Source organism: Psychrobacter sp. P11G3 (assembly GCF_001435845.1).
GTDB lineage: Bacteria > Pseudomonadota > Gammaproteobacteria > Pseudomonadales > Moraxellaceae > Psychrobacter.
This window is the reverse complement of record NZ_CM003596.1, coordinates 2,172,479-2,230,149: the sequence shown is the minus strand read 5'-3', so window position 1 is coordinate 2,230,149 and position 57,671 is coordinate 2,172,479. Positions and strand designations below refer to the sequence as shown.

Sequence of the window (57,671 nt, the reverse complement as noted above, 5' to 3'; positions counted from 1 at the left end):
GCGGCGCAGGTAGTACCAATATTTGTGAATTTACCATTGGGTAGTAAAAATTGTGTGTAGATAATTTCATGTCTATGCAAAAAAATCAACGAGCGAATGACGCACCGTGTTGCCATAAAAGTAACGTTATTTGACTCAATTCTTATGATAGATAAAAGGCAAAAAAATGATGGAAGTTGAATATAACTTACTTTTGGTGTTGGTCTCATACGCCATTGCAGTATTTGGTTCTTATGTTGGCTTAAACCTTGCCATTCGAGTGCCTTCTGCTAAGCCAGGAACAGATTTGTATTTTTGGGTAGCGTTATCATCGATTGCTATCGGTGGTGCGATTTGGTCTATGCATTATATCGGTATGATGGCTGTAGATATGAAGATGCCTGTGACTTATGACTTGGGTCTGACGATTGTCTCAATGTTACTCGCGATTTGTTTCGTTGCAGTCGGTATCGTCATCGTAGGTCGCGGTGAACCAAGCGTTGCTAAGTTAATCGGTGGTGGCGTACTTACTGGACTGGGTGTTGCAGCCATGCATTATACCGGTATGGCCTCTATGCAAATGGACGCTACCATGTCATACAATATACCGCTGCTTATCTTATCAATTGTGATTGCTATTGCAGCTGCTATCGCTGCGCTATGGTTGGCATTCAATCTACGTGGTACATTACAGCGTTTTGGTAGTGCCTTCATCATGGGTCTGGCAGTTTGTGGTATGCATTACACTGGTATAGCCGCGATGGAAATGACGATGACTGATCACTCAATGTCTATGGATTATACGCATGCAGGGGCCATATCTTCATCAATTATAATCTTCATCGGTTCAGCAATCGTACTTAGCTTACTATGGGTCATTGCTTCTAAAAATGCACCTAAACAAGCAACATTAGCGTTTGGTGAGTGATTTTAAACGCTCATTCTTAATACCAGTTAAAAATAAAAAAGGTTTTTAGATTAATATCTAAAAACCTTTTTTTGTGCCTGTTCAAATCCTCTGCTAAACACGTGCATGCCTAGCGGATTATTTACTCAGCAACGCTTTCAATTTTGACACTCATCATAATAGAGCGTACTTGGCATGGTTCAATATACTGAATATTGGTCTCTAAGTTAGGTTTTTCTGACAAGCCCAACCAGTAAGAAAATCCGACTTGCGTTAAATCAATTCCACTATGAGAAGTATAATCAATACCACCTGATGGGCGGCTATTAATCTCAAGAACTCGGTGCTGACCACTATCGTCAGCTTTAGTTTGTACACTGACGATACCATCACAGCCAAAAGCCCTAATCAGTGGGATTACGACATCCATGACAGACTGCTCATAACCAACATGTTGTATTTTTCCTGTTTTATGACGAGTGACAGCAGCTAGAACTTCGCCATATTCACAGACTACATCGATAGAGTACTCTTGCCCTGATAGATAAGGCATGAGCAGCATTGGAATAGGACGCTCGTGTACCATTTGGCTGTTGGTATAGGCACTTACAAACTGAGCTGTGTTGATTTTTTTCTCTTCAGTGAAGTATAAGTGTTCAAAGCTATCGTACGCAGTACTATCTGCTTTACCCGTATCTAATCGCCAAAACCCTTGTGCAAAAATACCGACGACAGGTTTCACACATAGAGGCTGGTCACCATGTTCGGCTAATAAAGCTTCAAGCTCCGCCGTATTGTCAAAACGCCATGCGTCTGCCACTGGAATATTATGAGTGTGACAGTGCTGCATAAAAGCAAATTTATCATCGATTGATTCTAGTGCCGCCACGCTGGTTGCGCCTGTTAATAAGCGAATACCCGCAGCGTCAAATTTCTCACGATGCGCTTCATAATCGATACCATTGCGCCCAGTCAGTAGTACTTTTACGTTATGCTTTTGAGCTTGTTCCAATACGAATTGCCAGCGTGGTATAGCAGTTTCATCAGTCATTTGGATATCAGTATCTACAATCGAGTCAGATGGCTCACGATAAATCATATCGGCGAATTCAAAAATCTCAGGCCTATCATGACGGTGTGAGGCAATAACTTGAAAAGGGTTGTTTGAAGGACTGTTTGATTTGTTCTTTAGACTTTGTAAGCTCTCCAACATATCACGCTGGCTAGATTGGCCTTCAGCTAACCATGCTGCTACTGGTATTGAAGGGTTACTATTATCAGCAAGATTATTCATAATTCTCTCAGCGTTATCATTAGGTATCGAGGAATGGGCAGTTCAATATTGCTACTGCAAATCTAGTAGTAATATTAGCAAAGGTATACGGTTTAATAGGACGTATTATATACAAATGATATGCGTTATAAACGCCTCTGATAAAATAGTCGTAGGGATTTGTAAGGATGACTTTGTCGCTTATATCGCGATTGTCTGGTTAAAAAAATTCATAATATCCATGCTACTATATGATGATAGTCAGCATAATAAATAATCTAAAGGACGTATGATGAGTCAAAACCAACCTCAAAAACTAATTGCAGGTGCCAATGCACCACTACCAACTGACAATATTAGCATTCGTATTTTAAGCCAAAATGCCATCGATTGTGCCGCTTATCGCCTGACTAATGACGGCAAAGTACGCGGTGATGGTGACATGATATTTTATGGTCAGACACGTAGCGATGATGGTAGCGTTAGCTTCCGTGGTCATGACAGTGATGGGTTTTTTGATGTCAATTTGTCTGCACAGCCTGCAAGTATCGAGAAAATTGCCCTAGCGTTCTCTAGTGCGCAAACATTGTCGCAAGTTGGCGATGTGGACATTCAAGTCTTGCAGGGCAGTCAAGTGCTGATGAGCTGTCAATTGAGTAGCGCTGGACGTAATGAAAAAGCCATTATATTGGCTGAGTGCTATCGCAGACAAGGAAACTGGAAATTTCGTTTTATCGCCCAAGGGTTTGAGGGAGGGTTAAAACCTTTATCTGAGCATTTTGGTGTGGAAATCGCTGATGAAGCGCCTGCCCAAAATAATAACCCTGCACAAAGCCAACCTCAACCTATCAACACGCAGCGACCAATCAATACGCAAAAAGCAGGCAACACGTCTCAAGCTAACAATCCGCCACCGATTCCTGCTAGTCCTTCGATTAACTTAAGTAAAATAACCTTAACTAAAAACCAATCTAGCATTAATCTTAAAAAACGTGATGACTTTGGCAAAATTTCGGTCAATTTAGATTGGAATCAACGCCCTCAAAGTGATAAAGCAGCGCCTAAGAAAGGCATACTAGGGGATTTATTTAAGCAGCATCAATCAAGCGGTATCGATCTAGATGTCGGCGCTATGATTCATCTAAAAAATGGTGAAAAAACCCTGATTCAAGCGTTGGGAAATCGCTTTGGTAGTTTGCAATCCGCGCCTTATGTTTGCCTACGTGCGGATGATAGAACGGGGCAGGTAAGTGGCGGTGAATGGCTGGATATCAATGGTCAGCAATGGTCACAGATTGAAGAGGTATTTATCTTTGCATTTATCTACGAAGGTGCACCTAACTGGGAAAAAACCGATGGGGTTGTGACTATCCATGTACCCGAGCAATCACCGATTGAGACACGTTTGTCCGAAGGCGCTGGTAATCTACCAATGTGTGCCATTGCCCGTTTGGTCAATCAGCAAGGCAGTATCAATGTTGAGCGTATCAACCAATATTTCAAAGGTCATCAAGAAATGGACAAAGCGTTTAATTGGGGCTTTAGCTGGAAGCGTGGACGTAAATAGTGTTTTTTAAGATCTAAACAATAAACAAAAGAGAGCGGCCCAGCTATTGATAGATGAGCCGCTCTCTTTTGAAATAGACTATTTAACTAGATTGTTAATAATCCAGTTAAAGTCTAAAGTCAATTACGCATGCGGTGTGATAGCAGGCATTAAGTCATGGAAGGTGCGACCAGAAGCAGTCTCGCCAATCGCATGCATTTTCCATTCATTGTTGTGACGATAAACTTTTGCCATTACCATCGCTGTATGTCCACCTTGTGCAGACAAATTATAACGTGCTACTTCGCTATTATTATTGGCATTAACGATACGGCAAAAAGCATTTTCTACTGTCTCAAACGTTTGACCGGTAAAGCTATTGACCGTAAATACCAATGAGACCACATTGGCAGGTACTCTTGAGAGATCGACATTGATGACTTCATCATCGCCATCACCGTCGCCAGTACGGTTGTCACCAGTATGCACGATACTGCCATCTTTCGATTTTAGCTGACTGAACCAAATGGCATCGACCGCTTGCTTGTTAGCATCGAACATAATGCATGAAGCATCTAAATCGATAGAATCGCCGCCAGAACCGCCGCCGAATAATTTTCCTAAGAAGCCACCTTTTTTATCTTGTGGCCCTTGCGCAACATCCCAGCCTAGACCTAGTTTAACTTGAGTAAGCTCGCCACCAGCTTCTTTGCTTAGGGAGATTTTTTGACCTTTTTGAAGACTAACTGCCATGTGAGTATCCTTATAATAATTGTGAGTAAAACCGTTGAAAAATAATGCTAAAGAGTATTATAAATTGCGAAATGCACTATAAGATATTGTCTAAAAAGCCACCACCGCCGCCACGTCCACCTGAGCTACTACCGAGGACGCTTTGTATCCAACCTTGATAACTGTCACGATTGCGCGAGCAAATAATGACTTTACCACTTCCTGAGAAGTTCAGAACCATCCCTTCGCCACTGGTGACAGAGTTGATAATATTGCTCATGATGCCTTTTTTCTTACTGGTCGAAACTGACAATTTGTATTCGAGATTTGAGTCCCAACAGACCACATGACCGTTATCAATGATGACGTCTTTGTCTGGTGTGACATCAATCTCAAACAACGAGCCAAAACCAGATACCACGACTTGACCTTGGCCTTGGGTCTGCATCACCATAAAGCCGCCTGTATCACCAAACACTGCGCCACCTAAATTGCGCTGGATATTGGCTCTGATATCGACGCCAGTTTGGGCCGCGACAAACGCACCATCACTCAATGTATACTGCTGCTTACCAACTTCTATGATTTGCATATCACCATCAAGCGTAGGCGCAAGCAAACAGTCGCCCTCACCATTAACCGCTTCAATCTGCTGTTGAAACAACGATTCATCGTTTGCAAAGCGGCGCATCAGTGACTGCATCAGGCCACCTTGTAGCTTACCTTTTAGCTCAAGATTGGACTCCATCATCACCATTGCATTGGCTTCACAATAAATTGAATCGCCTTTTTTAAGATTACAATGCAAAAAAGGTTCAATAGTACCAATTAAACTGAATGTTGCGGCCATGGCTTGCAAATCCTTATTCTAATATCTTTGTTAAATGCTCTTGATGTGTGCGTGTGCTTTTATGTGCTCTATAGATTTTAATGATAAGCCAATTAAATTTAAAGCCATCAAATGCGTTAAAGGGGCACACTTGATGGCTCATTAGATCATAACCAGACTTCTGATTATGATAATTGGCTTGCTAAACGTTTACGTTGGTTTTAACGTTAAACATTTACGCCATAAGAGGCTGCTAATGGTCCAAGACCACCGCTGAAGCCTTGACCAACCGCACGGAATTTCCAATCACCGCTGTGACGATATAATTCACCGAAAATCATCGCTGTTTCAGTGCTGCCGTCTTCTGATAGGTCGTAACGAGCGATTTCAGACTCACCATTGTCGTTTACAACGCGGATATAAGCATCACCAACTTGACCGAAGTTTTGGTTACGTGCTTGGCCTTCATAGATGATGGCACAGATAGCTACTTTGTTGACATCAGCTGGGATGCTAGCAAGGTTGATTTTGATTTTCTCATCATCGCCATCGCCTTCGCCAGTACGGTTATCACCAGTATGTTCAACAGCGCCGTTATCTGATTTTAAATTATTGAAAAAGATAAAATCTTGGTCGTTACGGACTTTGCCTGCTTCGTTAATCAAGAAACCGATTGCATCTAAATCAAACTCTTGGCCGTCAGTGGCACGTGGATCCCAGCCTAGACCGACTGTAATGTTAGTTAAACCTGGCGCTTCTTTTGATAAGTTTACGTTGCCGCCTTTTGTTAAGCTAATAGCCATACAAATATCCTTTGGATTAATAGTTAAGTGGATTGATTGATAAAAAATAAACTAAAAGTTGTGCAGTGACTGATACCTCAGAGCAAATAATAAAAACTTACCTGTACGCTATGCCCTGCATATCATTACGTTTTACTATACTAAGCGTTTGCTCACTAAGCAAGGCGTATTTTGTGCGCTTACTATATGCTTACTAAGGGACATAATACTTCTGTATCTTTGATAATTTCTAATCAACTTAGCAATAGTCGTTAAGATATTGTTATGAAAAGTAATGTTTCATACAAAAGGGATTTAGCACAAAGATAGCTTAGATAAAACAATCGCTTTAAAAAGCACCGACTGACTATATGTGCTTATAATAAACCAACTCATGGCTTGGGTATGCTTCGCAGCTAGTATGAGAGTATGGCATTATATAAAAAACCTATTTAGATAAATATACATGTATCTCTTATTCTGCAAAAACCGACCAGCCAGTTTTTTGTACGAAGCGCTCTAGTGCTTTTAGTCCAAGCTTAGAGTTACCTACATGATCAAGCCCTGGTGACCAAACCGCGATAGAACCTTTACCAGGTGCTATCGTCAAAATACCGCCACCAACGCCGCTTTTGCCTGGTAAGCCCACGCGGTAAGCAAATTCGCCAGAGCCATCATAATGACCACACATCATCATCAATGAGTTAATACGGCGTGCTCGTTTTTCATTGATTACGCGTACTCCTGAGTGCTTATCAACTCCGTTAGACACTAAATAAAGACCGGCACTGGCCAACTGTTGGCAGTTCATTGCAATTGAGCACTGATGAAAATACGTACCTAATACATTATCCACATCGTGTCTTAAACGACCAAAGGATTTCATAAAGTGCGCCAGAGAGGCATTCCGGTCCTTGTGCGCCATCTCAGAAGCCGCTACTTTATGATCAAAGCGAATTGACTCATCATCTGCAATGAGGTGAACAAACTGCAGGATTTCACCCAGTGTTTCTTTTGGCTCATGTCCCATCATGATGGCGTCGACAACTGCGATTGCCCCAGCATTGATAAATGGGTTGCGCGGTCGGCCAGACTCATGCTCGAGCATCACAATTGAATTAAAAGGATCGCCAGATGGTTCGCGTCCGACGTGTGTCCAAAGTGTATCGCCTAGCTTGCCAAGACCAATGGTTAAGGTAAATACCTTAGAGATACTTTGGATGGAAAACAGAGTGCTTGCATCACCTGCTGCATACATATGCCCATCAGGAGTCGCTACGGCTATACCGAACTGATTAGGATCAATATGAGCCAATTGAGGGATATAATCTGCGACTTTGCCGCGGTCAGTTTCTCTTGCCATCTCTGCGGCAATATCATCAAGAATTTTTTGCATATCGTTTATAGGGTCTTATTTCGACAAGTTATTTAAGGACGAGGATTTTAACTGAAGATAGGGTAATAGTAACAGGGCAAACGTAACTTTAACCATTGATTGTCTCAATTATGGGTCATTTCGATATTTTGGGGCTTCAATACGGCCTAATAGAGTGGCAAAAACAGTATGACAAAAACAGTATGACAAAAAAACAGGCCATACCTGATGATATGACCTGTTTAGATGTATAACTAGATACAGATTACACTGAATACAGATTACACTGAGAACATGCCTTAGTTTAGGCTTGCTTTCTCAGCTTTACGATGCTGAAGTGACGCTAGCAGCGCCCAACCAATAAAGGCAATACCAATCAGACCAGTGATAATCTCTGGTACATGGAACTTCACTGACAATAGCATAATCAGTGCCAATGCGCCGATTGCATAATGCGCACCATGCTCAAGATAGATAAACTCGTCAAGCGTGCCTTTGTCTACCAAGAAGATAGTCATAGAACGTACGAACATCGCACCAATCGCAAGACCTAACATGATAACAATCACGTCATTGGTGATTGCAAATGCCCCAATCACACCATCGAAACTGAATGAAGCATCTAGGACTTCTAAGTATAAGAAACCAATGATACCGCCCTTCATAATGGCACTGGTCGCCGCAGCGCCCGAACCATTCTCTTCGTTTTCTAGGTCTTCTTCCAGATCGCCCTCGAGCATACCTGATACAACCTGTACGCCCAGATAAACCAAGATACCCCAAACACCTGCGATTAGGACAGCACTTGACTGCTCTGCATTAGCCCACGATACCGCAATCATCAAGACGATAAGCGCTACAAATACGCTCATGGCATCGACTTTGCCTAGCTTGGCTAAACGGCTCTCAAGCCAGTCAAACCAATGTACTTCTTTGTCATCAAAAATAAAGTTCAAGAATACCAATAGTAAGAAAATACCACCAAATGCTGAGATTTCCGCATGGTGTGCCATTAGTCTTGCCGAGTATTCTTCAGGGCTATATAAAGCCAAGTTGATGACTTCCATCATACCAAGGTCAGCAGTAACCGCGACGATGACAATAGGGAAGACCAATCGCATACCGAATACGGCGATTAGGATACCAACGGTTAAAAATATCTTTTTCCAAAATTCGTCCCAGCCTTTGAGGACTGAAGCATTGACCACCGCATTATCAAAAGATAATGAAATCTCCATGACGGCCAAAATAGCGGTAATAGAAAGAGTGGCTATCATGCCACCCATACCGCCATGTGAATATCCCCACCATGCTGCTATTGCCAAAGCAATTGCGGTGAAGATAAAGTCTAAATAAAAATGTCTCATGACACATCCTGTATGGTTGCGTAAAGCTAAGGTCTACCTAGTATAGGCATGAACCGCAAAAAAGCGGTTATTACTAACCACTTTTTATGCATAATTTTAAACGAAACGTAAAGCATTACTAGTCATTTGGCCATTAAAAATTGTGACTATTTGCAACGATGGCGGTTTGCTATTTTGGACGTGATGACAGTGACTAATAACTGACTAAATACCAGTAAATAATGGTTTTAGATATCGACACCGTATTGCTGACACATCGCTTGCAAGCCGCCTGAATAGCCTTGACCAACAGCGCGGAATTTCCATTCGCCGTTGTGACGATATACTTCGCCAAACACCATTGCTGTCTCTACAGAGTAGTCCTCTGCTAAATCAAAACGTACCACTTCAGTGCCTGTTTCTTCATTGACGACACGGATAAAGGCATTGGCGACCTGACCAAAGTTCTGACTACGCGCTGCAGCGTCATGGATAGTCACTGTCACGACTACTTTATCTACGTCTGCAGGTACTTGAGTGAGATTTACTTTGATAACCTCATCATCACCGTCGCCTTCGCCAGTACGGTTGTCACCAGTATGCTCGACAGCGCCATTGTCAGACTTCAGCTGATTGTAAAAGATAAAGTCATGATCGCCGCGCACTTTGCCTGCGCCATTTAGCAAAAACACGCTAGCATCAAGGTCGAACTCAGCACCAGAAGTGGCACGCTCATCCCAACCAAGACCGATAAGTAGCTTGGTTAAATTTGGGTCAGTTTTCGTTAGCGATAAATTACCGCCTTTATTAAGTGATAAAGCCATGGTGTTATCCTTTTTATTAGACGTTAGTGGTTTTATAGGTTATCGAAAAAAGGCGATGCTTACGCAATAACTGCGCAAATCCATCGCCTAGTAACGCTCTATCATAGCAACAAAAAATGGCCCAATCAAAGCTGATTGGGCCATTGTTATATTTCATATACATTCGGCAAAAAACAGAAGTTTCAGGTACTTATATTGCCCTTATAAATCTATAGTCTTATTTAACCCCAGTTCGGGATAAGCCACATTATAACTCATTGATACTATTTACAATGTTGCTACCTGTCCCTGCTGAGGCATATTTTTGATGGTGGGTTTATAGGGAAACCAGCAATAAGCAATTAAACCTGACAGCAAGTTTGTGATAAACCCCGTGACACTACGATGGCGTGAATGCTCAATCTGACACAAGTTTTTAAGCTCCCCAAACACCGTTTCAACCAAAGAGCGATGATTGAGTAGTGCCTCATCCATAGGCTCAAGTAATTGGGGTTTCATATTACGCCGAAGTTTCGTTATCAGCCTAGTATCACTGTGTTTTGTGAGCCACGCGTTTAGTGCTTTACTGATGTATCCTCTATCACCAAACAGCTTACCAAATAACGGCGTTGCCATATCCTTAACAGGCACTCTGTCATCCGTATTACCCGCAGTGACTTTAACAGATACAAGCTCGCCCTTATGATTGATAATGGCGTGCAGCTTAAAGCCATAGAACCAGCCCATGCTGCTTTTGCCTCGGGTTGCAAGTCCCTTAAAGACTTTATGACGGTAGATACGCTTGTTATGACAAACTGCTATCTTGGTTGAATCAATATAGCTGATACCCGTACAGTCGCCCATCATGCTTTGCAAGTAGCTGCACAGTGGTATGATACTGCGCGGTATAAGCTCTATAAATCGCGAGTAGCTCGGCAGATTTGGAAACTCCCGTTTCATCATGCCAAGCATGTGATGGTAGTAAAACGCCTTAAACTGTCGATAACGTAATTGATGAAACAGTATCAAGATGGTCATAATCTCTGCTACACTTATCTGGCATGCTCTTAACCTTTGGTGTCCCGTTGCGATTAAATGAGCGTCAAACTCAGGTTTGAATTGCTGATAAAAGTCGTCAATATGGCAGTATAGTTCGGTTAGGTTGTCCATGTAAGAAGTCCTTGTTGTGAAGTTTGTCTTGGTAAACTTACTTTAGCAACTTCGGACTTCTTTTTTTATTTTTTTTTTGAGCCCTTATCCCGAACTGGGGTTATTTATCAAAATCCTGTTTACGGACTTTAGATTCTAAGCTTTAAATTTAAAACTTCGAATTATAGACTTTGACGATGACGAATCTCAAAGCTTTGATGAATCGGTTTTTTGATATTGAAATCAAAGCCAATGGTTTTTTGCGTGATATCAATGATGTCATAACGCTGAGTCAACTGCTCATCTAACTCAAAACGCGTAAAGTTGTTAGAAAAGTATAAGACGCCATCAGAGGTGAGGCGGTTCATGGCACGATTAATCAATGCAGCATGGTCACGTTGTACATCAAAAGTACCTTGGAATTTCTTAGAGTTTGAGAAGGTCGGTGGATCAATAAAGATAACATCGAACTGCTCGGTATTGTCTTTAATCCACTCAAAGATATCGGCAGCAACGAATTGGTATTTATTGCGGCTAACGTCCAAACCGTTCAAGACAAAGTTTTGTTTGCCCCAATCTAGATAGTTCTGTGACAAATCAACGCTAGTGACTTTTTTCGCACCAGCAAGCGCTGCATGCACACTTGCGGTACAAGTATAAGCGAACAGGTTAAGTACTGCTTTACCGCGGCTGTTGTCCTTGATACGAGCACGCATATTACGGTGATCGATAAACAGACCGGTATCTAAATAATCTGTAAAGTTGACATACAGATAGGCACCATCTTCACGCGCAACATGAAACTTGCCACGTTTTTCTGTGGTGTTCTGCTTACTGTATTGGTCGTTTCCAGACTGACGGGCACGCGTTTTGATAAAGATCTGTTCACGGTTAATATCAAAGACTTCACGGATACCCATCAATGCCAAGTTAAAGCGTTTTTTTGCGGTCTCAGGCGGGATGGTCTTTGGCGGCGCATATTCTTGCACATGCGCATAATCACCGTATAAATCGATCGCAACTTTGAAATCAGGTAAATCAGCATCGTAAACACGAATGTTGCTTACATTGTCTTTTTTGGCCAGTTTTTTAAGCTTAGCAAGGTTTTTTTGCAGACGATTAATGAAGTCTTGACCCTCTTCTACTTCAATCTCGCGTTTCTCAAAACGACTAACAAGGTTGCCAGTTTGTCCAGCGATAAGCGTTCCGTAGCGGAAATAGACAGTGATGGCACCGTTATGACAGCGTAAGGTTTTTGGTTCTTTAATCGGTAGAATATCTACTTGTTCGACATGAGAGGCCAATATGCCAAGCATCGGGTCAATGCCACTACCGGCAAAGCTGTCTTGCAATATCAGCCCAATTGCTTGATACAACGGCTTAATCATTTCTTCATCACCTAAACGCTCACCATACGGTGGGTTGGTAATGACCAAAGGATTGCTCAATCGACCATCATTGACTAATGGCTTGAGCACGTTGCTGAGTTGGTCAAGCGCACGATGTTCGATATCGAGTAGCGGTAAAAGGTCTTGTAAACCTGCGGCAATTAAGTTCTTTTCTGTGGCAAGAATCGCACCACTATCAGCATCAAAGCCTAGCATAAGCGGCAATGTATCAGGCTGCTCATTGGCAATCTCTAATGCTTCGCGGAAACGCGTTTGAGCATCATCGATCATCTCTTGCCATAGCGTCTCGTTATGATGCTGCCACTGGTAAAAGCCAAATTGATTGGCAGCTTTGTCGATACCCACGGCATAGTCGCAATGCATCAATAGCGCTTCGATAAGGAACGTTCCAGAACCGCACATTGGGTCGATTAACGCATTATAGAAAGGTGCGTCGCCAGCTTCATTTTTCTTGTGCCAACCAGCGCTATAGAGTAGGGCAGCTGCCAAGTTTTCTTTTAGTGGTGCTTCTGTCATGGCCACACGGTAACCACGGCGATGCAAACTGGTACCGGATAAATCTAAATACAGCTCTGCTTGCTTATCATTGATAGTTGCAAAAACAGAGAAGTCTGGATTTTTGCTATCGACGTTAGGACGGCTATCGTAAACTTCGTTAAACGTATCGGCAATCGCATCCTTGATACGTAGCATCGCAAACTGCTGACTGACAGCGACACGCTTATCAACAGACAGACGGATAGCAAAGGTTTGCTCTAGGCTAAACTGCTCAGTCCAATTGACCGATTTTGCCAAGCCGTATAGCTGCTCTGCGACATCGTATTCTGCATTGATGTTTTTACGTTTAATCAGCATCAATACCCGCGAGGCTACGCGTGACCATAGGCAAATAGTATATAGCTCACGTAAGCCACCAGTGACAGCTAGACGGCCGGTACTTTTGATTTCGCTGTCAATGCCAAAGCTAGTTAGCTCAGTCTGCAGTGGTGCCTCAAGCCCATCGGCACAGGTAATAATAAGATCAAGCGACAACTCTGGTGAAGCTGCTGTTAGAGATGCGGGCGCGGTTTGTTCGGTCATACGGGTACCTGTGGGCTAAATTGACAAAAAAGCAAATAATAAGATAATCGGTGTAACCGGCAATTTTACCATAATTCACAGTAGGATGGTTCAAAGTAGCCGTGTTTAAGATTTTAAGATGTGATAGCTAAATACGTGACAATAAATTCTCTACTCACCCTTCGTCAGTGGTAATTCCTCTGGGACGATTTGAGTGGTGGTCGCAAAGGGCTTGGTCGCAATAGGGTAGTCAACATCCTTTGGCATCAGCAATCGCATATGCGGATAGGGCGTAGAAATATTAGCCGCATCAAACGCAATTTTAATCTCTTCTTGCAGCACTTCTTTAATTTTGGGGATACGGGCAACGGCTGCTGGTTTGACCCAAAAGCGTACGATAAAGAACACCCCGTACTCACCAATTTCTGCCACAGTCGCTGAAGTCTCAGGACGATTAAGCACCGCATCGGTATTGCTGAGTACTTGCAAGATCTCCTTGCGAGCCGTTTCTATATCATCTTCGAACGCGATACGTACGCGAATATCAAAACGGATAAAGTTTTTGGAAGTCAGGTTGATGACTTCTGATGAGGCAACATTAGAGTTTGGAATAATGACAGTGATGTTGTCTCGAGTGAGAATATGAGTGGTGCGCAACGCGATAAGTACCACGCGCCCTTCATTGTCATTGATATGAATCCAATCACCGACTTGAAAAGACTGCTCAAGCAGAATGGTGATACCAGCGATAAAATTAGCAAGCGTCGATTGAGCAGCAAAACCAACCGCCAAACCAACAATACCCAAACCTGCTACTAACGATACAATGTCAAAGCCAAATTGCGCCATGACGCTGGCAAGCCCGAGTACCAATAGTAATACAGATAAAATATTTTTGAGTAGCTGCTCTATGGAAGCATTGAGACCATAGTGCTGTAGGACTTTGTGAATGATTTGTCCTGATGATGCCCAAAGTACGTAATAGATGCCCGCCCAAGTGCTTGCCTTCGCGGTGGCCTTGATGGTTTCTGGCTCAAAGTTTATCTGACTCATAATCGCTATCAGACTGGCGACAATCCAGACATAGCGCAAAACTGAACGGACAATCTTGGTGCGGCGCTCATTCAATCGAATTTTGGCACGGCTTTGCCTAAGGATATAATTGGCCAACCAATAAAAAAATCCCAATACCGCAAGCAGTATTAGGATTTTGATGCCAGTGCTCGCCAATTCTACTGCTTGAGAGGACCAATTAAGTGACTCTTCATCTATAGAGCCGCCGAGAGCAAGATATAGGCTAGTATGTAAGTCGCGAACGATCTCTTGAAAAAAGTCGGTAACACTAGCGATTGGCATTTTTTCGTCCATGCAGGATGTGTTTGTACAAAAAGTTGTAAACGAATATCTATTTATAAATTACCTCAAGTCGTCAAGGCAATCAAATAAAGTAACAGTTAAGACTAATTACTATCAACTTGAAAGCATTACTGACTTGAGGACTTAGCTACCTAAACCACCTATTAAGAATTATCCTTTTGGGCATCTAGAGACTGGAAAGGTATCTCCATTTTATATTGAACATCACGTAGCGCCGTACGTAGACCCTCTAGTATCGTTGGATGATAAAAAGGGGTGTCGAGCATATCTTTAATACTCAGATCATTGGTAATCGCCGTAGCAAGTATATGACCGATATATTCAGCGTCAGGACCGACCATACTGGCGCCTAAAATTCTGTCTGTCTTTTTACAGCCATAGATATGTAGTAAGCCGCAGTTGACACCCATTACACGGCTACGTCCTTGATTATCAAAGCTCACACTACCGATAACAAATTCGAGTTCTGAATCTTTTTGAATCTCTGGTAGCGACATACCAACATTGACGATTTGCGGTGAGCAAAATACGATAGAGAAAGGGGTCGCAGGTGGGCGAATATAGGCCGCTTCTGTGTTTTCGCAGACCATGCTGCCCGCACTATAGCCTTCATCGCTGGCCACATGCAGTAACGGAATATTAGCATTGGCATCACCAACGATATAGACGTTTAAGTCGCCAATCTGACCTGTTTTTTTACTTAAATCTTTTGGACGGTTCTTATCGTCTAGCTCAACGCCCAAGTTTTCGATACCCAGCTGCTTAATATTGTTGCGACGACCAGTAGCAACTAAGACGTACTCGCCTTGCCATTGCTGAGACTCACCAGCGCTGTCTTTATATTTGATAAACGCACTTTTATTACCTTCATCTGCTGTTGTACCTACATCGGTAATTTCGCTGCCTAAATGCATGGTTAGTTCATGACTTAAGCAATCCATGGCTTTATTATTAATATCATCATCTTTTAGACCAGCCACTTGTTTGGCACGGTTTAGCAGCGTGACTTCTACACCCAAGCGTGTGAATGCTTGTGCAAGCTCTAGACCGATGGCACCAGCACCGACGACAGCCATCGTTTTTGGTAAGTCTTCAAGTTCAAAGACACTATCAGAAGTGAGCATGGTATCACCAAGCTTGTCCGCCCACCCATCAGGAATAAACGGCGAGCTACCGGTGGCGACAATGATTTGCTCAGCAGCAATTAGCTCACCACTGACCTCGATTAGCCCTTGTTCATTGATACGAGCACGACCGTCGATTTTCTTATGGTCAGGCCAGCTGTCTACTTGTCTTTTGATGTAGCTGGCAAAATGACTGCGTTCGTCACGCACACGCTCCATGACTCGTTTGCCATCGATTTTCGCGGACGCATGGATACCAAATTCATCAGAATGGTTGGCGTCATGTGCGCGATCCGCAGCTGCAATTAACAGCTTACTAGGCATACAGCCGACCGCAATACAGGTCGTAGTCCAAAATCCTTCATTAATAATGACCACGTCATCTTTGATTTTACTTGCTTGGCGAAAAGCGTTTTGACCTGCGGTACCCGCACCAATAATAGCGACAGATACTTTGCGCGTGACTTCTTTCGACGTATCGTCGGTAGTCGTGTCAGATTGTTTATTCATATTATTCTCTAATAGGGGCAAGGTTATATTCAGTAATAGATTGAATGCTTGGCTTATATTTTTTTATTCGGTTTTTATGGTTCTTATGATCAATGCTGATTTAACTATAACGTCAATAATACTGACCTAATTACATAACCAGGAATTATGGCGCCAATATAGTCAGTAAGCGACTGGTATAGTCTTTGGCACGTAGGTTACGCTGGGCATGAGTCAGTTCACTGTTTTTATTGAATACAAATGCCGAACGTACAAGGCCTAGCGTAACTTTGCCGTACATATTTTTTTCTTTGATAACGTCAAAATACTGGCATAGTTTTTCATCAGCGTCACTGATGAGTGGAATCTGCAAGTCATATTTGTCGATAAATTTTTCATGAGATTCAACACTATCACGAGAGACGCCAATAATGTCGTAGCCCAGCTCATCGAAGTCATGAAGGTACGAAGTAAAATCTGTTGCCTGTGTGGTGCAGCCTGGCGTATTGTCTTTGGGATAAAAATAGAGAATAAGACCTTTATCGGTATTGGCGACCATTTCTTTTAGATTGATTTCATCATGAATAAAGTTGCCAGCAAGCTTGCGTACTATGGTTACTGGAAAATCAGGTAGGTGAATGGTTTCTGTCGTTGGCTTGGCCATTATAAAATCCTTATTAGTTTTAGTTATGTGTATTGGTTTAATGATGGTTCTATTTATAGTGTTCTTATTATAGGCAGATTAGTAGAAATAAATAATCAGTTTTACACTTTGCCCATTCATTGGCAACAAAAAAGACTGGCAATGGCCAGTCTTTTGTATATCAAACGATTAGAGATTAAGCAGGTTTTTGTGGCTTCTTCAAATCCAAGCCAACGGTGCACTGCTGCAAATCTTTTTGCATCGCTTTCACATATGGCAGATTAGAAGGGTCTTTTTTGTCCTGCGCGTAGCTTTCGATTTCCCACATTTGACCGATAGTCATGTTGCTGCGCACACCAATAGTACAGTTACATAGTTTGGTTGCGTTGCTTTTGTCAGCGACTTTGTATTTGACTGCGCCATTAACACATGAATTAATATTGTCTTGCTTAATGTCAGCAGCGTTGGCTTGTGGCATGGCAAACAGGGCCGCTAAGGCTAGGGGTAGTACTGGCAACAACTTCATAAATTTCCTCTTACGGGTAGCGTCAATTTTTTATCTTTTGCTCAATGCAAAGTCAACTCATCAATATATGAGTGACCGATATCGTCAGTTACATCTTTCGATAAATATAATCGTTCATACGATAGCAAGTATGTCGATTAGAATACAAGAACGACGTGCTGTGTTAATGCAAGCGAATGTTGCGCGAATGTTGATGGGTCTCATCATTTCACGCAGCGTTTAGCGTTAATACATAGTCGGTTCGATATGATTTAAACATAACGAAGGATAGCGGAATAAGCGCGCCTTATACCTTATCCAATTTATATAGGACTGACTAAAATTAATTAAGACTGATAATGAGTAGGGTCAGTGACGCCAGCTTGGGCAAAGCCTTGACGACGCAATGCGCAACTATCACAAACACCGCAAGCAAGACCATTGGCATCTGCGCGATAACAAGAAATCGTCTGTCCGTAATCAACACCTAATGACAGACCAAGCTCAATGGTTTGGGCTTTTGATAATTGCTGCAATGGCGTTTGAATCGATAAGCGATGACCAGTAACGCCCGCTTTTGTCGCGAGATTGGCCATATGTTCAAAGGCAGCTATATACTCTGGGCGACAGTCAGGGTAGCCAGAATAGTCAACTGAGCTGACACCGATGACGATATGGTTGGCATCAGTGACTTCGGCGACTGCTAACGCGTATGATAAGAAGATAGTATTACGCGCAGGCACATAGGTATTTGGGATAGCGTCGTTATCGATTTCGTCGCGTTTTTTGCTAGGGAATTTATCCGAATCACCGTCTGGCACAATCATGCTGTGATCTGTTAGTGATGAACCACCCAGTTGTGCGATATCGATATCAATGATTCTATGATTGACACCTGCTGTCTCAGCGATGGTCTTTGCGGCCACAAGTTCACTATTGTGACGCTGACCATAGTTAAAGCTGACTGCTGTCACTGATGCATAGCGCGCTTTTGCCCAATATAAGCAAGTCACTGAATCGAGACCGCCTGATAAAAGGACAACCGCATTTTGGCTTTTGGTAAGAGCAGCTAAGTCAGCATCTGATGCTTGATCGGAGGTGTTTTGCAAAGTAACGTTAGTCATAGTGATATCTATTATTGGTTTACGAAAACGGCTATTTTAGCAAAAATACGTCTACTACAGAACCACGAAGCGACCAATCACCCGTCACTAAGCTAGTTTACATAGCACTGCAATAAAATAAAGTCGGTATTACTGTCATCTTTTCAATCTGTTAGCAATATTTGTTATAATCGCAGCTTTTAAAGTATCAGTCACATGACATTGGTGATAATGCTTTAAAAGCCTTATCGCAAATCGCTTTATAGTAAAATCACCCTTATAAAGATATTGAGTAACTTATGACCGCAGCAACCTTATTTACGCCAAATATTCCTTCTCAAGCTGATGATATATCTGATGCAATGAGCTTTGATAGTCAGGCTTTAGACACCGATACTGATAGTAGAGAGTACGATGACGTCTCTGAAGATGGCAGTGATGAGGACATGATTGACGAGCAGTTTGCCGATGCGCAAGCACCTACCGAGTCAGCGTACTTTCGTAAACTACAAAAGAAGCTGCGTCGCCAAGTCTCTTGGGCAATCCGCGATTTTAATATGATCGAAGATGGTGATGTGGTAATGGTCTGTGTTTCGGGTGGTAAAGACAGCTATACCTTACTCGATATTTTATTGCTGCTAAAACGCATTGCACCGATTCATTTTGATATCGTCGCGGTGAATCTTGATCAAAAGCAGCCAGGCTATCCGGAAGACATTTTACCTGCGTATCTAAACGAGCAGGGCATTGCTCACTATATTTTAGAAAAAGACACATATAGCATCGTCAAAAGCGTGGTGCCAGAAGGCAAGACTTATTGCTCTGCATGCTCACGTCTACGCCGCGGCTCACTATATGGCTTTGCCAAACAAATTGGCGCGACTAAGATTGCCCTTGGCCATCATCGTGATGATATGCTGGCGACCTTCTTTTTGAACTTATTCCATGGTGGTGCGCTCAAATCAATGCCGCCCAAGCTACTGAGTGATGACAAGCAAAATATGCTGATTCGCCCATTGGCCTATGTCGAAGAAAAAGACATCATTGAGTACGCCAAATTAAAGGAATTCCCCATCATTCCTTGTAATCTGTGTGGCAGCCAGACCAATCTACAGCGTGCCATCATCAACGATATGCTGCGTGAATGGGATGATGCTCACCCGCAGCGATTGGCTTCGATCTTTAAGGCAATGCAAAACGTAGCGCCATCACAGTTAGCTGATCGTGAGCTATTTGACTTTGAAACACTCAGTCTTGACCGTGATAATGATGAGCGTTTATTTGAAGGCGACAATATTCAAGCTGGGCAGACGGATAGTTTGGCTGAGATTGGTTTACCTGTATCACCAAGGACGCAAACGTTCAATCCTAAGTTCGCTAGTGATAAGCCTTATTCGACAGAGACGGATAAAGCCGCGCAAAACGAGCGTAAAGCACAGAAAATTCCAACGATTAACCCTGTAATTTAGTAATTGAAAAGTTAGTACGATATTAAATAGTGCTTACTAATTAACACGATATTGAATAGCTCAAAAAAGCCAGCCGATCTCTGACGAGCGGCTGGCTTTTTTATGTCTGGATGCTACTAACAGCATTAACTTTTAGCAAAAACTGGTAGCGGGTCAAAGCTGACCTTTGAACGAGGTAGTTTTGCGACGTCTTGCATACGCCAATCATCTTTACCGTCATTGCTAACCTGAAGGTAATACTTGGCTTTTACAGGATCAATATCGACTTGTGCGCTGTATTTATTGCCCTCAACATGCTTAAGGACAACGTCGCGGTCTTTTTTGATATCCGTTGCATGAGAAATAGAAAGCTCCAACGTATCAGGATAAGTAAGTGGCGTACCATTTAACAGCTTGCCTGACTGCACGCTTTGCTCAGGGTAGTTGAGATAAAACACAATATCGCCATTTTCTGCAAACTGCATTTGTCCATGCAAGTCTAAATCATACGTGAGCTTGTCACGAGACACATCATGATAGAGCGTTTTGCCATCCATATACCAGTCGTCACGTACCACGCTATCACGGATCTGGTAAGAGTAATAAACAAACCAAATACAAGCGATCACGACCGCAGCAGGCATGCCAATCACAAAGATAACGACCATGTAATTTTTATACCATGGCTGCTTATCTTGATGTTTAAAGTTCGGTGCTGGAGTAGACATAAAATACCTATGCATCAGATACGCATTTAATAGATAGCTGTTCATTAGACATCTATAAATGGTATCAACGGATAATTTGGCGGCTAAGCGCTACCAGTTTAATGGTAAAACATTTATTCGATAGCCTATCACTAGAACAATTAGCTATTTAACTACTTGCACTAGTTACAGACTACCGAATGACATACATGAAATTAAACAATGAACATATTAATTGTTTACTGACCTTGGGTCGTAAAGATATTTTGCTTACTTACCTTATACTTGCCATTTTCGCTGCTCACATTTAGCGTGACAGGCGTTTGGCCAAACTCTATTACATCAGGATCACCATAAATACTGACTGGCATATCAAAGCTTTCGCCAGCTTCTAATGGTACATCGTTAAAGCGTAGCTCTAAGCTCAGCCCTTTTTGCGGTGCTAGTGTTATCGTGTAGGTATGAGCATCCTGCGTCTTATTGGTTAGCTTAACGATATAGCTATTTTCAATCATGCCTTGATTGTTGATAGACGATAACTGATTACGGTCACGGCGGATATCAATTTCCAGTGGCACGCGATCGGTTAACGCATATATAACGCCGCCACATAGTACAGCCAACAATGTTAAGTAAGCAAATAGTCGTGGGCGCAGTACGCGGCTTGGCTCTTTTTCTGCCAGCTGACGTTCGGTCGTATAACGAATCAGTCCACGCGGATAGCCGACCTTGTCCATCACTTCATTACAGGCATCGATACAAGCCGCACACTGGATACAGGCAACTTGTAACCCATCACGAATATCGATACCAGTAGGGCAGACCTGCACGCACATGGTACATTCAATGCAGTCGCCTAAGTGCTCTGGATTTGTACCTTTTTTACGAGCGCCGCGCGGCTCACCGCGTTCATAATCATAAGATACGATCAATGTGTCTTTATCAAACATCACACTCTGAAAACGGCCATAAGGACAAATCTGTACACACATCTGCTCACGCATGTAGCCTGCATTGGCATAAGTAGCGAAGGTGAAGATAAACATTGAAACCCATACCCACGTTGGCCAGTCAGGGAATGGAATCACTCCTATTGACTGCCAGCTATGATATAGAGAGTCTGTTCCCGCCACATAACTAACAAAGGTCGCTGCTGTAATCACAGAAAGCAAAAACCAAATTGAATAAACAACCGTACGCTTGAATACCTTGCTCGCACTTAATGGTGCTTTATCAAACTTGATGCGTTTATTACGATCGCCAATCACCCATTTTTCAACATACTGGTATAGATGCGTCCATATCGTTTGAGGACAAGCATAACCACACCAAACGCGCCCTGCATATACCGTCACCATAAACAGCGTAAACGCGGCAATAATGGCAAATGCAGCAATAAAATAGAAATCTTGCGTCAAAAATGTCATGCCAAAAATATAGTAATGCTGCGATGGCACATCAAACCATATCGCTTGTCTATCATTATAGCGCAGCCATGGCAAAAGTAAAAAAGCCGCCAAAAGAGCATACATCGTGATGACACGAATATTTTGATAAAAACCTGTGACAAACCTCGGATGCACACGATGCTTGGTTGCATCAAGATCGACTTGTTGTACAGGAATTTTATTGGGTTGTTGTGCTGACATAAACGTGCCTCTTTAAAAAAAGAATCAGTCTGCTGGCATGATGAACAAACACCTCTAGCGTCGAGGTATATGAGTGTATGATGTTATCAATGTCAGTAAATAGCGGATAAAAAATTCGATAAAAAACTTTCTAATCTGCTTACCAAATGATCGATTATAAATATAGTTGGTTCAACATAATCTTGATACAAGCAAAGGTACTACAAGTAGTAGGCTAAACAAGCCTGTATCTGATTTATGAGAAATTGACTATCGTGTTATGTGATTGAGTCAGAGCGATATAAAGCCGTGACCAATAGACTATTTTAAAAAATAGCTATTCTAACATTCTCCCTACTAATAATGGGGTAATAATCGTAAAAAGCAATGAGTATATGAGAACGATTTCTAGTATTTATAGCCGCTCATCATTGTCATTTCTAAATGAAAATCAATACCGCTATACGCAAAAGGGAGAACTGCAATAACAGTTCTCCCTTCATTAAATCTTGTCCATATTTAGTACAGTAACAACGTCTTAGTTAGCAGTTGCTTCTTCAGTTGCTACAGGCTGAGTAGCTGCAGTCACAGGTGCTGCTTCAGGTGATTTGCCTGTTTTATCTGATAGTGAGTAGATATAAGCAGCAAGTAGCATGATACGCTCATTACCTAGCTTAGTTTCCCACTGAGGCATAACGCCAGCACGGCCATAACGTAATGTATTACGTACAGTCTCACGCTCACCGCCATATAACCAGATATTGTCAGTCAAGTTCGGTGCACCTGCTGAAATCATACCTTTACCGCTTTCAGAGTGACATAGTGCACACTGCTGCTTAAAGATAGCTTCGCCTTGATTAACCAAGGTTTGATCAAGTTCACCGTTACTCTTACTACCGTTGTTTGGAGATAGTGACAATACATACTCAGAAGCTGCACGTACACCGTCTTCGCCAATCTGATCGCGCCAAGCAGGCATACCGCCGATACGACCATTGTGTAGCGTGGTCAGAATGTTGCTAGCTTCGCCGCCATATAACCAATCATTATCTGTTAGGTTAGGGTAGCCTGTCGCACCTTTAGCGTTAGAGCCATGACATACAGAACAGTTCTGTAGGAACAAGCGGCTACCAACTTTTAAAGCATTCGGATTTTCAGACAGTTTTTCGACATAAGGAGCAAGTTCTGCAACTTTTTCGTCAATTTTAGTCTGTAGATCTGCTGGTGGGTTTTCGCTACGACGCATGGTCGCTTGTAGCTCATTTAGCGTACCAAGTGTCGCAGTCGCACCTGCAGCATCTGCTTTTACCAAAATGCTTTTTTCAAAGTTGTCGGTAAATACTTTGTTGTTGCTTTCAAGCTCACTGAACAACTCGTTTTTAGAGGTCCACGGTACAGTTTCACCGTCAACTTCTACGGTGGCGATACCTTCCCAGTGTTTCGGGAACATAGCTGGAAAGAATACCCAGTACGCCACACCCCAAACGATTGAACCAAAAAATATCACCAACCACCATTTAGGAAGTGGTTTGTCGTATTCTCGGATACCATCGTATTCATGACCAGTGGTACCGTCTTCCTCAACGTCTGGTTTGTATTTTAGTACAAACAGCAGAACGCCAAGAATAGAAAGCCAGCAACCGAAACTGATTAGCGTGATCCAAGAACTCCAAAAAAATGTCATCATTTATCCTTATTGCGCTGCTCTTCAGACAGAGATTTTATATCCTCGTCATCAAGCGCAAGTTGTGCATCTTCTTCGAAGCGTTTTTTGTTTTTTGGCGAATACGCCCACCATGCAACGCCTACAAAGGCAATAAAGGCAGAAACGGTCGCAATTGTTTGTAATTCACCAATACCCATTAGCGCTGTCCTTCCATTGCGGTACCTAACTGCTGTAGATAGGCGACCAAAGCGTCAAGCTCAGTAGCGCCAAGCACTGCATCTGGAGCGCCTTCAATATCTTCTTCAGTATAAGGAACACCGAAGCGATCGCGGAATAGACGCATTTTAGCTTGAATGTTTTCGCCATCTACTTCGTTAGTCGCCAACCAAGGGAAACCTGGCATAACTGACTCAGGCACTAGCGAACGTGGATTGATCAAATGTTGCTTTTGCCAATCTTCAGAATAACGGCCACCAACACGTGCTAAATCTGGTCCAGTACGTTTCGATCCCCATAAGAATGGATGATCCCACGTCGACTCAGCGGCACGTGAGTATGGTCCATAACGTTCAACTTCTGCACGTAATGGGCGAACCATTTGAGTATGACAAACGTGACATCCTTCACGGATATAAATATCACGACCTTCAAATTCAAGCGCTGTCCAAGGCTCCATAGCAGGAAGGGGAGCGTTCACCCCACCTTCTTCAGGACCCTTGTTGTCATAGATCAATGGCACGATTTCAACTAGCGTTGCAAAACTAATAGCAATCACGATACCAATGACTAACAAGCCTGTATTTTTTTCAATAATTTCATGCGGTGTACCAGCCATGATCGCTCCTTATACGTTAGCTGTCGAAGGTTTTTCGACACTAGGTTCATGATCCGTTGGATCAGCGACATCTACAGGCTTACCTTCTGGCATTTTGAGTGTTTTATAGCAGTTATAAGCCATTACAAACATACCCGATACATATAAGAAGCCACCAAATGCACGGCCAATATATGGGAAATGCGAGAATTCAACAGTATCAACGAAGCTATATACCAAAGTACCGTCTGGGTTAGTAGCAAGCCACATCATGCCTTGGCCAATACCTGAGATCCACATAGACACGATATAGAAGATCGTTCCTGCAGTCGCTAGCCAAAAATGCGTGGTGATTAAGCTGATAGAGTACATCTTCGGTTTGTTATAAATACGTGGTAACAGTACGTATAGCGAACCAATGGTAATCATACCAACCCAGCCAAGTGCGCCTGAGTGTACGTGACCAACTGTCCAGTCAGTGTTATGCGATAGCGCATTCACTGTTTTGATAGACATCATTGGGCCTTCGAACGTCGACATCGCGTAGAACGACAATGCAACAATCATAAAGCGAATGATTGGATCGGTACGCAGCTTATCCCAACTACCTGATAGCGTTAGTACACCGTTAATCATACCACCCCAAGATGGTGCAAACAGGATGATTGAGAAGACCATAGCAAGAGACTGCGTCCAATCAGGAAGCGCTGAATAATGCAAATGGTGACCACCGGCCCACATATATGAAGCAATCAATGCCCAAAAGTGAACGATAGACAAACGATAAGAATAGATAGGACGACCAATCTGTACAGGAACGAAATAATACATCATTCCAAGGAAGGCTGCCGTTAAGTAAAAACCTACCGCATTATGCCCGTACCACCACTGCACCATCGCATCAGTTGCACCGCCAAATAGCGAATAAGATTTGAACGCGCTAACTGGAATCGCCATGCTGTTTACGATGTGTAGTAATGCAATCGTAATGATGAAAGCGGCAAAGAACCAGTTAGCCACATAGATATGTGAGGTTTTACGTTTGATGAGCGTACCAAAAAATACAATGGCATAAGAGATCCATACCAAGGCAATTAGGATATCGATCGGCCACTCAAGCTCCGCGTATTCTTTAGTTGAGGTCAAACCTAGAGGAAGGGTAATAACAGCGGATACGATAACCGCTTGCCAACCCCAAAAGGTAAACCAAGCCAAATATGGCGCAAATAAACGCGTCTTACAGGTACGCTGAACGATGTAGTAAGACGTTGCGAACAGGGCAGAGCCACCGAACGCAAAAATCACCGCATTGGTATGCAGTGGTCTTAAACGACTAAATGTCAGCCATGGAATGTCAAAGTTGAGTGCTGGCCATGCTAACTGTGAAGCAATGAACACACCAAGACTCATGCCGACGATGCCCCAAACGACAGCCATGATCGTAAAAAATCTTACGATAGTAATTTCATACTCACGGTCAACTGGGGCGACTGCTGTGTTTTGTAAACTCATTGGATGATTCCTTTACAGCCCGAATTATCAACAGAATTAACCAACAATCTATGTTGTCTGCACTATAAATACTCTCAAATTTGTATTTATACTAGCGCCAACACATGTTGTTTTTTGGCTTATTTAGCGCAATGATGTCATTAACTATCGATTTAGGCCCTTACTGTCTATTAGTTAATACTAATAAATAGAAATAGGCATTTCATACACTTTACTTAAAGTCAATCGATAGTAGGATTGTTAATAGATCATCAAGGTAAATAAGAAGACGCGCCGTTTTGAGCATCAAACATCTCATAAGGCTAAATATGTATCTTAATTATTACGAAAAAATCTGTACTAATGAAGATAGATACCCATATCTATAGGGCTATTAAAACGCATTGACCATAGATGTATGCTAGCGGCGGCTGACAAAAAACACGATTATGTAATGTTTGGTTAAAACTCCCGACTCTGTTTAAGGGTATTGTAACGCAATCCTAATTAAATATCATCAGAACTATGCGCCAAAATACAAACTCTTTGGTATAAATGTTAGCGAGCAACTTATTATTGCTGTGCTACTCCTCTATTTTATACACAATTTTGTCACTATTCTAGATGCTCATTTTGATTGAATAGGGGAAGCGCTCGCTAGACATAAGCGTAGGCTTGCAAAGAAGTTTTGTAACAATAACATTGCTGAGCCGATAAATAGGTTTTACTTCTTATCAAGTCGCCCTTTATAATGAGGCTGAACGTCATTAATGGCTATGTATCGCATAGGTCTATTGATAGCAATCATTTTAATAATTCTAATAGTTAGGCCAAGAGTGCCTCAAGGGATATTGGCCTGACAGAATATCAATTAAGGATAATATAATATGGCAGTTTTTTTGACAGATGAATGGTTTGAGCAAGTAGAAAAAATGGGCAACGAAGCAGGTGAGTTAAACTTACCGCCAGTACTTGCCAATATGGTCGTCAACCTAAAAGTGGCTGAAGCTGATAAAACTATCGAAGCCAATTTTGCAAATGGTTTGCTGCATCGCGGCTTAAACGATAATGCAACAACGACACTGCTACTAGATCGCGATATTCTACAGTCTATCATCACTGATTTTGATACCAATCAAATCATGGGTGCGTTTATGAGTGGCAAAATCCGTGTCGAAGGTGATATGTCACAGCTAATGGCCGTACAGACTGCACGTCCAAGCGCAGAGCAAAAAGAGCTATATACTCGCATCAAATCAATGACGACGATGGCTTAATCATATACCTATACGATTTTTACGTTACGTTTTGCATTGAAAGAATTCATAAGACACAGAAAAGCCCCTAATTCATATTAGGGGCTTTTTTATTGCGTAAGTACATAAGTAAGCATGAAAGCTAGAGAAGATTTCTCAAACAGGCTAGCTAGCTTTTGATTGCTGCGTCATATTTGATTGGTTTTCTTTGTATATCGCTGCTTGTAGCCATACGTTCGCTTGAACGTAGTCATGTACTTTAATACTATTAGTTTCAGCAGTATTAAGCGCACCGATACGCACTACAAAAGGATCTGCATCTTGCTCACGTAGCGTTACCACATCAAACAATATGATAGATTTACCGTTAAACACGGTTTCTTGCTTGCCAAGCACTTGCCCCTGACACCAAGCTTCATCTTCTTGTCCTAGCGTATCGCCAAACAAGTAAGCGCACATATGGCCTAAATTAATCTCAACAGGTGCCATTTGCTCTTTGGTTTCAGGTTTCCATTCACTGATTTGCTCTTGCAGATCATCAGGGATTTTTCCGTCATTTGCTGCCACGATGTCATTAAAGGCACGGTGATAACGGATAGACTCTTGATCTTCTACCATGATGACTTCGTTTTGCTCGCTTAGCTTAATTTCATGCGCCCAAGCACTAAAGTTGACATAATAAGAGGTGTCGCGCTGATATAGATGACGGTTGGTCGTATAGAGCTGATCAAACGCATAAATAATGCTGCCATCAGCAGTACGTAAGCGCAACACGGCATCGTGCGAGTTGTCATTGGCGATGACACGCTCAATTTTGCAGTTCAATCCGTAAGGACTATCGACACAAGGATAGGCATTGATAAAGCATTCTGGCTTACCATCTTTCATCGCGAGCACTTGATTAATATGGCATGGCTGATCTTCTGATAAAAGCAGGCAGCTGTCTTTTGCACTGACGTTGTTGTTCAGGCCTTTAGGCATCGCTGCGACTTCGATCATTTTTTGTAGCCATTCAGGCACATCATGACTCATATCATCGGTCAGAATACGCCAGTGATCGGCGTGACCTGCAGACTGCTCATCGGTCAACGTGATCTTGGTAGGAGATTGAATGTTTTTGTATTGATAATTTATGGTCATGAAAATACTCAAAATTAAGTCAGCGTGAGGTTTGTATCTAATACTGTGTTTGCTTGTGTACCATCCAACATTTTAAATGATTGGTTTATGATGGTCAGCAGCCTAGCCAGTAAAAGATCAGAAACCTCAATGAGGGGTTAATGACAATTGTCTTTAGCATATAATATATAGGTATTGGTACAGCTAATAGCAAGCCCCCTATAAAAAATAATAACAAAACCCAGTTTTTTGGTAAAAAATACTCTCAGTTGTTGCTAATGACTGGCACATATCAGCTAGTTTGTGTCAAACTAGCTCCCTTTTGACAGCTGTTATTGGCTCGTCTGACCCCCTGTTTTTGTGTTTGATTTATATGTGAGTAGTAGCAACTGTATGATGCATTTACTACTGCTCGTTATGCAACCTATATAAAGTCGCACGTAGATAAGATAAAGAGTTTGAATATGTTTCGTCCTTTAGCGTTATTTATCGGCTTACGATATACCCGAGCAGAACGTAGTAATGGCTTTATCTCCTTTATATCACTCATCTCGATGATTGGTCTGACGCTTGGGGTTGCCGTATTGATTACGGTGCTATCAGTGATGAACGGCTTTGACCGTGAACTGAAAACCCGTATTTTGGGAATGGTGCCGCAGGCTACTGTGGTCTCATCAGAAATTATTGGTGACTGGGAACAGCTAGCTGATCAGATCAAAGAAGACCCAGAAGTGGCAGCTGTGGCACCATTCATTCAACTGCAAGGGATGCTGACATCAAATGGTCAGGTCGCAGGGATCATGGTGACAGGCGTCGAGCCTGAATACGAAAAAAACGTCTCCATTATCAATGAGCACATGATTGAAGGTAGTATTGACACCCTGAAAAGTGGTGACTTCAGTATCGTGTTGGGCGAAGAGATGGTGCAGTCCTTGGGTCTACAAATAGGGGATAAAGTGACGCTGGTATTACCAGAAGCGTCACCATCACCAGCAGGCGTAATACCGCGATTTAAACGTTTCACTCTGACAGGAATTTTTACGATCAGCCCAGAAGTCGACAGTCTCATGGCGTTTATTCCGATGGGGGATGCGGCAAAATTACTGCGTTTGCCAGAAGGTGCGCAAGGCGTACGTATGAAGCTTAATGATATCTTTACTGCGCCGATAGCTTCAGAAAAAGCGGCTGCTATAGCACCTGAGAGGCTATATCCAAATGATTGGACACAGACGCATGGCAATCTATTTGGGGCAATTCAAATGGAAAAAGCGATGGTCGGTCTATTACTATTTTTGATTATCTTGGTTGCCGCTTTTAATATTGTTTCAAGCCTAGTCATGTTGGTTACCGATAAAAAAGCGGATATCGCAATTCTGAAAACCTTTGGTGCGTCTCCTCGTTTGATTACTCAAGTCTTTATGGTACAAGGTGTGGTCATCGGTGTGATCGGTACTATCGCTGGTACGATATTGGGCGTGATATTTGCGCTTACGGTCAGCGATATTTTAGGCTTTATTAACCAAGCGTTTGGTCTGAACCTATTTGATGCGTATTTCGTCAATTATTTGCCATCGCAGTTGCGTTTGTTAGACGTGCTATTAATTACAGGTGCGTCGTTTGTGCTGAGCTTTTTGGCAACGATTTATCCAGCACGCCGAGCGGCTAAGATTCAGCCTGCTCAAACGCTACGCTATGAGTAATCGCAAACGCCTAAATATCGAAATAAATACCGAAATAAATAAAATAAAGGAAGCGCTATGTCTGCCATTTTAGAGGCGACCAATATCAATAAGATATATGATGAAGGCGCAGTCAGTACGCAAGTATTGACTGGTCTTGATCTGACTGTTCATGCGGGTGAGCGCATCGCTATCGTTGGAACCAGTGGTTCAGGTAAAAGTACACTGCTACATTTGCTTGGTGGTCTAGATACGCCAACCAGTGGTGAGGTTTGGTTGCATGGTCAGCTATTAAATAGTATGAATGAAACTGAGCGCGGAGCTATGCGTAACAAGCATTTGGGCTTTATTTACCAGTTTCACCACCTGCTAGCAGAGTTTACAGCAATCGAAAACGTAGCCATGCCGTTGCTCATGCGTCCAGAAGTATCAACGACTGATGCTCGTAAGCAAGCGGTTGAGATTCTAGAAAATGTCGGTCTTGAGCATCGTCTGATGCATAGACCAGGTGAGCTATCAGGTGGCGAGCGTCAACGTGTAGCGATTGCACGCGCGCTAGTGACTAAACCATCGCTTATTTTGGCGGACGAGCCAACAGGTAACTTGGATTATGACAATGCACAAAGCGTCTTTGGCCTGTTGTCAGAGCTACAAAGCACCATGCAAACGGCGCTACTTATGGTGACGCATGACCGCAATTTGGCGGCACTTGCTGACCGTCAGTTGCTGCTACGCAATGGACATTGGGAACAGTATTAATAATTTTTTATATTATGTTGAAAAACTGACCGAAACGCCATCTACTGGCGTTTGTCATGGATGTGATGGCTGTCATATTGAAGAGTTATCGTTGTATTATTAAGAAAACATATCATAAAAACTAGCGATTAAGCGGTTGTGAGCCAGCCGCCTTATCTATTTTATAAGGATGCGTAAAATGCGTGAAGATGATAATCCAATTGCGGCTTTTGGCAGTGCGGAAGAGGGTGATGAGCCGTTAAAGCCTTACATCGATCCAACTTTGTTTGAAACGCTTGATAGACAGGCGCAAACGGAGCTACTGACCCCTGTATTTGACGCCATCACTTTGGCCGGGGTTGATTACGACCTAAAAGTTCAAGACAGCGCGACAGGTAAGCGTTATACGCTCTGCAAAAATGATGAAGTCATTGAGATCGTACCCATGGATAGCAATTTCACTGACAAAGTCTTAAATGCTATAGAGAACAGTAAAGAAGAATAAGCTTTGCTAGCTTAGTTTAGCTAGGGCGTAAGCGTTATAGCCATATAACAAAGATAAATTGCCTTATAACTTGTCAGATTCGTCAGAAGATTTTTGCTGACGTTTCTGCCAGCTCGCCACAGTTTTGTAACGCCAAATGGCTTTAAATGCCAAACCACAAATAAGACTGGTGACTACGGCTAAAATCGTTAGCCCGATACAAAATGCAGCAAGCGATACTGTACCGCGATAAGTAATGAACGGATTGGCACCGTTTGATAATGCCCATAAGCTAAAATCAGCAATCATTCTACCGATGAATCGTAAGCTAATCACAGGTGCATCAATGATTTTCGCACCGATATAATATCCAGCATAAAAGATGGGTAAGCTAGTGACTGGGTTAGTAATCCATGTCAAACCAAGCGCCATAGGGACATTAGCACGAAAAATAAGCGAGCCAATAAGTGCCAGTAACATCTGTCCTGGCAGCGGAAAAAATGCACTTAGTACACCGATATAGACGGCCTTATTTAGGCTGTGTCGATTGAAATGCCATAACCTTGGATCAGCCAAGTGCGGTGCAAACAGCTTTAAAGTGCGACTTTCTAAGATTTTCTCTGGTGTAGGAAGTAGGTCTTTTAGACGTTTTTGGGGCACAGGATCGCCTTTAATCATTAACTACAGTCTACTCAATGGTATTGAGAAGCTGATATAAAGTAATATATGGTGAGTAGGATAAAGGTTAGAACACACAGAATGGTGGTGTCAGATAGTTACCACCTAATACGTTGCCTCAGTATAGGGTAATATAAATATAAATGCTATTGCATCGCGTGCCATTTGCTATAGTAAGTAACCATATTTGGCCGAATAATATTTAAGTCATCAAGCAAGGAGTGCTGGTGTACTGGTTGATTGGTAGCCTCATAATTATAGTTATGATGGGTGTATTGGCAGTCGCAGATAATGTGATATTGCCAACCGACTTATCCTTGCTAGAGACAGTTGGTACATCTAATCTGTCGTTGGCGCTGATTGTATTTGCCACGTTTCTGTTGGCATCTGCTCAATTCAATGTACCTTCGATAGACAGTCACAGCGCTGATAAAAAGACCTCTAACAACGCAACTCTTCATACTAAACTTCCTTTCCGTACTATTAGATATTTAGTCTTAGCTTTGCTAACGGCTGCGTTAGTGATAGGCAGTGCATTGCAAGCTTTGGTTACTCATCAACAAGCAGAAACCACTGAAATAACTGCACCGATACGAGTACAAGCACTTGTGCGTATCGAAGGGTTGAGCGACAGTGTTTATGATGCCACTACAGACAGCGGTTATAGACAAGTAGCAGTGATAACGAATATCGCTCCGTTAGTCGCTGAGCTAACGCCCCAAGAGTTAGCAACTAAAACATCCAACTACTTAGGTGCAAATAAAAATAGCCTAAGCACTAATCACGATGTTAATCCCAATGAAGTTAGTCTCAAAGTTAGCGAACACCGAATCTTACTTAACGCCTATCCAAGAAAGAATGCAAATGATAGTCAATTTGCAGCCTTGAACGATTTGCAGCCCGGTGATGAGATATTCATGAGCCTAGCACTGGCGCCGTTAGCTACTTCTGAGCAAGCAGTCAATAACCCTACTGGCTTTGACAGTTATCGCTGGTTGCGAGGTCGGCATATTGATGGCGTTGCAAATATTTTGGCCGTTAGCCCTACATTGGTAAATAGTAGCGAAATTAGCAATGAAATCAGCGATAGAAAACGTCTCAAGGAGCCGCTAGATTCTGATTCATATCTTCAGCGCTTTCGTACCCGTATCGATCAGGGGCGTTGGCAATTACGACAGCATTTCTATCAAGACTGGTCAGCGCAAACGACAGCAGAGCAACAAGCAAAAGCCGTGACATTAAGTCTGCTTACGGGTGATCGTAGCTTGATTAATCGTGATACTAAGAACTTATATCAACTGGCGGGTATCTCACATCTGCTCGCTATTTCAGGCACGCACGTACTGTTTTTAGCTATTGTGCTGGCAGGTATAGTCGTACTGCTGTTTGATCGTAATTATTCAGCGATTTATCGTCGTATTCCGCGTTGGCAAGTGCGCTGGTGGGTAATGATTGGTGCCGCTTTTATTTATGCGTTATTTACTGGTTTTGACGTGCCTGCTGCTCGTACGGCTTGGATGCTATTAGCGATTGGGTTCGTCAGATTGATATTGCTTCCTATCAGTACGATGCGCGTGCTATTGGCGCTAGCTGTGTTGATGGCTTGGCGTGACCCTTACGTATTATGGCAGGCAGGATATTGGCTGTCTTTTATTGCAGTGGCGTTATTGCTTAAGTATGACGATAAGTCGTATCAGAATCAGACTACTGCTGTAACGAATTTATACGATGATAAGCCACGTACTCATATCAATAACGCGCTATCTAACCGTGTTTGGCAAACGATCAAGCGTGTGTTTAAATTACAGTTTTGGCTGTTTCTTACTTTATTACCCGTTACGTTGCTTTTATTTGGTAAGGCGTCGTTATGGGGACTTTTTATCAATTTATTTGCTATCGGGCTATTTGGTTGGGTGATTGTACCGCTCAATCTATTAGCAGGGCTGTGTTATCTTTTGGTGCCAAGTATCGCTGATATTCTTTGGGTAATTATTAGTACGATAGTTGGTCATCTACACGATTTGATGAGTTGGCTGACGTCATTGCCAGCGCTATCGGATGCGTGGCTCTATACACCAGTTAATATCGCGATACTATCGATGGCTTTGCTAAGTGCATTGCCTTGGTTATTGCCTAGAGGTCTGCTCAGTCGTTGGTTGATACTGCCACCATTGACGCTATTAATGATGACGGTGTATGCCAATCAGCAGTCGCTGACCATAGTGCCGACACTGTATGTCCTACCGACGGGTGATTCATATATAACGGCAGCATTGCTGACATATCCTACCGTAAACAAAGAAAGTAGTAACTGGTTATTCTTAGCTGATCACAGACCCGCTTCTACACGAACCACGCCAAATAGCCTGACAGCAGATACACTGTCTGCTTCTTTAGAGCAGCAACTGGGTAGTATATCTGTCGATAAGTTAGAAAGTATTGTCGTACAGAGTAGCAGTGACGGCCTGACTGATACGTTAATTCCTGATGATAAGAATACTGCTACTACCAAAAATTCTGAATTACTGCCGATGACCGTTGCTCAATTAAATGACCGGTTAGCCATTAGCCAATATTGGCAAGCAGGGCGCTCTGATCGTTGGTCTGCATTTCAGCAAGCTTACAAAACAGTTAAGCAGTCTGTAGATACCCCTACTATCAGCACTCAGCGTTGTGAGCAAGGAAAAATATGGCAGTCGGCCAATGATGAGTTGTCAGTACAAGCCATCACTGGTTAGACCAAAGTAGGTGATACCAGCGTTTGGGATTGTACGATTGCTCTTGATACTAATCTGCCTATACGAGTTCTGAGATACAATGCAGCAGATCCACTCAATTCGTTACCTGCCAATTCACCTGTTAGCCCTCAAGTACAAGTAGCATCTAACCAGTTAACTGGCAAACAGTCAGAGTCCCAGTCACGTCTGATTCTAGATACTGCTACTCATCAACGCGTTTGGCAACTGTGGTCATTACTATGTTCAGTTGAATCGAATAATGAGAATATGCTATTCGAAAATACACGTTGGCTTGGTCATAGTGCTTCGCAAATTACAGCTGATGTCATAAGTCATCAGGGCGTCGATGAAGTTATAACCTATGATAATAAGCCGTTAGACGCGGCATTATCGCTAAACAACTAAATCGCTAAATAACATTGATAACTTTTCCAATGCCGAAACTACTAACCCTCAAAAATAAGGCTTATATTATCAGCGTTACAATATAGTGATATTTCACAGTTATACTATTGAACCATTATCGAAATACCACCATACTTAGCAGCCTATTAATACAGGTCACTGACTATTAACATAGGTCGCAGATATGGTGAGACAGTATCAGGTATACATCACCGCTTTAGCTGTATTTCTCGACAACCTCATTTTATTGTTTTAGATTGTTTCTAACTTAGGAAGTTATATGCCCAACTGGCCACCAGACCCTAACAAACGTCCTGATAACTCGGCAAATCAGCCAACGCAACCGCAGCAACCAAGCCCGCCAAGTGGACAAGAATGGAAGGTGCTGGAAAACACGTTATTAGCGAGTGTGGTTGAGCAGCGCCGCGCTCGTCGTTGGAGTATCTTTTTTAAACTACTAACCTTTGGTTATATCTTATTGATATTCTTGACCCTTGGTCGTGGTTGCAGCAGTGCGCCAACAGGTATGGACGCAGTCGATACTAGCGATCCACATTTAGCAGTGGTTGAGCTGCAAGGTGTTATCAGTAATGATGATGTGGCCAATGCGTATGATGTCAATGAAGCATTGAGAGACGCTTTTGCAAACAGTAACTCAAAAGCAGTGGCCTTAGATATCAACTCACCTGGCGGTTCACCAGTACAGTCTGATGAGATTTGGCAGACCATGATGGACTTACGCCAAGAGTACCCAGACAAAAAGCTTTATGCGGTGATTGGTGATATCGGTGCGTCAGGTGCTTATTATATTGCGTCTGCCGCAGATGAGATTTACGTCAATCCTTCAAGTCTGGTCGGCTCTATCGGTGTCATTATGCCAAGCTACAACGTTAAAGGCTTAATGGACAAAGTTGGCGTAGAAGATCGTACGATTACGGCTGGTGAGTATAAAGATATCTTAAGCTTATCTCGTCCGTTGACTGATTATGAAGAAAATCATGTCGAAAAAGTACTAGCAAACACGCACAAGCATTTCATCAACGCTGTCAAAGAAGGTCGTGGTGAACGTCTGAAGAATCCTGAGCAAAACAAACTATTCTCGGGGTTATTCTGGACAGGTGAGCAGTCTATTGAGCTAGGTTTGGCAGACAAAACAGGTAGTATCACAAGTCTAAGTAAGCAACTAGACCTCGATACGATCATCAGCTATAGCCCAACTGATCCGTTCCAAATGTTTATGGACCGTTTTGCAGTGAAGTTAGGTGCAGGTATTGGCTCTAGCGTTAGTCTTGATGTATTGCCACAAGAAAGCAACACTGGGCAGATGCGTTAAGCGTTTTATGTTTTAGATATAATGTGTATGATTGTTAAGGCTGAGCATATAATTGTGCTCAGCCTTAATTATATGTAATACCAAATAAAAACCTTAGCCCAAGTGATAGCCTGATTAAATTAGCTATACAACTATAACCATCAAACACAGTCGTCAAATTTGTCATATAAACATGGTTAGTTTTGAAGGGATTAGTTTTGATGCTGTTGGTTTTGAAAATAGTACAAGGTTCAATCATTAAAAATAATATATAACATAAACGATCCCACGAGAGTCTGTCATGAGTGATGAAATAAATTTGCAGTCCTTTGCTAAACTGCCTGTCTCTAAAATAACCAATAAACCTGTGCTGCATTTTGCTCATGCTAATGGAATGCCAAGCGCGGTATATGAGCCATTTTTTGAAGGTTTATCAGAATTTTTTACGATTGAATATATTGCGATGTTGGGCGATACGCCTAATTATCCAGTGGATGATCATTGGCGCAGTCTAACGCAGCAAATTATTGATAGCGTAAACAGTGCCTGTAAAAAGCATGACGTTGCACAGGTAGTAGGAGTGGGGCATTCGCTTGGGGCTATGTGTACGTTGCAGGCCACGTATCGTCAGCCTGAACTGTTTGCACAAGCGGTGCTTATGGATCCGCCTTGGATTTATGGCAAAGTCAGCTTGTTATGGCATTTGGCAAAGACAGCAGACAAATTACCGCTTATGAATAATCGTCTGATGGACAAACTGTCACCAGCTGGCGTGTCCAAACATCGCCGTGATGTGTGGGATAGCCGGGATGAAGCATATGAGAAAATGCGACATAAAGGGTTTTTTAAGAATTTTGATGAGCGTAGCTTTCAAGGATATATCGATCACGGCTTGCATGAGCGTGCGGATGGCAAAGTGACATTGGCTATCCCTAAAGCCAGCGAAGTCGCTGTGTTCCGTACCAATCCATCTTGGTATTGGCTGGCACCAAACCGTGGCCCTAAAGTGCCTGTGACTTTAATCATTGGTCAAGACAGCATCTTTTTGAAACGTCGCTTTCCGCAGCAGATAAAATCGCGCTTGGGCATTCCTTATGAGACTCATGAAGGGGGCCATATGTTCCCACTTGAGCATCCAGAGTCTGTCTCAACGCAGGTGTTAGGATTGATTAAGCAGCAACTGTCAAAATAAATGCAACATACCATCAGTCATGCTTGTAATGGATATGAGCTGCCAAAGTATTTTTAAGTGACATTTCTATGCCAAAAAACCTAACTGCGCCATCTAGTACAACTGTCTCACCTAAGTCTCTGCCGCTATTTTCGCGCGTGGGTACATTCGTGCTAACAGTAGGAATGGTGCTTGCGTTTTTTGTCAGTCAGTTGGTAGGTGTTTATGTCGCTGGCAAGTTGGTATTACCTGCCGATGAAAGGACATCGATAGGGCGTATATTCTATTTTGGTAGTAATGATGGAACGGTCGTGAGCCTGTCTATACTTATCGGCTGTGCATTACTAGTGGCAATTAGCGTACTTATCATTCGTTTGAAAGGTGACAGTCTGTGTCAATATCTAGCGCTAAAGCCGTTCTCACTGTCGGTGGGTATAGGCATGCTTGGGCTACTGCTGATATTTATGATTGCCAGTCAGGCACTAACGTATGTACTCGATATGGCACCACTAGTGTTTGTTGACCCTCTTTATCAGTCAGTCAGTTCGGTTTGGCTATTGGTCTTTGCTATGGTGGTCGTCGCACCAATTTATGAAGAGGTTATCTTTCGCGGTATATTGTGGTCAGCCATCGCAGAACAGTTCACAGCACCATCATATTCAGCGAATCATGGGGCGATTGTCGCCAGCATTGTGACAAGTTTGATATTCGCTGTAATCCATGTGCAGTATGGTGTCTATGAGATTAGTACCATCGTAGTGTTGGCATTGATATTTTGCTATGCACGGATTAAGTCGGGCTCGCTACTACTGCCAATCGTACTACACATTGTCAATAATGGTGCAGCGATGTGGCAGTATATTGCGCAAGTGGCATAGATGAAATGATGACCACAACGATGGCTGGCATGTAAATTCTATCGAGCCAGTTAGATATCAAAATTTGGCGACGTGTTAGGATTATGCATCAGGATTTAACGATATCACTTCATCGGCAGCTCGCTTGATATCATCAATCGTCAGCTGAGGTTTGCCGCTCAATGCTTGACGCCATTTACGCGCGCCCATCAGACCTTGGAAGAGTCCTAAATAATGCCGTGTCATTGTTGGCAACGCTTCGCCTTTTGCGAGTTGTTCTTCGAGATATGGATAAAGCTGCGCTAAAATCTCTGAGCGCTTAGGTATTGTCTCGGACGTTGCCTCGTTCCATAAGCTATTGGCCTCTGCTAATAGATACGGGTTATGATAAAACGCCCGACCAATCATCACGCCATCGATATGCTGTAGATGCGTTCTAATGTCCTCAATTGTATCGATACCGCCATTGATTTCGATATCTAGCTCAGGGAAGTCCTGCTTTAGACGGTACACATCATCGTAACGCAGCGGTGGTATTTCGCGGTTTTGCTTAGGGCTGAGCCCCTGCAACCATGCTGTACGCGCATGTACGATAAAGCGGGTACAACCTGCCGCTGCCACTGTCTGCACAAAGTCCACCATAAACTCATAACTATCAAAGTCATCGATGCCAATACGATGTTTGACCGTTACAGGTATATCGACTGCAGCTTGCATATGCTTGACCAAATCAGCGACGGTCTGAGGTTCTGCCATCAGACAGGCACCTATCTTATTGTGCTGTACACGATCTGAGGGACAACCGACGTTGATATTGACTTCATCATAGCCATATTGCTGAGCAAACTCTGCGCATTGTGTCATCTCATTGATGTCTGCACCGCCGAGCTGCAATACAAGAGGATGCTCAAGCGTATCGAAGCGTAAGTGGCGTGCTCGATTGCCATGTATCAATGCGCCAGTACTGATCATCTCGGTATATAGATAGGTATGCGGATTAAACAGTCGCGCAAAATAACGATAATCTGTCGTAGTCCAGTCAATCATTGGCGCAACTGAGAGACGTTTGTTGGTCATATCAACCATGGTGATTAAGCCTTAATATTTGTGTCTTAAATAAATGGAGAAGGTGCAATGGATGAGACAACCCACTGCACCTTATTTTCAAGATTTTCTAGAGCTTCAATCATTATGCGAAGCGGCAATTGACTATTTACCTATACAATAACGTGGTCAATCTTTTTCAACTCGGGCAAATTATAAAAATAAAGCCCCATGATAATACCGATAAAGCCAATAAAGGCAATGTACAGTGCTGGTGAAAAGCTTACTAGAGTTGTGGCGTATCCAAGACCAAAAGGTATCAGTACACCCACGATACCCTGTGTGACATTGTTGCAAAAAGCAACGCCAGTCAGACGTACATTGGTCGGAAACAGCTCTACAAGGATAGCAGGGACCATACCAATCACGCCAGCACAGAAGCCTAAAATCGCATACATGATTAATATATAATCACCGCCCGCCTGCAAGTGGTAAAAGAACGCTAGCATTTGGGCAATCAGTAAAATTGAACCGATTACCAACACTTTACCGAAATTCTCGTGGTTAGAAATCATCCCATAGAATATACAGCCAAAAATTATAAATATGATGCCCAGGCTATGGGAGAACCCGAATAAATCACTGTCCAACGAAAAGTTTATCTCTATCAAGTCAGGTAATAGCAAAACGATAACAGTAGAAATACTAGAGATTACTAACGTCAGCACCATACCGATAAAAATAGAATGCTTGCAATGTTTAAAAAGTAACGTCAGTGGTTTACCTGCATTTTTACCTGTCTTCGGCTTTACGAGTGCCAAGAAGAAAGGCGTTTCTCCAACCATTCGCCACACCAATAACGGTAAAGCACTTAGTACAGCGGCAACTAAAAATGGCAAGCGCCATCCATATTCAGTTAACTCGGCTGTAGTCATAAAGCTAGAGAGCCACATAAAAAATGCATTTGAAAATAACACACCCACAAAGAAGCTGGCAGTCACGTAGCTACAGGCTACTGATAAATACTGTCTGGGCACATGCTCTGCCACAAATACCCAAGATAAGGGAACATAGAGTCCGTATGCCATACCCTGTATAATTCTTAATAGAATGAATAAAGCAGGAGCAAAGATGCCCCATTGTGCATAAGTGGGCAAGCATGCCATCGCAAGCAAACTACCTGTAGTAACAAGTAGGCTAATTAATAGAATAGGCTTTCGACCTATGATGTCACCATAACGGCCAAAAAGAATACCACCAAACGGACGAGCTAAATAACCAATGACAAAAAGTCCCATTCCTTGCAGTTTAGCAACTCTAGGATCAGCATTAGCAGGAAAAAACGCAGCTGTGACAATGTCTGAGATATATAAATAAATCAAAAAATCAAAAAATATCACAGCGCTAATGAAACTAATGAACATCACTATGTTTTTGTCTTTAGTAGACATTAAGGCGTATTGAGAACGAGACGGCATAATAGATCACATATCCACAGAGTAAAGTGGTCATTAAGACGATCATCGTTTAGATAATCGGCCATGATAAAAACCGGCAAATCAAAGTATATAAACAATGATTTGCCGAAACAGTAATTTTGTGTGTGTTGTAATAAGAACTTTGATTACAGGATATGGCTTTTACCAGAAGCGAAACTGCACATCCTGTACTTTTAAGGACTGTTTAGAAAAGAATTTACATATTACAGCAGCCAATCGATGGGTAGCCAAGACATGATAGTAAGCCAAATATGATCACCCATATCGACCCGTGGCTCTGACTCGTAAACGACCTCTTTGCCATCTTCCATCGTGTGCCACTCTAAACTGCCATTATCTAACAGCTTGACCTCATAAGCCTGATTTAACAAATCATCACTAAGCGCACCGTGCAGCTGTCTTGCTAGCTCGTCATCATTGATAATGACACCCATCTCAGTGTTGATATTGGCAGAGCGTGGGTCAACGTTGTATGAACCAATAAAGACTTGATAATCATCTACTGCAAACGTTTTTGCGTGCAAACTGGTTGAAGATTGACTACGGGCCCGCCACAGTTTGTTGTCACGTTTTTCTTCAGCAGCGGTCGATTTTAGCTCATATATTTTGACGCCTGAACGAAGCAGGCGAGGTCGCCACTGGCTATAACCAGAATGCACTGCAGTCACATCGGTCGCATCAAATGAGTTGGTTAATATCTTAATATCGACACCAGCTTCAGCCAACTTAACCAATGTATCAACGCCATCTTTGGTCGGTACAAAATAAGAGGAAATAATCGTCAATTTCTTGGTTGGGCTACCAAGCAAGTTACGCAACTGATGAACCAAGTTGGTATCGGCAGGAACCGTTTTGCTTAGTTTGCCAACATTATCACTTAAGAATTGCATGTCGGTCCAACGGAAAGGCACACGCTTATTAATCAAGTCACTATCAATCGTAGAGTCTTTGATCGCAGCCTTATAAACCGTCAAGCTGCTGCCTTCGTTGTTTTCTTCATCCAGACCGAGCTTATCTAAGGCCTTTAAAAAATCAGGCGTAACGTCATTATCAAATTTCGCTAGGGTCTCGATATCAAATGATAAAGGCGATGACCAATAGTCATAAAAACTGTTATCAATATCTGCGACGACTTTACCGATAAGTAAGACATCCAAATCTGCAAATTGGCTACTTTGATCATTACTAAGGTATTCGTTGCCGATATTACGCCCACCGATGATGGTAATCTGCTTATCAAAGGTCATGCTCTTATTGTGCATGCGGCGATTGATACGCGGCAGACCAGTCACATAGTTCAACGTCGGAAACTTACGATGCATTAAAGGATTGATAATACGCACCGCGATATTAGGATGACTGGCAAAACGTAATAAATGCTGGTCAAACTTGGCACTATTATTAAAATCATCTAACAATAAGCGCACAATCACACCGCGCTCAGCTGCCTCCCATAAATCTTTTAACAGAAGCTGACCAGCCTGATCGTTATGCCAAATATAATACTGCGCATCAATATTGCGCGTGGCCATATCTGTCAGGATGCTACGTGCCGCAAAAGCATTCGCTCCAGTCACGATTGGATGGTAACCAGACAAATCAGGATGGATGTCGTTCTGCGCACTAATCGCAGAGACCAAACCAGTGCTGCTAGCCTTGTTCGTCTCACCTTGCGTCGTTTGCTCGTCTGAATATAGCGCTTCTACGCGTGCTGATAGTGCTTGGCTTTCTGGTAAATGTGGCTGCTTGGGCAAACTCTGGCAAGCACTAAGACCTAAAGTCAGTCCTAGGGTTAGACTCAACGATAAGCTGCTTGGTTCTATACTGAACATCGACATAACGAATTTACCTTAATGAGCCTAAATGTACTGATAAATAATGATTCTGAGTACTTGAAACACTCTTGTTAGATGAATTACCAAACTGTTGTTGTATTATGCGTGGCAAAATCTAAATCGTCGCTAAGCTTAGCAGCTGTTGCGATATCTGCCTATTATAAATACGTTATTTTTGTTAGATTTAGCGCACGAAATCATTGTTTTTTAAGTAGTGTTTAATTATATCTGTGGCATATTTTAAGCAGTAGAATTGATACGTCTTTTGTATTCGAAAACAATATTTAGTGGCCATTTGAAACCAGCTGTGCGGAATAAGTCGACATGATATGATAACGCTGATAAATTCGGTCGATAATCAGAAGAATAAGCAGTCATTTTATTTCAATTAAAAGACCAACCAATAATATACTAATCAATAAAATACCAACCAAAGTAACGGAACGTTTATGAGTCAGTCGCAAAACCATGATGAGAGCAGTTTGAACAAGTTAGATTCAAACTGGCGCAACGATGCCTTAGATTTAGGGCTTGATTATGGCATGCAGACCATCGCAGTGCGGGCAGGTCAACACCGTACAGACGAAGGCGAGCATTCAGAGCCTATTTTTACCACCAGCTCTTACGTTTATCGTTCAGCCGCTGATGCTGCCGCTCATTTTGACGGTACAAAAACAGGCAATGTCTACTCTCGTCATACCAATCCAAGCGTACGTACTTTTGAGCGTCGTTTAGCTGCACTAGAGAATGGTGAACGCGCAGTTGCAACGGCCTCTGGTATGGGCGCTATTTTGACCATGTGCTTGGCATACCTAAAAGCGGGCGACCATTTGCTAGCGGCCAACCAGTTATTCGGCTCATCTATCGGTCTGTTTAACAACTATATGGCCAAGTTTGGCGTTGAAGTCAGCTACGTTGATTGTTTCGACAATGAGGCATGGGCCAATGCGGTTCAACCAAATACCAAGGTGATCTATTGCGAAAGCCCAAGTAATCCATTGGCGCAGATTTGCGATATCGGTTATTTGAGTCAGCTATGTAAAGCTAATGATATATTACTCGTCGTTGATAACTGCTTTGCAACGCCAGCATTGCAGCGGCCATTAGATTTGGGTGCGGATGTGGTCATTCACTCTGCAACCAAATATTTGGATGGTCAGGGTCGCGTATTAGGCGGTGCGTTGGTCGGCAGTGATAAGCTGATGCAAGAAGCGTTTACCGTGGTACGCTCAGGCGGTATTAGCATGAGTCCGTTCAATGCTTGGGTATTTACCAAGGGGCTTGAGACGCTCAAATTGCGTATGCAAGCGCATTGCCAAAATGCCAATCAAGTGGCAGAATTTTTGGTCAATCATCCTAATGTCAGTACCGTGCATTTCTCAGGCTTGAGTGACCATTCTGCGCACGAACTTGCCACACGTCAGCATCACATGAAGGACGGTTACGGTGCTATCATGGGCTTCGAAGTCAAGGCATCTGATAGCCGTGATACCAAAGAAGCGGCGTGGCATGTGATTGATTCAACACAAATGGTCTCTATCACCAATAACTTGGGCGATGCCAAAACCACGATTACTCATCCTGCAACCACCACGCATTTCCGTCTAACTGCTGAAGCTCGTGCCGAAGCTGGCGTTAAAGACGGTCTGATTCGTCTATCGGTAGGTCTGGAAGATGTGGAAGATATTATCAAAGACTTAGCACGTGGTTTAGACAGTTTATAAAGATAACGGTATAATCTGCACTAACGCATTGCATTAACTTTACGTTATTAATTACTATACGCACTAGCATAAAATACAAACCATAAATAACAAAAGAGGCAACTATGAACATTCAAGCATTGATGCAACAAGCACAAACGATGCAAAAGAAAGTAGAAGCAAACGTTGAAAACGCCAAGAAAGAACTTGCTAACAAAGAAGTGCAAGCAGAAGCGGGCAGTGGCCTAGTTAAAGTAACGATGACTGGTCGTCACGTGGTTAAGCGTTTAACCATCGATCCAAGTCTGCTAGAAGATGAGCCAGATATGATCGAAGATCTCATCGCTGCGGCTATCAATGATGCGGTGCGTCAAGCGGATGAGCTATACGAAGAAACCATGGCTGGCGCGACCTCAGGTATAGGTCTACCACCAGGTATGCAAGGTATGTTCTAAGCATTAAATACTTTAGACTGAACACAAAAATGGGGTTGTTATCGACACGATACGACCCCATTTTTATAGCTACGATTTATAAATTCAGTTAGATAAAGTCAACTAAAGGAAGCTACTTTGCTTACAGCCAAATTTGATCAGCTGGTCAAACAGCTGCGTATATTGCCAGGCGTCGGTCAAAAAAGTGCCCAACGAATGGCGCTACATCTGCTCAGTAAAAAACGCCCACAAGGCATGGCACTCGCCCAAGCACTAGATGAAGCCATGCGTGATATTGTTGAATGTCAGCGTTGTCATAGCTTTAGTGATGAGGCTGTATGTCCGCTTTGCCAAGATGTTAGACGTGATGACAGTCTGCTATGCGTGGTCGAGACAGCAGCAGATGTGATGGCGATTGAGCAGACAGCTGGTTACCGTGGTCGTTATTTTGTGTTGGGCGGGCATCTATCACCAATTGACGGTGTCAGCGCAGACGACTTAAATATCGATCAGCTGGTATGGCGAGTGAAGCAAGAACCTGTCGAAGAGCTGATACTGGCAACAGGTACGACTGTCGAAGGGCAGACTACTGCGCACTTTATTAGTGAAGCTGTCAGTCGTCATGTCAATAAAGTGACGCGTTTAGCACAAGGTGTGCCGATGGGCGGCGAGCTTGAGTATCTGGATAGTATGACGCTTGGTCAAGCCATGCAAAATCGTTCTTTTTTATAATGTTTTGATTGCTTCAAAGTCTTACCCAATTCATTTCTTGGAATTGCTATAATTACTTTATTATTGTTTATCTTTTAATTTTATTAAGGCGCGGTTTAGCGTTTTATTTTCTCCTATTAATGCAGGTATCTGCCCGTGTCCAATAACGTTTCAAACGCCTCAGCTCAATCAAATGCTTCTGATATCAATGATGGCTCATTACAAGAACCCGCTAATATTGAGCCAATGTCAGCAGCCACTTCATCTGAGTCAGCTACTAATACTCCAGATGCTGAGGTGCTAGATATTGATGCACTGTTGGATATTGCCGATGACGTTGCTATTACTTGGGTACGTAAGCAAGGCGATTTAGATGAGGTTATCGATGCCTTAGCGACTTGCGGACGCGTAGCCTTAGATACTGAGTTTATCAAGCGTGACACTTATTATCCGCGCTTGGCACTTGTGCAATTAAATACTGGCGATCATGTTTATTTGCTGGATGCACCCCAGTTACAAATGGCTGAACTGTGGGAAGCGCTACGCAAAGTAGATGTGGCTATCTGGCATGCTTGCGGCGAAGATTTGGGCATTTTTTATCTGTTGTCTGGCTGCCCACCGTTGACCAATATCTTCGATACGCAAATTGCATTGTCTTATCTAACGGGTCAATTGCAAATGGGGTATCAGCAGGCACTGGCCGATCAGCTAGATATGCATATCGATAAAGAACATAGTCAGTCTGATTGGCTCCAGCGTCCGTTGACAGATGAGCAAGAGCAATATGCCATCGACGATGTGCGTTATTTGCCAGCGCTATATCTCAGTATCGAACATGCGCTTAAGGCTCAAGGGTTGTATGATTATGTTTGGGCCGACTGTCAGCTCTATGCCAGTGATTTGTATGACACGCAGCACGTCGAAGATGAAGCGATGTATTTAACGATGGCAGATTACCGCTATAACTCGCAGCAAATGGCGATACTCAAAGGTGTGGCTACGTGGCGAGAAGAGCTGGCTCGTGCGACCAATCAACCGCGTACCTTTGTGATAAAAAAACAAGCAGTACGAGAGATTGTCACTGAAAAGCCAAACAGCATGCGAGAGCTGGCACATAAAACAACCATGCACCGTAGTATGCTGCGACTATATGGCGAAGAGCTGCTGAAAGTAATCAGAGATGCCAAAAGTCTACCGCCTACAGAGCATCCAGAATGTCTAGTGCCACCATATCGCTCAAAAAATAAAGTATTATCAAAAGCAGTGCAGCAAGCGATTGATGAGCATGCGCGCGAAATCGGTATACCTGCCAGTGTATTGATGCGTAAAAAATGGCTAGGGCAATTGTATGAAGTGGTTGCTCTTGATAAAGATGTGAGCGAACTGCCACAAGGGCTAAAAGGTTGGCGTAACGACTGGGTTATTAAAACCTTAATTCCAGTCATCAAAAAGCATAAAACTGAACTGCAGCAGGGCATGGGTATTCGTGTTCAATAAAACAGCGTTTAATAAGACTGAAAACTGACACTCAAATATTCATACAGCTCTTAGCGTTTAAATCGTCCATGCTCTAAAAAGTATCGAGTCTGCTCGGCGACCTCTGGGTTCACTAGCATGCCAGTATGTGAGACTGGCATAATGATATGATCAGCTGCAGACTCTATCCTCGTCTCTTCTATATATACTGTCCCGTCATGTGCAAGTTGCTCGTTAAGAGGTGGCTTGTCAGATTTGCGCATTTTGCGATTATGATATTGCAAAAACAGCTGACCTAGACCATACGGGCGGTTGCCAGCGATGACACCTAGCGTCACGTGTTTGGGCAATGGCGCGACTGTGCCGTCCAGTGCGTCGACATACGAGCGACCTACGACAGCAGGAGTCAATCGCCAGATATAATCTGCACACACACTGCCTCTATGCGGTGTTCCTAGAGTCACGCAACGTCCAATTTTCCATTTTGGATACTGAGCGACAAAATCACGAATGATCAAACCACCTAAACTATGCCCAACCAAATCTATAGGATGATCTGGGTGATGGTTTGTTTCTAGCCAGCTATTCAAGCGAGCGCTATTGGTTTTGATACCATCACGCATACTACGGTAGCCATACTGATGGGTATCAAATCCTGCTGCTTGCAGGCGCTTGGCTAATGGTCGCATAATCCATGGGGTTTGGTGTAGCCCGTGAATTAGAATGACGCGAGTTTTTTGTTTAGGCGCTTTATGTTGCATAGCAGTGTCCAATGGTTGCTTCAGAAATTTAAGATAAATAGCTTATTATCAATATAAGCTTTTATTACATTGAGTTCTTATCGTTTATTTTATTGATAATATTACCTGCTAACGTAATAGATAAAAAGTCAGACAAATAAAAACCTCCAAGTCAGCTGCTGACTTGGAGGTTTTTTACTACAGAGAATAACTATCAAAAATGATAATTACATATAGTTTTCGATACTTGGGCAAGAGCACATTAGGTTCTTATCACCATAAGCATCATCGACACGAGCGACACTTGGCCAGAACTTGTTTGCACGGATGTACGGCAGTGGGAATGCAGCAGTCTCACGGCTGTAAGGATGCGTCCACTCTTCGCCAGTAATCATAGCAGCCGTATGCGGTGCATTGACTAATGGGTTGTCTTCTAGCGTCCAGTTATCTTCACCAGCTTTGGCTTTCATGGCTTCAGCTTTGATAGATTTTAGCGCACTGATAAAGCGATCCAACTCTTCTTTTGACTCAGACTCTGTTGGCTCAATCATAAGCGTACCAGCGACTGGGAAGCTCATCGTTGGCGAATGGAAACCATAATCCATCAAGCGCTTAGCGATATCGCTTTCCGTGATGCCAGTTTCTTCTTTTAACGGACGAATATCGATGATACATTCGTGAGCCACACGGCCGTTTTTGCCAGCATATAGGACAGGGTAGTGACCTTTTAATTCGGCTGCCACATAGTTTGCGTTCAACAATGCTAATTCAGTGGCTTTTAATAGACCATCGCGGCCCATCATAGCAATATACATCCATGAGATAGGCAAGATGCTCGCTGAACCATAAGGTGCTGCTGATACTGCTGAGCAGTCTTTTTGTGCATTGTGTACAGGGCTCAAGGTATGGTTGGCCATAAACGTTGCCAAATGCGCCTTCATACCGATAGGACCCATGCCTGGACCGCCGCCGCCATGCGGGATGCAGAAGGTTTTGTGCAGGTTCATGTGTAGTACATCAGCACCAACGTCTGCAGGCTGCATCATGCCTACCTGAGCATTCATGTTCGCGCCGTCCATATAGACCTGACCTCCATGTTTGTGGGTCAAATCACAGATATGACGGATACCTTCTTCGAACACACCATGCGTCGATGGGTAAGTGATCATTAAAGCACCTAGGCGATCGCTGTATTCTTCACATTTGGCGGTTAAGTCGTCGATATCAACGTTGCCGTTTTCATCAGTTTTGACCACGACAACTTGCATACCCATCATCATGGCAGTAGCAGGGTTGGTACCGTGCGCTGACATCGGAATCAAGCAAACATCGCGATTGGTTTCGCCCAATGACTCATGATAACGGCGAATCGCTAACAGACCAGCATATTCACCAGAGGCACCAGAGTTTGGCTGCATAGAGACATCATCAAAACCAGTAATGGCTTTTAACTGATCTTGCAAGCTATCGATCATCGCGATATAGCCAGTAACTTGATCACGCGGTGCAAAAGGATGCACATTGGCAAACTCAGGCCAAGTAATCGGTAGCATCTCACTGGTAGCGTTTAGCTTCATGGTACAGCTACCCAGTGAAATCATGCTGCGGTTCATCGCTAGATCTTTGTCTTCAAGCGACTTTAGGTAGCGTAGCATTTCATGCTCGGTGTGATGCGAGTTGAATACTGGATGAGTCAAAATGTCATCCGTACGCAGGTGTGCGCTATCTAGAGAGACGCGAGCTGTTTCAGGTAGATCGTGTGACTTATTGACAAATAGCTGAGTCAACGTGTTGAAATCTTGCTGATCGCTGGTTTCACTAAATGCAACGCTCAATTTGGTGTCGCTTAGACGCCATAAGTTATAGCCAACGTTGTCTGCATTTTTGAAAATTTGAGTAGCCAATTTTTCTGAACCACAATCAACTACAACTGTATCGAAGAATTGATCATGTACCACGCTGAGGCTACTGTCGTTAGATGCTGTGATGGCATCAGCAAACGCAGTGGCAAACGCATGAATACGAGTAGCAATACGTTTTACACCGCCTGGACCATGATATACCGCGTACATACCAGCGAGGTTGGCTAGTAATACTTGTGAGGTACAGATGTTTGAGTTGGCTTTTTCGCGGCGGATATGCTGCTCACGCGTTTGTAGAGCCATACGTAGAGCTGTATTGCCTTGTGCGTCTTTTGATACGCCGATGATACGACCAGGTGCTGAACGCTTGGCTTTATCAGAGAACGCAAAATAAGCGGCATGTGGACCACCGAAGCCCATTGGAATACCGAAACGCTGAGTACTACCTAGCGCTACGTCGGCACCCATATCGGCTGGTGATTTTAATAACACCAAGCTCATGATGTCACTGACGACACTGACGTAAGTTTTGTTTTCTTTTACGGCCGCGATGACGTCTGTTAAGTCTTTAACGTCGCCTTCGGCACCAACATACTGGAATAGCGCACCAAAATAGTCGCCAGATTTAGCCGTTTCAAAATCACCAACAACGACTTCCCAACCAAAGTATTTAGCGCGAGTATTGATAACATCGAGTGTTTGTGGATAGACACGCTCGTCGACGAAATACTGTGTTGATTTACTTTTGCTAACACGCTTTGACATCGCCATCGCTTCTGCCGCTGCTGTTGCTTCATCAAGCAATGACGCACCAGCCAGCTCAAGACCAGTCAAATCGATACATACTTGTTGGAAGTTCAGCAATGCTTCTAGACGACCTTGAGCGATTTCCGCTTGGTAAGGCGTATAAGCGGTGTACCAGCCTGGATTTTCGAGCACATTGCGCTGAATGACAGCAGGCATACGAACCGGAGAGTAGCCTTGACCGATATAGCTTTTATTAACAGTGATGTCGTCTGCCATCGTGCGTAGTTTGGCAAGTGCAGCGTGCTCACTCATCGCCACTGGCAAATCCAATTCTTTGTGCAAACGTACTGGCTCAGGCACAGTGTCATTGATAAAGCTTTGCATATCTTTATAACCAACAGCGCTGAGTAGGTCAGCTTGCTTGGTTTCGTTCGAACCTAAGTGGCGATAGACAAATTCAGCTTCGTTGAACAATCCTTGAAAGGTATCAAACGATGGGTTTTGAGAGATAGTCATGACAATCCTTGGTTAAGGGAGTAATAAACAAAATAGCAATTAAGGGAATAATATGAGCGGTACGTTATACGTAATGCACAAACTGTTTTTGATCAAAACGGAACTGAGTATTGTAAACGCCATTGTCAGCACGTTCACCTGCGCCAATCATCATAATGATATGCTGATCGTCACCCAAGCCTAGTAATCGTTTCATAGCAGGCTCATCGAAGCCGCCCATGGCACAGCTATCAAACCCATGAGCACGTAATGCTAGCATGAGGTTTTCGGCGGCAAGTGCGGTGTTGTTGGTTGCCCAGTTTTTGGTGTCTTCAAAGGTGTAATAAGGCGATTTGATTGGGCCTTTTACGCGTCTGACTACTTGTGTCGCGCCCCATTTCGCAGCCGAAACCACGTTGGCTGGGCCGCGCAAGAAGTCCATCGTGACGACTTTGTTGTAGTAGTCTTTCACTTTCTTTGGCACTGGCTGATCAGGGTATTCGCGCAATACTTGCTTAGCGTGATCATGCCAAACGTCAGTACGAGCAACGATGGCAATCAAACGGGCCGATGTTTTTGCTGCGTTTTGATTCATGCAGTTTTTGACGGCGCGTTTGCGATTGTCGGCATCATCGATAACATAAAATTCCCACGGCTGTAGGTTGCTAGAGTTTGGCGCTAGCATGGCCAAACGCAGACAGTCTGCCAATACATCGTCAGGGATAGGTGTGTCAGTGAAACGGCGCACGGAACGGCGTGACTCTACGATATCGCGAAATGCTTGTAGCTGCGGCGTATGATCTGGTGTAGCAATGGGGTCTTTATTATCGGTGTTGGCATTCATATTAGGATCCATGCTGAGAATTAGGTTATCAGTTTGCGTCGTTATTGATAGCACGTATTCATTGGGGTTCGAATAGGTGATCAATACGAGTCAATGAGATAACGCTTGGTAGCAATAACATCGGACGATAATGATTGTTGGAGATCTACATATAAAGCTGCTTTCAAATAATAAGCATGGTCAATGAGCCAATACTTTTAATGAGAAAGGTTTTTAAATCGTTTAAATAGAGAGTATAGATACCAGCTGCTGCCAGTATCTATAATGTTCAGTCGGGGCTAATGCTTTGTATAAGCTAACATCTTACAAATGCTAATGTCTTGCGAGAGTATGCTTAGCTTACGTGCTTAGCTTATAAGTCGCTTTCGTACTCGTCAGCAGTCATTAGTGCTTCGTAGTCAGCGATGTTGTCAGGCTTCATTCTGAAGAACCAACCTTCGCCGTATGGGTCAGAGTTGATGATTTCAGGATCATCTTCTAGTGCTTCGTTGATCGCAATAACTTCACCTGAAATAGGGGCATAAACGTCAGAAGCGGCTTTTACTGATTCAACAACTGAGATTTCGTCATCAACAGCGATGATATCGCCCACATCTGGTAGCTCAACGAATACCACATCACCCAATAGATCTTGAGCATGGTCAGTGATACCAACAGTGATCGTACCGTCGTCTTCTAGGCGTAGCCACTCGTGACTCGCAATATATTTTAGCTCTGCTGGGATGTTGCTCATGGTCTCTCTCCTAAGTGATAGAGGTTAATTAACAAAAATAATGGAGGCTAGGCGTGTCGTCATTTTTATAATCATATGTAAAATGACAACGCGCTCTAATGATAGAATTTATAAGACCTAAGAGTCAAACTGTTGCTTGCCGTTACGGACAAAAGGTAGCTTCAATACGCGTACATCGACGAATTTACCTTTGCCGCGTAGATCGACTTGTACACTGTCATCTTCTGATAAGCTGGCAGGTACACGGGCAATCGCGATTGAATTTTTTAGGCTAGGGGAGAATGTACCACTGGTGATAATGCCAGTTTGCTCGTTATCAGTGCCTTGATTGATAGTCACCGTCATGCCTTCACGCAATACGCCACGCGTGGTCAATAGCAGACCTACTTGCTTCATAGCGGTGTTGTCTTCTTTTGATTGCTTACGTTTGCTGACCAATGCTTCACGGCCGACAAAGGCGCGGTCGTCTTTTAGTGCAAGCGTCCAGCCCATGTTGCACTCGTAAGGGCTAACATTCTCATCCATGTCATGACCGTAAAGATTCATGCCCGCTTCCATACGCAAGGTATCACGTGCGCCAAGACCAGCAGGTTTGATGCCATTTGCTTTTAGCTGCTCAAAAAAAGCAGGCGCATCATCGGCATGCATAATGACTTCGACGCCATCTTCACCAGTATAACCAGTACGAGCCACAAACCAATCAGTGCCTTCGATATCGGTCAAGTCAGCACCAACGAAAGGTTTTAGTGCTGCTAAGGTATCTGCCCAACTTGGTTTGGCTTGAGCCAGTTTTGCAATAGCATTTGGACCTTGGACGGCGAGCATGGCAAGCTCAGGACGCTCGGTAATCTCAATATTGAAACCTTCAGCGACCTTATTAAATTGTGCTAAATCCTTGTCACGAGTGGCTGCGTTAGAAACGATACGGTACTCAGTTTCTTCTGCGTTCATGAGGTAGACGATCAAATCATCAATGACGCCGCCTTGCTCATTGAGCATGCCAGAGTAAAGCGCTTTACCAGCGGTAGTGAGTTTGTTGACATCGTTTGCGAGCAGCTTTTGTAGCCATGCTTTGGTATCAGCGCCTTTGATATCAGTCACAACCATATGTGAGACATCAAACATACCTGCATCTGTACGTACCGCTTCGTGCTCTTCGATTTGTGAACCGTAATGAATGGGCAGTTCCCAACCAGAAAAATCGACCAGTTTACCCTCACTATCAATATGAGACTGGTAAAAAGGGGTGCGCTGAGGAGATTGGTTGCTGCTAGAGTCTTGAGAATGGGTATCAGTCATAACAAATCCTTATGTGTACATCAGTCGTACTCGGCAGAGTAAAGAGTGATGCGCAACGTAAAAGTAGCGAGAAGCAATATTGCAAGACGCAAATATCACATCAAAGGGTGACACAGAAAGCAAAGATGAAGACGTAAGCCAAACAGACGCTGAACGTCGGTTTGAGCTAAAGCCCTATCTGTCCTGTGACCTGAGATTTTCAATACGAATCATCATTTTGGGCAGTTATGTGAGCCCTATCGTCGATGATAGCGTATTTTCTCCCCTTCGGTGGGTAAGACGTCGTCCGTTCTTACCACTCTCCAGATTTGTTATGCCTTATGTTTGAAGGTGTTTTGAATGTGTAGCGCGCTTATGAGCGTCATACTACTAAACACTATCAAACAACAGTGACATGCGTTTTTCAGTCCTTTTACCTGAGCGATTGGCAGGGTGGATGCGCCTTCGGTGGTTATCTAGCAATTGCGATAGTTGTATAACCAATAGGGTTCAATACAAAAAAGATGCTGATAAACTCTCTCCTGAAAAACGCTTTTATTATGAAAGGTTCAAAGCGCTTTTACAAGTCATCAAAGCCATTAAAATAAATAAATTTGGCAAAAATGATGTTTTGATAAGGCTGTCTGTTAAATAGGTTATGTTTTACAACGATATTTTTATCGCTCATATCAGCGTTTTATCTGTGTGTTTTGACAAAAATTACCATAGCAAAACGCAAAGCGACTACTGGTATTTGCCTGAAATATGCTAACCTACGCCCATAGTTTCTGATAGGTGGTTTTTATGCATTGCGATATTTATAAATTTCCCAAACATGACGACATGTATATCTACATTGCGCGTCCTGATTATCCTGATGATACTGATGAAATCAAAGACTGGCTTGGTGTATTACCAAAAGATTTCCGTGCAGGTTTAGGTCGTAGTAAGTTCGTCATGCATTTGGACTTATCAACTAAAGATAAGCTCGCTCGCGTCGATAAAGAAGAAGTACTGGCAAAACTGCAGTCTCAAGGCTACTTTGTGCAGTTGCCGCCGCAAGATGTGATGCGTCGCCAAGCAGAGCTGCGTGCTCGTGAATCGCAGGACAGCATCTATAATTAATAGATTTGTTAGCGAGTAAGTGTGGTAGGAAATATCAATGCGCTACCTTGAAAATAGCGTCGATAAAAACCTACGACACACTTGCTCACATGCATTTGAGTAGAGAGTCGTGATAAACTGACACCCTACTCAATGCATATATAAGCCTACATAATGCACAAGTTTGTTATGTAGTTGGCCTCATTCTGATTCTACAGAACGCACATATACCGCTAGACACAGATTGTGTCACCGGCGATAAACGCAGGTAAATAAACACGCATGGACTGGTTAAAAAATATCTTACATAGCTTACCGCTAGAGTCTATCAGTGACATTCTCGGTGAGATTGCCATTTGGTGGGGCCAAATGGTAAAGGATGTCCCGCCCGCTGATTTGCCGATGTATGCTTATCTGGGCGGTGCTGTTTTGGTACTAGTACTATGGATACTCGTTGCTCGTGTACTGCCAAAACCATTGGGCGGTATGAGTTGGATGGTTCTGTTTGCAGTATTATTAGCACCAGGTACAGCACTTGGTGATCCGAGCGAGCTTGCACCAGCCAGTATTAGCGTCGTCTATGCTGTGATGATGAAAGATTACGCAGGCGCGGTTGCCAATATGTTGCCGATATTGGTGATACTGGTCGCAGGGTTGTTTGTTGGTTTTGTATGGCAACTGATACGCAGCGCATTTGCATCAAGTTTGGACAAAGCCCGTAGCCGCAGCGCAGAAGATACGCAGGCCACATTGCAAATGACCACAGGCAGTTATTTGCCAGAAGGCACTGCCGTAACCGAACAGCCTGACACTAATGTAAGCTTAAAAAAAGGCAATGCATTGGTTAAGAAAACGGATAGCGATACGTCTGATAAGTGATAAAAATAGGCTAGGCATTAAGATAGTACTATTGTTTTAAAAAATATTTGATACTCGAATAAAAAGACACCATTGCGTGTCTTTTTTTGTGCCAGATTGTTTATTAAGCATATAAATAATAGCTCACTATGCATTGCACATAACAATTGTTAATAAATGCGAACGCATGAGTATTTTGGCAATGCATCAGGCTGTGCTAATCTAATTTATTCTTTACCAATTTATTCGTTATTAGTCATTTATGTTTTAGACCTATCCATTTATAACAACTCATCTATAACAACAATCGAGATCTGATTATGACCACAGCTGACAATACTAAGCAAAACTTTACTGGTACCAGTAGTTATATTGCTACCGATGATTTGCAACTGGCCGTAAATGCCGCTATGACCTTACAAAAGCCATTGCTGATCAAAGGCGAGCCTGGCACAGGTAAGACGTTGCTTGCCGAAGAAGTTGCTGAAAGTTTGGGCATGCCACTGATTACTTGGCACGTCAAATCGACGACTAAGGCTGAGCAAGGACTGTACGAATACGATGCAGTATCACGCCTGCGCGATTCGCAGTTGGGTGATGATAAGGTCTATGATATTGCCAATTATATCAAGCCGGGCAAACTGTGGGACGCTTTTACCAGTACAGAGCGTAGCGTACTACTGATTGATGAGATCGATAAAGCCGATATCGAGTTCCCAAATGACTTGCTACATGAGCTTGATAAGATGTCTTTTTATGTTTATGAGACGGGCGAAACTATTACTGCGGCGCAGCGCCCCGTGGTTATTATTACTTCAAACAATGAAAAAGAGCTACCAGATGCGTTTTTGCGTCGTTGTTTCTTCCATTATATTGACTTCCCAGAAGAAGAAACCATGCGCCAAATCATCGAAGTGCATTTTCCAGATATTCAAGAAAAACTGGTCAATGATGCATTGGATATTTTCTATAAACTGCGTGGTATTCAAGGTCTTAAAAAGCCGCCATCAACGTCTGAGTTGGTCGATTGGTTAACCTTGTTACTTGCTGATGATATGGCTCAGGACGAGCTAGAAGAAAATTTGCGCGGCGAGAAATCTATTCCACCTCTATATGGTGCGTTGCTCAAAAACGAGGCAGATGTAAGTTTATTACAGCGTTTTGCCAATATGATGCGTCGCTAATGTTTGCCGCTTGCGTTGACTTTAATATCTTGTGTCCGATATCGGATGTTTATTATAAAGGTCAACGCAAACGCTCAACCTGTGACTGTACCAATTAATGATATCAGCAATATCACCAGATAATAATATCAGCCAATAAGTGATACGACTCTTATGTTTATCAAACTATTCTATACCTTGCGTACTTACGGCGTGCCAGTCAGTACGCGCGAGCTGCTCGATCTCAATGCCGCGTTAGATAAAGGGCTGATGATGCAGTCGCATCCTGAAGATCCAGCACTGACTACTTTTGCCAGCCGCGAAGATATGTATCGGCTGATTCGACTGTGTATGGTCAAAGACGAGCGCCATTTTGATAAGTTCGATCGGGCCATGGCGGATTATTTTGAAGGTGTCGATAGTCTCGATATGGATGAGCTGTTGGCCAAGTTAACGGACGTGCCCAAAGAGTGGCTGGATCTGAAGCTCGATCCCAAAAATCTAACGGAAGAGCAAAGACGATT

General features: G+C 43.0%; 50 protein-coding genes and 2 riboswitches (2 of these 52 running past the window's edge). Of the genes, 20 read left to right on the top strand and 30 right to left on the bottom strand.

All coding sequences use genetic code 11. The features are described 5' to 3' along the window. On the top strand, window positions 1–44 hold the 3' portion of the coding sequence (locus AK824_RS08900; RefSeq protein ID WP_057760844.1) for a hypothetical protein. Its footprint begins 664 nt before the window's first position; 44 of the gene's 708 nt are visible here — the last part of the coding sequence; its start codon lies beyond the left edge, outside the window; it ends in the stop codon at window positions 42–44. A 122-nt stretch (window positions 45–166) separates the two neighbouring features. Next, entirely contained in the window at window positions 167–907 is a 741-nt protein-coding gene (locus AK824_RS08895) for an MHYT domain-containing protein (RefSeq protein ID WP_057760842.1), read from the top strand. 121 nt (window positions 908–1,028) lie between these two features. On the opposite strand, the gene AK824_RS08890 is transcribed toward AK824_RS08895, so the two are convergent. Continuing rightward, window positions 1,029–2,180, bottom strand: coding sequence for an ATP-grasp domain-containing protein (locus AK824_RS08890; RefSeq protein ID WP_057760840.1), 1,152 nt, complete (start codon window positions 2,178–2,180; stop codon window positions 1,029–1,031). A 271-nt stretch (window positions 2,181–2,451) separates the two neighbouring features. On the opposite strand from AK824_RS08890, the gene AK824_RS08885 reads away from it, so the two are divergent. Next, window positions 2,452–3,726, top strand: a complete 1,275-nt coding sequence (locus AK824_RS08885; protein ID WP_057760838.1) for a TerD family protein — start codon at window positions 2,452–2,454, stop codon at window positions 3,724–3,726. A 123-nt stretch (window positions 3,727–3,849) separates the two neighbouring features. On the opposite strand, the gene AK824_RS08880 is transcribed toward AK824_RS08885, so the two are convergent. The 13 genes from AK824_RS08880 to queC all read right to left on the bottom strand — a co-directional run bounded on the left by AK824_RS08880 (window position 3,850) and on the right by queC (window position 18,451). Continuing rightward, on the bottom strand, window positions 3,850–4,458 hold the full coding sequence (locus AK824_RS08880; protein WP_057760836.1) for a TerD family protein: 609 nt from the start codon (window positions 4,456–4,458) through the stop codon (window positions 3,850–3,852). Window positions 4,459–4,534: 76 nt separating this feature from the next. Then, window positions 4,535–5,287 carry a TIGR00266 family protein gene (locus AK824_RS08875; RefSeq protein WP_057760834.1) on the bottom strand — a complete coding sequence of 251 codons (753 nt, stop codon included), beginning with the start codon at window positions 5,285–5,287 and terminating at the stop codon, window positions 4,535–4,537. Between the two features lie 206 nt (window positions 5,288–5,493). Beyond that, window positions 5,494–6,069, bottom strand: coding sequence for a TerD family protein (locus AK824_RS08870; protein ID WP_057760832.1), 576 nt, complete (start codon window positions 6,067–6,069; stop codon window positions 5,494–5,496). A gap of 454 nt (window positions 6,070–6,523) precedes the next feature. Then, window positions 6,524–7,444 (bottom strand): glutaminase, encoded by a 921-nt coding sequence (locus tag AK824_RS08865; RefSeq protein WP_057760830.1) that lies wholly within the window; start codon window positions 7,442–7,444, stop codon window positions 6,524–6,526. Window positions 7,445–7,722: 278 nt separating this feature from the next. Next, entirely contained in the window at window positions 7,723–8,790 is a 1,068-nt protein-coding gene (locus AK824_RS08860) for a DUF475 domain-containing protein (RefSeq protein WP_057760827.1), read from the bottom strand. Between the two features lie 227 nt (window positions 8,791–9,017). Continuing rightward, a complete protein-coding gene (locus tag AK824_RS08855) occupies window positions 9,018–9,593 on the bottom strand; it encodes a TerD family protein (RefSeq protein ID WP_057760825.1) in 576 nt (191 codons plus the stop codon). Between the two features lie 267 nt (window positions 9,594–9,860). Next, a complete protein-coding gene (locus AK824_RS08850) occupies window positions 9,861–10,742 on the bottom strand; it encodes an IS982 family transposase (protein WP_057758743.1) in 882 nt (293 codons plus the stop codon). Window positions 10,743–10,903: 161 nt separating this feature from the next. Beyond that, on the bottom strand, window positions 10,904–13,210 hold the full coding sequence (gene rlmKL, locus AK824_RS08845; protein ID WP_057760823.1) for a bifunctional 23S rRNA (guanine(2069)-N(7))-methyltransferase RlmK/23S rRNA (guanine(2445)-N(2))-methyltransferase RlmL: 2,307 nt from the start codon (window positions 13,208–13,210) through the stop codon (window positions 10,904–10,906). Between the two features lie 150 nt (window positions 13,211–13,360). After that, complete coding sequence (locus AK824_RS08840; protein WP_227511147.1) at window positions 13,361–14,545, bottom strand: mechanosensitive ion channel family protein; 1,185 nt, start codon at window positions 14,543–14,545, stop codon at window positions 13,361–13,363. Window positions 14,546–14,709: 164 nt separating this feature from the next. Next, window positions 14,710–16,200, bottom strand: coding sequence for a dihydrolipoyl dehydrogenase (locus tag AK824_RS08835; protein WP_057760819.1), 1,491 nt, complete (start codon window positions 16,198–16,200; stop codon window positions 14,710–14,712). Between the two features lie 145 nt (window positions 16,201–16,345). Next, window positions 16,346–16,843: a peroxiredoxin gene (locus tag AK824_RS08830; protein ID WP_057760817.1), complete on the bottom strand. Its 498-nt coding sequence runs from the start codon at window positions 16,841–16,843 to the stop codon at window positions 16,346–16,348. A 175-nt stretch (window positions 16,844–17,018) separates the two neighbouring features. After that, window positions 17,019–17,348, bottom strand: coding sequence for a hypothetical protein (locus AK824_RS08825; protein ID WP_057760815.1), 330 nt, complete (start codon window positions 17,346–17,348; stop codon window positions 17,019–17,021). 326 nt (window positions 17,349–17,674) lie between these two features. Next, on the bottom strand, window positions 17,675–18,451 hold the full coding sequence (gene queC, locus AK824_RS08820; RefSeq protein WP_057760814.1) for a 7-cyano-7-deazaguanine synthase QueC: 777 nt from the start codon (window positions 18,449–18,451) through the stop codon (window positions 17,675–17,677). A 425-nt stretch (window positions 18,452–18,876) separates the two neighbouring features. Here queC and ttcA point away from each other — a divergent pair, with 425 nt between their 5' ends. Beyond that, complete coding sequence (gene ttcA, locus AK824_RS08815) at window positions 18,877–19,899, top strand: tRNA 2-thiocytidine(32) synthetase TtcA (RefSeq protein WP_102093657.1); 1,023 nt, start codon at window positions 18,877–18,879, stop codon at window positions 19,897–19,899. Between the two features lie 125 nt (window positions 19,900–20,024). Here ttcA and AK824_RS08810 read toward each other — a convergent pair whose 3' ends face one another. From AK824_RS08810 to ccoN, 6 genes are all read right to left on the bottom strand, one after another. Beyond that, complete coding sequence (locus AK824_RS08810; RefSeq protein ID WP_057760810.1) at window positions 20,025–20,606, bottom strand: FixH family protein; 582 nt, start codon at window positions 20,604–20,606, stop codon at window positions 20,025–20,027. A gap of 218 nt (window positions 20,607–20,824) precedes the next feature. Next, window positions 20,825–22,234: a cytochrome c oxidase accessory protein CcoG gene (gene ccoG / locus AK824_RS08805; RefSeq protein ID WP_057760808.1), complete on the bottom strand. Its 1,410-nt coding sequence runs from the start codon at window positions 22,232–22,234 to the stop codon at window positions 20,825–20,827. Window positions 22,235–22,751: 517 nt separating this feature from the next. Beyond that, entirely contained in the window at window positions 22,752–23,897 is a 1,146-nt protein-coding gene (locus AK824_RS08800) for a c-type cytochrome (protein ID WP_057760806.1), read from the bottom strand. After that, window positions 23,897–24,076 (bottom strand): CcoQ/FixQ family Cbb3-type cytochrome c oxidase assembly chaperone, encoded by a 180-nt coding sequence (locus tag AK824_RS08795; protein ID WP_057760804.1) that lies wholly within the window; start codon window positions 24,074–24,076, stop codon window positions 23,897–23,899. Before AK824_RS08795 ends, AK824_RS08800 begins: the two co-directional genes overlap by 1 nt. Next, window positions 24,076–24,714, bottom strand: coding sequence for a cytochrome-c oxidase, cbb3-type subunit II (ccoO, locus tag AK824_RS08790; protein ID WP_057760802.1), 639 nt, complete (start codon window positions 24,712–24,714; stop codon window positions 24,076–24,078). The genes AK824_RS08795 and ccoO overlap by 1 nt, the downstream gene beginning before the upstream one ends. Window positions 24,715–24,723: 9 nt before the next feature. Continuing rightward, a complete protein-coding gene (ccoN, locus tag AK824_RS08785; protein WP_057760799.1) occupies window positions 24,724–26,205 on the bottom strand; it encodes a cytochrome-c oxidase, cbb3-type subunit I in 1,482 nt (493 codons plus the stop codon). Window positions 26,206–27,071: 866 nt separating this feature from the next. On the opposite strand from ccoN, the gene AK824_RS08780 reads away from it, so the two are divergent. Continuing rightward, window positions 27,072–27,461 (top strand): SCP2 sterol-binding domain-containing protein, encoded by a 390-nt coding sequence (locus tag AK824_RS08780; RefSeq protein WP_057760797.1) that lies wholly within the window; start codon window positions 27,072–27,074, stop codon window positions 27,459–27,461. Between the two features lie 144 nt (window positions 27,462–27,605). Here the strand turns inward: AK824_RS08780 and AK824_RS08775 are convergent, their stop codons facing one another. Then, entirely contained in the window at window positions 27,606–28,580 is a 975-nt protein-coding gene (locus AK824_RS08775; protein ID WP_057760795.1) for a hypothetical protein, read from the bottom strand. A gap of 443 nt (window positions 28,581–29,023) precedes the next feature. Between AK824_RS08775 and AK824_RS08770 the strand changes: the two genes are divergently transcribed. From AK824_RS08770 to AK824_RS08760, 3 genes are all read left to right on the top strand, one after another. Next, window positions 29,024–30,259, top strand: a complete 1,236-nt coding sequence (locus AK824_RS08770) for a lipoprotein-releasing ABC transporter permease subunit (protein ID WP_057760794.1) — start codon at window positions 29,024–29,026, stop codon at window positions 30,257–30,259. A gap of 57 nt (window positions 30,260–30,316) precedes the next feature. Continuing rightward, the gene (lolD, locus tag AK824_RS08765; protein ID WP_057760792.1) at window positions 30,317–30,997 is read left to right on the top strand and encodes a lipoprotein-releasing ABC transporter ATP-binding protein LolD; all 681 of its coding nucleotides are present in this window, start codon (window positions 30,317–30,319) and stop codon (window positions 30,995–30,997) included. A 178-nt stretch (window positions 30,998–31,175) separates the two neighbouring features. After that, window positions 31,176–31,481 (top strand): hypothetical protein, encoded by a 306-nt coding sequence (locus AK824_RS08760; RefSeq protein WP_057760791.1) that lies wholly within the window; start codon window positions 31,176–31,178, stop codon window positions 31,479–31,481. Between the two features lie 63 nt (window positions 31,482–31,544). Here AK824_RS08760 and AK824_RS08755 read toward each other — a convergent pair whose 3' ends face one another. Next, complete coding sequence (locus AK824_RS08755) at window positions 31,545–32,120, bottom strand: DUF2062 domain-containing protein (RefSeq protein ID WP_227511146.1); 576 nt, start codon at window positions 32,118–32,120, stop codon at window positions 31,545–31,547. A gap of 245 nt (window positions 32,121–32,365) precedes the next feature. On the opposite strand from AK824_RS08755, the gene AK824_RS08750 reads away from it, so the two are divergent. The 4 genes from AK824_RS08750 to AK824_RS08735 all read left to right on the top strand — a co-directional run bounded on the left by AK824_RS08750 (window position 32,366) and on the right by AK824_RS08735 (window position 38,642). Beyond that, entirely contained in the window at window positions 32,366–34,876 is a 2,511-nt protein-coding gene (locus AK824_RS08750; protein WP_227511145.1) for a ComEC/Rec2 family competence protein, read from the top strand. A 685-nt stretch (window positions 34,877–35,561) separates the two neighbouring features. Further along, window positions 35,562–36,614, top strand: a complete 1,053-nt coding sequence (gene sppA, locus AK824_RS08745) for a signal peptide peptidase SppA (RefSeq protein ID WP_057760787.1) — start codon at window positions 35,562–35,564, stop codon at window positions 36,612–36,614. A gap of 280 nt (window positions 36,615–36,894) precedes the next feature. Next, window positions 36,895–37,785, top strand: a complete 891-nt coding sequence (locus tag AK824_RS08740) for an alpha/beta fold hydrolase (protein ID WP_057760785.1) — start codon at window positions 36,895–36,897, stop codon at window positions 37,783–37,785. Between the two features lie 68 nt (window positions 37,786–37,853). After that, window positions 37,854–38,642 (top strand): CPBP family intramembrane glutamic endopeptidase, encoded by a 789-nt coding sequence (locus AK824_RS08735; RefSeq protein ID WP_057760783.1) that lies wholly within the window; start codon window positions 37,854–37,856, stop codon window positions 38,640–38,642. Between the two features lie 81 nt (window positions 38,643–38,723). On the opposite strand, the gene dusA is transcribed toward AK824_RS08735, so the two are convergent. The 3 genes from dusA to AK824_RS08720 all read right to left on the bottom strand — a co-directional run bounded on the left by dusA (window position 38,724) and on the right by AK824_RS08720 (window position 43,002). Further along, window positions 38,724–39,707 (bottom strand): tRNA dihydrouridine(20/20a) synthase DusA, encoded by a 984-nt coding sequence (dusA, locus tag AK824_RS08730; protein WP_057760782.1) that lies wholly within the window; start codon window positions 39,705–39,707, stop codon window positions 38,724–38,726. Between the two features lie 131 nt (window positions 39,708–39,838). After that, a complete protein-coding gene (locus AK824_RS08725) occupies window positions 39,839–41,143 on the bottom strand; it encodes an MFS transporter (protein WP_057760780.1) in 1,305 nt (434 codons plus the stop codon). A gap of 224 nt (window positions 41,144–41,367) precedes the next feature. After that, the gene (locus tag AK824_RS08720) at window positions 41,368–43,002 is read right to left on the bottom strand and encodes a phospholipase D family protein (RefSeq protein ID WP_057760778.1); all 1,635 of its coding nucleotides are present in this window, start codon (window positions 43,000–43,002) and stop codon (window positions 41,368–41,370) included. 446 nt (window positions 43,003–43,448) lie between these two features. Between AK824_RS08720 and AK824_RS08715 the strand changes: the two genes are divergently transcribed. The 4 genes from AK824_RS08715 (at window position 43,449) to AK824_RS08700 (ending at window position 47,344) form a co-directional block, all read left to right on the top strand. Then, window positions 43,449–44,723 (top strand): O-succinylhomoserine sulfhydrylase, encoded by a 1,275-nt coding sequence (locus AK824_RS08715; RefSeq protein ID WP_057760776.1) that lies wholly within the window; start codon window positions 43,449–43,451, stop codon window positions 44,721–44,723. Between the two features lie 104 nt (window positions 44,724–44,827). Continuing rightward, a complete protein-coding gene (locus AK824_RS08710) occupies window positions 44,828–45,157 on the top strand; it encodes a YbaB/EbfC family nucleoid-associated protein (RefSeq protein WP_057760775.1) in 330 nt (109 codons plus the stop codon). 117 nt (window positions 45,158–45,274) lie between these two features. Then, window positions 45,275–45,868, top strand: coding sequence for a recombination mediator RecR (gene recR / locus AK824_RS08705; protein WP_057760773.1), 594 nt, complete (start codon window positions 45,275–45,277; stop codon window positions 45,866–45,868). 135 nt (window positions 45,869–46,003) lie between these two features. After that, window positions 46,004–47,344, top strand: a complete 1,341-nt coding sequence (locus AK824_RS08700; protein WP_227511144.1) for a ribonuclease D — start codon at window positions 46,004–46,006, stop codon at window positions 47,342–47,344. Window positions 47,345–47,394: 50 nt separating this feature from the next. Here AK824_RS08700 and AK824_RS08695 read toward each other — a convergent pair whose 3' ends face one another. The 5 genes from AK824_RS08695 to gcvT all read right to left on the bottom strand — a co-directional run bounded on the left by AK824_RS08695 (window position 47,395) and on the right by gcvT (window position 54,043). Further along, window positions 47,395–48,084: an esterase/lipase family protein gene (locus AK824_RS08695; protein WP_057760771.1), complete on the bottom strand. Its 690-nt coding sequence runs from the start codon at window positions 48,082–48,084 to the stop codon at window positions 47,395–47,397. A 206-nt stretch (window positions 48,085–48,290) separates the two neighbouring features. Next, window positions 48,291–51,188 carry an aminomethyl-transferring glycine dehydrogenase gene (gcvP, locus tag AK824_RS08690; protein WP_057760769.1) on the bottom strand — a complete coding sequence of 966 codons (2,898 nt, stop codon included), beginning with the start codon at window positions 51,186–51,188 and terminating at the stop codon, window positions 48,291–48,293. A gap of 64 nt (window positions 51,189–51,252) precedes the next feature. Then, window positions 51,253–52,011, bottom strand: coding sequence for a nitroreductase family protein (locus tag AK824_RS08685; protein WP_156410707.1), 759 nt, complete (start codon window positions 52,009–52,011; stop codon window positions 51,253–51,255). 352 nt (window positions 52,012–52,363) lie between these two features. Continuing rightward, window positions 52,364–52,744, bottom strand: a complete 381-nt coding sequence (gene gcvH / locus AK824_RS08680; protein WP_057760766.1) for a glycine cleavage system protein GcvH — start codon at window positions 52,742–52,744, stop codon at window positions 52,364–52,366. A gap of 117 nt (window positions 52,745–52,861) precedes the next feature. Next, window positions 52,862–54,043: a glycine cleavage system aminomethyltransferase GcvT gene (gcvT, locus tag AK824_RS08675; protein ID WP_057760764.1), complete on the bottom strand. Its 1,182-nt coding sequence runs from the start codon at window positions 54,041–54,043 to the stop codon at window positions 52,862–52,864. 168 nt (window positions 54,044–54,211) lie between these two features. Further along, window positions 54,212–54,359: riboswitch (glycine riboswitch) on the bottom strand. A 78-nt stretch (window positions 54,360–54,437) separates the two neighbouring features. Next, window positions 54,438–54,577: riboswitch (glycine riboswitch) on the bottom strand. Between the two features lie 249 nt (window positions 54,578–54,826). On the opposite strand from gcvT, the gene AK824_RS08670 reads away from it, so the two are divergent. From AK824_RS08670 to AK824_RS08655, 4 genes are all read left to right on the top strand, one after another. Next, window positions 54,827–55,147 (top strand): YcgL domain-containing protein, encoded by a 321-nt coding sequence (locus AK824_RS08670; RefSeq protein ID WP_057760762.1) that lies wholly within the window; start codon window positions 54,827–54,829, stop codon window positions 55,145–55,147. Between the two features lie 261 nt (window positions 55,148–55,408). Continuing rightward, the gene (locus tag AK824_RS08665) at window positions 55,409–56,005 is read left to right on the top strand and encodes a hypothetical protein (protein WP_057760760.1); all 597 of its coding nucleotides are present in this window, start codon (window positions 55,409–55,411) and stop codon (window positions 56,003–56,005) included. A gap of 299 nt (window positions 56,006–56,304) precedes the next feature. After that, window positions 56,305–57,168 (top strand): AAA family ATPase, encoded by an 864-nt coding sequence (locus tag AK824_RS08660; protein WP_057760758.1) that lies wholly within the window; start codon window positions 56,305–56,307, stop codon window positions 57,166–57,168. Between the two features lie 153 nt (window positions 57,169–57,321). Next, window positions 57,322–57,671, top strand: the 5' portion of a protein-coding gene (locus tag AK824_RS08655; protein ID WP_057760756.1) for a vWA domain-containing protein. 874 nt of this gene lie beyond the right edge of the window; the window shows 350 of its 1,224 coding nt (coding positions 1–350); its start codon is at window positions 57,322–57,324; the stop codon falls past the right edge of the window.

Excerpts from the sequence above, each read along its gene's own strand:
- AK824_RS08895 (WP_057760842.1), top strand. The coding sequence starts at position 167 with ATGATGGAAGTTGAATATAACTTACTTTTGGTGTTGGTCTCATACGCC.
- AK824_RS08890 (WP_057760840.1), bottom strand. The coding sequence starts at position 2,180 with ATGAATAATCTTGCTGATAATAGTAACCCTTCAATACCAGTAGCAGCA.
- AK824_RS08885 (WP_057760838.1), top strand. The coding sequence starts at position 2,452 with ATGAGTCAAAACCAACCTCAAAAACTAATTGCAGGTGCCAATGCACCA.
- AK824_RS08880 (WP_057760836.1), bottom strand. The coding sequence starts at position 4,458 with ATGGCAGTTAGTCTTCAAAAAGGTCAAAAAATCTCCCTAAGCAAAGAA.
- AK824_RS08875 (WP_057760834.1), bottom strand. The coding sequence starts at position 5,287 with ATGGCCGCAACATTCAGTTTAATTGGTACTATTGAACCTTTTTTGCAT.
- AK824_RS08870 (WP_057760832.1), bottom strand. The coding sequence starts at position 6,069 with ATGGCTATTAGCTTAACAAAAGGCGGCAACGTAAACTTATCAAAAGAA.
- AK824_RS08865 (WP_057760830.1), bottom strand. The coding sequence starts at position 7,444 with ATGCAAAAAATTCTTGATGATATTGCCGCAGAGATGGCAAGAGAAACT.
- AK824_RS08860 (WP_057760827.1), bottom strand. The coding sequence starts at position 8,790 with ATGAGACATTTTTATTTAGACTTTATCTTCACCGCAATTGCTTTGGCA.
- AK824_RS08855 (WP_057760825.1), bottom strand. The coding sequence starts at position 9,593 with ATGGCTTTATCACTTAATAAAGGCGGTAATTTATCGCTAACGAAAACT.
- AK824_RS08850 (WP_057758743.1), bottom strand. The coding sequence starts at position 10,742 with ATGGACAACCTAACCGAACTATACTGCCATATTGACGACTTTTATCAG.
- rlmKL (WP_057760823.1), bottom strand. The coding sequence starts at position 13,210 with ATGACCGAACAAACCGCGCCCGCATCTCTAACAGCAGCTTCACCAGAG.
- AK824_RS08840 (WP_227511147.1), bottom strand. The coding sequence starts at position 14,545 with ATGCCAATCGCTAGTGTTACCGACTTTTTTCAAGAGATCGTTCGCGAC.
- AK824_RS08835 (WP_057760819.1), bottom strand. The coding sequence starts at position 16,200 with ATGAATAAACAATCTGACACGACTACCGACGATACGTCGAAAGAAGTC.
- AK824_RS08830 (WP_057760817.1), bottom strand. The coding sequence starts at position 16,843 with ATGGCCAAGCCAACGACAGAAACCATTCACCTACCTGATTTTCCAGTA.
- AK824_RS08825 (WP_057760815.1), bottom strand. The coding sequence starts at position 17,348 with ATGAAGTTGTTGCCAGTACTACCCCTAGCCTTAGCGGCCCTGTTTGCC.
- queC (WP_057760814.1), bottom strand. The coding sequence starts at position 18,451 with ATGACTAACGTTACTTTGCAAAACACCTCCGATCAAGCATCAGATGCT.
- ttcA (WP_102093657.1), top strand. The coding sequence starts at position 18,877 with ATGATTGACGAGCAGTTTGCCGATGCGCAAGCACCTACCGAGTCAGCG.
- AK824_RS08810 (WP_057760810.1), bottom strand. The coding sequence starts at position 20,606 with ATGTCTACTCCAGCACCGAACTTTAAACATCAAGATAAGCAGCCATGG.
- ccoG (WP_057760808.1), bottom strand. The coding sequence starts at position 22,234 with ATGTCAGCACAACAACCCAATAAAATTCCTGTACAACAAGTCGATCTT.
- AK824_RS08800 (WP_057760806.1), bottom strand. The coding sequence starts at position 23,897 with ATGACATTTTTTTGGAGTTCTTGGATCACGCTAATCAGTTTCGGTTGC.
- AK824_RS08795 (WP_057760804.1), bottom strand. The coding sequence starts at position 24,076 with ATGGGTATTGGTGAATTACAAACAATTGCGACCGTTTCTGCCTTTATT.
- ccoO (WP_057760802.1), bottom strand. The coding sequence starts at position 24,714 with ATGGCTGGTACACCGCATGAAATTATTGAAAAAAATACAGGCTTGTTA.
- ccoN (WP_057760799.1), bottom strand. The coding sequence starts at position 26,205 with ATGAGTTTACAAAACACAGCAGTCGCCCCAGTTGACCGTGAGTATGAA.
- AK824_RS08780 (WP_057760797.1), top strand. The coding sequence starts at position 27,072 with ATGGCAGTTTTTTTGACAGATGAATGGTTTGAGCAAGTAGAAAAAATG.
- AK824_RS08775 (WP_057760795.1), bottom strand. The coding sequence starts at position 28,580 with ATGACCATAAATTATCAATACAAAAACATTCAATCTCCTACCAAGATC.
- AK824_RS08770 (WP_057760794.1), top strand. The coding sequence starts at position 29,024 with ATGTTTCGTCCTTTAGCGTTATTTATCGGCTTACGATATACCCGAGCA.
- lolD (WP_057760792.1), top strand. The coding sequence starts at position 30,317 with ATGTCTGCCATTTTAGAGGCGACCAATATCAATAAGATATATGATGAA.
- AK824_RS08760 (WP_057760791.1), top strand. The coding sequence starts at position 31,176 with ATGCGTGAAGATGATAATCCAATTGCGGCTTTTGGCAGTGCGGAAGAG.
- sppA (WP_057760787.1), top strand. The coding sequence starts at position 35,562 with ATGCCCAACTGGCCACCAGACCCTAACAAACGTCCTGATAACTCGGCA.
- AK824_RS08740 (WP_057760785.1), top strand. The coding sequence starts at position 36,895 with ATGAGTGATGAAATAAATTTGCAGTCCTTTGCTAAACTGCCTGTCTCT.
- AK824_RS08735 (WP_057760783.1), top strand. The coding sequence starts at position 37,854 with ATGCCAAAAAACCTAACTGCGCCATCTAGTACAACTGTCTCACCTAAG.
- dusA (WP_057760782.1), bottom strand. The coding sequence starts at position 39,707 with ATGGTTGATATGACCAACAAACGTCTCTCAGTTGCGCCAATGATTGAC.
- AK824_RS08725 (WP_057760780.1), bottom strand. The coding sequence starts at position 41,143 with ATGCCGTCTCGTTCTCAATACGCCTTAATGTCTACTAAAGACAAAAAC.
- AK824_RS08720 (WP_057760778.1), bottom strand. The coding sequence starts at position 43,002 with ATGTCGATGTTCAGTATAGAACCAAGCAGCTTATCGTTGAGTCTAACC.
- AK824_RS08715 (WP_057760776.1), top strand. The coding sequence starts at position 43,449 with ATGAGTCAGTCGCAAAACCATGATGAGAGCAGTTTGAACAAGTTAGAT.
- AK824_RS08710 (WP_057760775.1), top strand. The coding sequence starts at position 44,828 with ATGAACATTCAAGCATTGATGCAACAAGCACAAACGATGCAAAAGAAA.
- AK824_RS08695 (WP_057760771.1), bottom strand. The coding sequence starts at position 48,084 with ATGCAACATAAAGCGCCTAAACAAAAAACTCGCGTCATTCTAATTCAC.
- gcvP (WP_057760769.1), bottom strand. The coding sequence starts at position 51,188 with ATGACTATCTCTCAAAACCCATCGTTTGATACCTTTCAAGGATTGTTC.
- AK824_RS08685 (WP_156410707.1), bottom strand. The coding sequence starts at position 52,011 with ATGAATGCCAACACCGATAATAAAGACCCCATTGCTACACCAGATCAT.
- gcvH (WP_057760766.1), bottom strand. The coding sequence starts at position 52,744 with ATGAGCAACATCCCAGCAGAGCTAAAATATATTGCGAGTCACGAGTGG.
- gcvT (WP_057760764.1), bottom strand. The coding sequence starts at position 54,043 with ATGACTGATACCCATTCTCAAGACTCTAGCAGCAACCAATCTCCTCAG.
- AK824_RS08670 (WP_057760762.1), top strand. The coding sequence starts at position 54,827 with ATGCATTGCGATATTTATAAATTTCCCAAACATGACGACATGTATATC.
- AK824_RS08665 (WP_057760760.1), top strand. The coding sequence starts at position 55,409 with ATGGACTGGTTAAAAAATATCTTACATAGCTTACCGCTAGAGTCTATC.
- AK824_RS08660 (WP_057760758.1), top strand. The coding sequence starts at position 56,305 with ATGACCACAGCTGACAATACTAAGCAAAACTTTACTGGTACCAGTAGT.